This window comes from Mucilaginibacter sp. UYNi724, from assembly GCF_054057495.1.
Window position 1 is genome coordinate 228136 of sequence record NZ_JBSRZI010000007.1, and the last position, 42991, is coordinate 271126.

General features: G+C 44.7%; 44 protein-coding genes and 1 pseudogene (1 of these 45 cut by a window edge). 17 read left to right on the top strand and 28 right to left on the bottom strand.

All coding sequences use genetic code 11. The features are described 5' to 3' along the window. Nucleotides 1–364: the 3' portion of a hypothetical protein gene (locus ACVW0P_RS12630; RefSeq protein WP_457132410.1), read on the top strand. It extends 302 nt beyond the left edge of the window; only the last 364 of its 666 coding nucleotides appear in the window; its start codon lies beyond the left edge, outside the window; its stop codon occupies nt 362–364. A gap of 620 nt (nt 365–984) precedes the next feature. Here the strand turns inward: ACVW0P_RS12630 and ACVW0P_RS12635 are convergent. Genes ACVW0P_RS12635 through ACVW0P_RS12665 form a run of 7 tightly spaced genes read right to left on the bottom strand, consistent with a single transcriptional unit; the run spans nt 985 to nt 6297 of the window. Beyond that, nucleotides 985–2133, bottom strand: a complete 1149-nt coding sequence (locus tag ACVW0P_RS12635; protein ID WP_457132411.1) for a type II secretion system F family protein — start codon at nt 2131–2133, stop codon at nt 985–987. 1 nt (nt 2134) lies between these two features. Next, on the bottom strand, nt 2135–2614 hold the full coding sequence (locus ACVW0P_RS12640; RefSeq protein WP_457132412.1) for a PulJ/GspJ family protein: 480 nt from the start codon (nt 2612–2614) through the stop codon (nt 2135–2137). Further along, complete coding sequence (locus ACVW0P_RS12645; RefSeq protein ID WP_457132413.1) at nt 2604–2972, bottom strand: hypothetical protein; 369 nt, start codon at nt 2970–2972, stop codon at nt 2604–2606. Before ACVW0P_RS12645 ends, ACVW0P_RS12640 begins: the two co-directional genes overlap by 11 nt. After that, complete coding sequence (locus tag ACVW0P_RS12650; protein ID WP_457132414.1) at nt 2954–4294, bottom strand: hypothetical protein; 1341 nt, start codon at nt 4292–4294, stop codon at nt 2954–2956. The genes ACVW0P_RS12645 and ACVW0P_RS12650 overlap by 19 nt, the downstream gene beginning before the upstream one ends. After that, nucleotides 4237–4827, bottom strand: a complete 591-nt coding sequence (locus ACVW0P_RS12655; RefSeq protein WP_457132415.1) for a toxin-antitoxin system YwqK family antitoxin — start codon at nt 4825–4827, stop codon at nt 4237–4239. Before ACVW0P_RS12655 ends, ACVW0P_RS12650 begins: the two co-directional genes overlap by 58 nt. 7 nt (nt 4828–4834) lie before the next feature. Then, nucleotides 4835–5332, bottom strand: a complete 498-nt coding sequence (locus ACVW0P_RS12660; RefSeq protein ID WP_457132416.1) for a hypothetical protein — start codon at nt 5330–5332, stop codon at nt 4835–4837. Beyond that, nucleotides 5332–6297, bottom strand: a complete 966-nt coding sequence (locus tag ACVW0P_RS12665; protein ID WP_457132417.1) for a hypothetical protein — start codon at nt 6295–6297, stop codon at nt 5332–5334. The genes ACVW0P_RS12660 and ACVW0P_RS12665 overlap by 1 nt, the downstream gene beginning before the upstream one ends. 404 nt (nt 6298–6701) lie before the next feature. On the opposite strand from ACVW0P_RS12665, the gene ACVW0P_RS12670 reads away from it, so the two are divergent. Further along, nucleotides 6702–7655: a hypothetical protein gene (locus ACVW0P_RS12670; protein WP_457132418.1), complete on the top strand. Its 954-nt coding sequence runs from the start codon at nt 6702–6704 to the stop codon at nt 7653–7655. Between the two features lie 687 nt (nt 7656–8342). Here ACVW0P_RS12670 and istB read toward each other — a convergent pair. Both istB and ACVW0P_RS12680 read right to left on the bottom strand, forming a co-directional pair. Next, complete coding sequence (istB, locus tag ACVW0P_RS12675; RefSeq protein ID WP_457132419.1) at nt 8343–9089, bottom strand: IS21-like element helper ATPase IstB; 747 nt, start codon at nt 9087–9089, stop codon at nt 8343–8345. Nucleotides 9090–9108: 19 nt separating this feature from the next. Beyond that, nucleotides 9109–9309 (bottom strand): hypothetical protein, encoded by a 201-nt coding sequence (locus ACVW0P_RS12680; RefSeq protein ID WP_457132420.1) that lies wholly within the window; start codon nt 9307–9309, stop codon nt 9109–9111. Nucleotides 9310–10568: 1259 nt separating this feature from the next. On the opposite strand from ACVW0P_RS12680, the gene ACVW0P_RS12685 reads away from it, so the two are divergent. The 3 genes from ACVW0P_RS12685 (at nt 10569) to ACVW0P_RS12695 (ending at nt 13413) form a co-directional block, all read left to right on the top strand. Further along, nucleotides 10569–11546, top strand: coding sequence for a hypothetical protein (locus ACVW0P_RS12685; RefSeq protein WP_457132421.1), 978 nt, complete (start codon nt 10569–10571; stop codon nt 11544–11546). 199 nt (nt 11547–11745) lie between these two features. Beyond that, nucleotides 11746–12984 carry an RHS repeat-associated core domain-containing protein gene (locus tag ACVW0P_RS12690; protein WP_457132422.1) on the top strand — a complete coding sequence of 413 codons (1239 nt, stop codon included), beginning with the start codon at nt 11746–11748 and terminating at the stop codon, nt 12982–12984. 6 nt (nt 12985–12990) lie between these two features. After that, the gene (locus tag ACVW0P_RS12695; RefSeq protein WP_457132423.1) at nt 12991–13413 is read left to right on the top strand and encodes a DUF4265 domain-containing protein; all 423 of its coding nucleotides are present in this window, start codon (nt 12991–12993) and stop codon (nt 13411–13413) included. Nucleotides 13414–13445: 32 nt separating this feature from the next. On the opposite strand, the gene ACVW0P_RS12700 is transcribed toward ACVW0P_RS12695, so the two are convergent. Continuing rightward, the gene (locus tag ACVW0P_RS12700) at nt 13446–13631 is read right to left on the bottom strand and encodes a hypothetical protein (RefSeq protein ID WP_457132424.1); all 186 of its coding nucleotides are present in this window, start codon (nt 13629–13631) and stop codon (nt 13446–13448) included. 826 nt (nt 13632–14457) lie between these two features. Here ACVW0P_RS12700 and ACVW0P_RS12705 point away from each other — a divergent pair. The 4 genes from ACVW0P_RS12705 to ACVW0P_RS12720 all read left to right on the top strand — a co-directional run bounded on the left by ACVW0P_RS12705 (nt 14458) and on the right by ACVW0P_RS12720 (nt 15981). Then, nucleotides 14458–14769 carry a hypothetical protein gene (locus ACVW0P_RS12705; protein ID WP_457132425.1) on the top strand — a complete coding sequence of 104 codons (312 nt, stop codon included), beginning with the start codon at nt 14458–14460 and terminating at the stop codon, nt 14767–14769. Continuing rightward, a complete protein-coding gene (locus ACVW0P_RS12710) occupies nt 14757–14978 on the top strand; it encodes a hypothetical protein (protein WP_457132457.1) in 222 nt (73 codons plus the stop codon). Before ACVW0P_RS12705 ends, ACVW0P_RS12710 begins: the two co-directional genes overlap by 13 nt. A 133-nt stretch (nt 14979–15111) precedes the next feature. After that, a complete protein-coding gene (locus ACVW0P_RS12715) occupies nt 15112–15510 on the top strand; it encodes a hypothetical protein (protein WP_457132426.1) in 399 nt (132 codons plus the stop codon). 18 nt (nt 15511–15528) lie between these two features. After that, nucleotides 15529–15981, top strand: coding sequence for a hypothetical protein (locus tag ACVW0P_RS12720; protein WP_457132427.1), 453 nt, complete (start codon nt 15529–15531; stop codon nt 15979–15981). A gap of 701 nt (nt 15982–16682) precedes the next feature. Here the strand turns inward: ACVW0P_RS12720 and ACVW0P_RS12725 are convergent. The 18 genes from ACVW0P_RS12725 to ACVW0P_RS12810 all read right to left on the bottom strand — a co-directional run bounded on the left by ACVW0P_RS12725 (nt 16683) and on the right by ACVW0P_RS12810 (nt 36474). Then, nucleotides 16683–16994 carry a helix-turn-helix domain-containing protein gene (locus ACVW0P_RS12725; RefSeq protein ID WP_457132428.1) on the bottom strand — a complete coding sequence of 104 codons (312 nt, stop codon included), beginning with the start codon at nt 16992–16994 and terminating at the stop codon, nt 16683–16685. Between the two features lie 292 nt (nt 16995–17286). Then, the gene (locus ACVW0P_RS12730; protein WP_457132429.1) at nt 17287–18828 is read right to left on the bottom strand and encodes a hypothetical protein; all 1542 of its coding nucleotides are present in this window, start codon (nt 18826–18828) and stop codon (nt 17287–17289) included. 23 nt (nt 18829–18851) lie between these two features. Next, nucleotides 18852–19130 (bottom strand): hypothetical protein, encoded by a 279-nt coding sequence (locus tag ACVW0P_RS12735; RefSeq protein WP_457132430.1) that lies wholly within the window; start codon nt 19128–19130, stop codon nt 18852–18854. A gap of 10 nt (nt 19131–19140) precedes the next feature. Then, complete coding sequence (gene traM / locus ACVW0P_RS12740) at nt 19141–20262, bottom strand: conjugative transposon protein TraM (protein WP_457132431.1); 1122 nt, start codon at nt 20260–20262, stop codon at nt 19141–19143. 12 nt (nt 20263–20274) lie between these two features. Beyond that, nucleotides 20275–20880 (bottom strand): conjugative transposon protein TraK, encoded by a 606-nt coding sequence (gene traK / locus ACVW0P_RS12745; protein ID WP_457132432.1) that lies wholly within the window; start codon nt 20878–20880, stop codon nt 20275–20277. A gap of 15 nt (nt 20881–20895) precedes the next feature. Then, a complete protein-coding gene (gene traJ / locus ACVW0P_RS12750) occupies nt 20896–22029 on the bottom strand; it encodes a conjugative transposon protein TraJ (protein ID WP_457132433.1) in 1134 nt (377 codons plus the stop codon). A 53-nt stretch (nt 22030–22082) separates the two neighbouring features. Continuing rightward, complete coding sequence (locus ACVW0P_RS12755) at nt 22083–22730, bottom strand: TerB family tellurite resistance protein (RefSeq protein ID WP_457132434.1); 648 nt, start codon at nt 22728–22730, stop codon at nt 22083–22085. 22 nt (nt 22731–22752) lie between these two features. Further along, nucleotides 22753–23406, bottom strand: a complete 654-nt coding sequence (locus ACVW0P_RS12760; RefSeq protein WP_457132435.1) for a hypothetical protein — start codon at nt 23404–23406, stop codon at nt 22753–22755. Between the two features lie 9 nt (nt 23407–23415). Beyond that, nucleotides 23416–24099 carry a conjugal transfer protein TraI gene (locus ACVW0P_RS12765; protein WP_457132436.1) on the bottom strand — a complete coding sequence of 228 codons (684 nt, stop codon included), beginning with the start codon at nt 24097–24099 and terminating at the stop codon, nt 23416–23418. Between the two features lie 2 nt (nt 24100–24101). Beyond that, nucleotides 24102–26552, bottom strand: coding sequence for a TraG family conjugative transposon ATPase (locus ACVW0P_RS12770; protein WP_457132437.1), 2451 nt, complete (start codon nt 26550–26552; stop codon nt 24102–24104). A gap of 38 nt (nt 26553–26590) precedes the next feature. Beyond that, nucleotides 26591–27403: a hypothetical protein gene (locus ACVW0P_RS12775; protein WP_457132438.1), complete on the bottom strand. Its 813-nt coding sequence runs from the start codon at nt 27401–27403 to the stop codon at nt 26591–26593. Beyond that, nucleotides 27400–27735, bottom strand: coding sequence for a DUF4133 domain-containing protein (locus ACVW0P_RS12780; protein ID WP_457132439.1), 336 nt, complete (start codon nt 27733–27735; stop codon nt 27400–27402). Before ACVW0P_RS12780 ends, ACVW0P_RS12775 begins: the two co-directional genes overlap by 4 nt. Nucleotides 27736–27855: 120 nt before the next feature. After that, complete coding sequence (locus ACVW0P_RS12785) at nt 27856–28350, bottom strand: hypothetical protein (protein WP_457132440.1); 495 nt, start codon at nt 28348–28350, stop codon at nt 27856–27858. After that, nucleotides 28347–33941, bottom strand: a complete 5595-nt coding sequence (locus ACVW0P_RS12790; protein ID WP_457132441.1) for a helicase-related protein — start codon at nt 33939–33941, stop codon at nt 28347–28349. Before ACVW0P_RS12790 ends, ACVW0P_RS12785 begins: the two co-directional genes overlap by 4 nt. Nucleotides 33942–33970: 29 nt before the next feature. After that, the gene (locus tag ACVW0P_RS12795; RefSeq protein WP_457132442.1) at nt 33971–34402 is read right to left on the bottom strand and encodes a DUF1896 family protein; all 432 of its coding nucleotides are present in this window, start codon (nt 34400–34402) and stop codon (nt 33971–33973) included. Nucleotides 34403–34450: 48 nt separating this feature from the next. Then, nucleotides 34451–34780: a DUF4134 domain-containing protein gene (locus ACVW0P_RS12800; protein ID WP_457132443.1), complete on the bottom strand. Its 330-nt coding sequence runs from the start codon at nt 34778–34780 to the stop codon at nt 34451–34453. Nucleotides 34781–35051: 271 nt separating this feature from the next. Then, on the bottom strand, nt 35052–35531 hold the full coding sequence (locus ACVW0P_RS12805) for a hypothetical protein (RefSeq protein ID WP_457132444.1): 480 nt from the start codon (nt 35529–35531) through the stop codon (nt 35052–35054). A 274-nt stretch (nt 35532–35805) separates the two neighbouring features. Continuing rightward, complete coding sequence (locus ACVW0P_RS12810) at nt 35806–36474, bottom strand: hypothetical protein (RefSeq protein WP_457132445.1); 669 nt, start codon at nt 36472–36474, stop codon at nt 35806–35808. A 234-nt stretch (nt 36475–36708) separates the two neighbouring features. On the opposite strand from ACVW0P_RS12810, the gene ACVW0P_RS12815 reads away from it, so the two are divergent. From ACVW0P_RS12815 to ACVW0P_RS12850, 8 genes and pseudogenes are all read left to right on the top strand, one after another. Continuing rightward, nucleotides 36709–37311: a Crp/Fnr family transcriptional regulator gene (locus tag ACVW0P_RS12815; RefSeq protein ID WP_457132446.1), complete on the top strand. Its 603-nt coding sequence runs from the start codon at nt 36709–36711 to the stop codon at nt 37309–37311. A gap of 35 nt (nt 37312–37346) precedes the next feature. After that, nucleotides 37347–37697, top strand: a complete 351-nt coding sequence (locus ACVW0P_RS12820; protein ID WP_457132447.1) for a hypothetical protein — start codon at nt 37347–37349, stop codon at nt 37695–37697. 82 nt (nt 37698–37779) lie between these two features. Beyond that, on the top strand, nt 37780–38136 hold the full coding sequence (locus ACVW0P_RS12825) for a hypothetical protein (RefSeq protein ID WP_457132448.1): 357 nt from the start codon (nt 37780–37782) through the stop codon (nt 38134–38136). Nucleotides 38137–38247: 111 nt separating this feature from the next. Then, nucleotides 38248–38697: a hypothetical protein gene (locus ACVW0P_RS12830; RefSeq protein ID WP_457132449.1), complete on the top strand. Its 450-nt coding sequence runs from the start codon at nt 38248–38250 to the stop codon at nt 38695–38697. A 107-nt stretch (nt 38698–38804) separates the two neighbouring features. After that, nucleotides 38805–39370, top strand: a pseudogene (locus tag ACVW0P_RS12835) (OmpH family outer membrane protein). Beyond that, nucleotides 39345–39971, top strand: a complete 627-nt coding sequence (locus ACVW0P_RS12840) for a hypothetical protein (protein WP_457132450.1) — start codon at nt 39345–39347, stop codon at nt 39969–39971. Before ACVW0P_RS12835 ends, ACVW0P_RS12840 begins: the two are co-directional and overlap by 26 nt. 18 nt (nt 39972–39989) lie before the next feature. Then, nucleotides 39990–40358, top strand: a complete 369-nt coding sequence (locus ACVW0P_RS12845; protein WP_457132451.1) for a hypothetical protein — start codon at nt 39990–39992, stop codon at nt 40356–40358. Continuing rightward, nucleotides 40345–42948, top strand: a complete 2604-nt coding sequence (locus ACVW0P_RS12850; protein ID WP_457132452.1) for a hypothetical protein — start codon at nt 40345–40347, stop codon at nt 42946–42948. The genes ACVW0P_RS12845 and ACVW0P_RS12850 overlap by 14 nt, the downstream gene beginning before the upstream one ends. The last annotated feature ends 43 nt before the right edge of the window (nt 42949–42991 follow it).

Here is a 42991-nt window from a genome sequence, read left to right on the forward strand (position 1 = left end):
AGATGCTATTAAAGTATATAAAATAGGACACGACAATCCTTTTAAAACCTTGACCTTTAACTATGAGTATTTTGCTTACACTAACAGTTATGGGGACTATATTACAGATATCCAACAAATGGACGTGGATGTAAGCCTCCTTAACGGCCCCCCCGAGGAATATAGAAAGAAAAGACTAAAACTATTGTCGGTTCAGGATAGTGATAATCCGCCATATCGGTTTACTTATGATGCCACACCCTTGCCGCATAAAACCTCTTGTGCACAGGATGTATGGGGCTATTTTAATGGGAAAAATAATAAGTCCTTAATTCCGAACTATAACTTATTAGGATATCTTGACAAACAAGTGCCTATTGAATAAAGAAAGGTTCATAATCAAGTCTATTGATAAAAAACTCAGGATAGTTACTGTAAAACGCCGTGGTAAAGGACTGTTTACTGACTAACTTATGAGTAAGATAAGTGTCGTAGACGGTGTATAGAGTTAAAAAAATGAGCATTTTTGATAACGCTATATAAGACTTCAAGTATTTTGATAGTAGAACTAATACAATAATTACGATAAAGTTTATAAGTTGCATTTAAAGCTTGAGGGCAATCAAACTTAAAGTGTATTAGTTAAGGTGCGGAGTTTAGCCCATTCCCAACTAAAAGAGACTTACGCATTAGACAATGCGGCCAGATGAAAACGGAATAACGTTCCCTTTAAGCGAATTTGATCAGCTCGGCATGAATTTTAGGTCTGGTCAAAAGAGGCATTCTTAATATAAAGTTTCAATTAGATTATTATGTTGTCTATCTCTGTGTTATACCAGTACCGAGAATCTATGGATAAAGTTGGGGATCGTTTATTATTCCTAAAGGCCTTCAGCATGCATAATTATTTGGTGGATGCACAGTCCAAACATAAAACCTACGCACTACAACTTTAATTAAATAACGATTTTTCGAATTTTATTTGCCGTACAACCTTTTATTCATCTATTGCAAATTATTGCTCATCTGGAACAACGGTAAATACAAAGCGATCAGGATTACCGCAACGATCGCCCCAAGAAAAATGATGATCAAAGGTTGCATGGCGTTACTTAACGTGGAGGTTTTGTACTCTACTTCCGTGATATACTGGTCGGCTACCCAGCCAAAAAAGTGGTCGAGTTTATTGGTTTCTTCGCCTACTTTGATTAACTGGATCATTTTAGGCGGATAGATCCGAAAACCTTTTAGGCTTTCATGAAGGGATGCGCCATGCAAAACGCTTTCTTCTACCTGCTCCAACGAAACCTGGATGGGATAATATCCGATCATCTGCCGGCAAAGTGCTATCGCGCGTAACAGGGGTAGTTTTGCATTGATCAGCAGCCGCATCGAATTCGCAAAGCGTGCGAGGTAAACCTTTTGAACCAGATTGCCCACCAGCGGCAGCTTTAGCAGCATTCTTGAAGATAATTTACGAAAAGTCAGGGTGTTTTTAACTCTATAATACATGGTGAATAGGATAGCCAGAATTATCAGGAAAGGTAAGAAGCCGGTTTGAACAGCTTCAGAAAATGCAATAATCCTTTGGGTGATCCAAGGCAGTTCCCCGCCGAAGCGTTTAAAAATATCTCCGAACATCGGCACCACAAAATGGATCATAAACAGCAGCAACCCCATCGATGCACTTAATACGATGACCGGGTAGGTTAGGGAAGAAATGATTGTACGCCGCTGTTTGATTTTGTTCTTAAAAAAAGCCGCCAGATCAAGAAGTACCTCGGTTAATTTGCCTGTTTCCTCGCCGATCTGTAAACTGTAAATTTCGTAAAGCGAAAATTTTCCGGTCTTACCTAAAGCATCCGAAAATGCCGCACCCTCCAGTACAGCGCTCCGGACCGTCTCAAATAACAACTTATCCTTTTCCTTACGTTGATCCGCGGTGACCAGTTCAATCGCGCTGCTAAAGTCGATGCCTGCCATCAATAACGAACCAAGCTCCAGGTAAAGAAATTCTTTTTTCTGGTCCGGCAGACCATTTCCTCCCAATGTGATTTCCCTATTGAAAAAAGCACTGATCCGGTTGCCCATGTCCTGCTCATTTGATCTGGCCGGCTTCTTTTTCTCGTATCCGCTGAGGTCTATTAATGGCATATTAATTATTAAAGAGTTCTTCCGAACTGTAAAATTTACGATAGCTAAATGGTATGGTGTCTTTACGGAGTAACAATTGAAAAAAAAGCCGGTCAACCAAGCTGTCCGCGGACGAGGTCGTCAAAAGCTTATTCTCGAACGTCATTTCTAAATTCTGGATTTCCACATGGAAAGTGTCCGAACGGGCGCTTCTGCGTAGCATGTAGTCATTCCGGAATTCATAGAAGATTGAATCCTGCCCGTATATCACCAAGCCGTCAGGTCTTGTGCAAACACGGCGACTGCGCGCAAAGTCCCGTTGCAGCGTTTTGCTCAGTTGGATGATAATGCTTGTCTCTCCGTTCTTTTTTTCAAAAGCCAGGTAAGATCGGTACACGATCACATAAGCGGTAAAAGCAAGACCGATAAGCAGGGCTGATACCATCATAGTGATCACCATCTCCAGGATGGTAAACGCGGCTAATTTAACGTTACTCCGCATGATCCTTGATAATCTGATGTAATTCTGCCAGTTTTCTTCCTTTACGGTCAACCGCAATCAGGTTTACCTGAACTAAACCGGTATGACCGGCTAAGGGAAGAATTACCTGCCTAACCTCTATATCCCCTGAATTAAAAGTTAAATCATCACACCTTGTCGAGGCTACTGTCTTTTCCATCTGCTCTTTCAATAAAGCTGCTGCACGAATTTGGGTAACCGACACGGAACCTTTTAGCACATTGGCTAATATGACCATGGCCGTACTAAAGACCACCACTATAATCACCATGGCCACTACGGTCTCCAAGATGCTGGAGGCTATCAGTTTAGTGTTCAAAATTAATTGTTTTCCAGCCATTGCAATACTTTTTGCTCCGGTCCGCTTGCTGGTAGCACCGGGCTGGTTAAGTAATCTTTCGATAAATCCGTCGAACGGACACTCAGGTTAATCAGGTAATTTTCATAAGTGCTATACGCACTTTGATAAAGAAATCTTTTAGTGCTTAGACTGCCTTTTACTTGGACACTGTCCTGTAACAGTAAATTTCCCGGAGAGTAAACCTCCCCGCGCAACAAAACCTTTTTATTAAGGGCAATCATCGGCTTAAGTTCGTTATCCTGCTGCTCAAAAACAAACACCAATCCGTTCATTTCAGAACCGGAGCCAATCCGGATCAACGCATGACTGTTTTCCTTGGATTGCTGAAACCGAACGAGGCCCAAAACGGATGGGTACATAAAGTGGCAGTTCATGCCTGTCGAAATCGAGTCCCTTGCAAAAAATTGCCCGTTCCCTGAAAAGCCGGGGCGAAAGATCATCGCCGGAGCATCAATTATGATGTTTTTACAGTGAAAAGAGCTGTCAATGACCAAGGTAGTATCTGAGTGTATATGAACGTTGCCCGTAAGATTGAGGTTGGACAATGTAAATGCTTTTTTGCCTAGGTTGATGACCAGCGTTTTTTGTAGATACGACCTAAAGATTCTCTTTTTAACAAATACATCAAGAGTCCCGGCCTCTGCTGCCAATTGTGCATGCAAGTGGTCAAGTAGGGTGATCTTTAGTGGCGGTAACTTCTTTTCGCTGTCGTAAATATGGCCGTTGACAAACTTACGGTCACCGGTATAAGCCCTATTATCTACGAATGCTGCCCGGATACCGGATTTAGGCAAAAAAGCATTGCCGGCAATTTCTGTTTGACCGCTCACAGAAAGCGGGCGGTCCTCATCTGCCAGGTGAACCGACGACCATTTAGTAGAATCCAGCTGGTTGGCAATCATCAGGACTTTATAAAGAGTGTCTTTTTGGATGATGGCTTTAGCGATGCCAACGGTAAAAATGCCCCAGGTCTTTTTCTCCAGCAGTACCGAATCGTTGCCAAGTCCAAAAAGGTCCATTCTTCGTCCGGTGTAAACGCTGTCCCCCCCGGTAAGCAAAAGATTAATACCGGAATTCAGATTGTTTTCCAAACGCTCACTCCTGGTTTCAATCTGTGCCTGCATACGGAAAAAATAGGCTGCCGTGATCATAGTCACACAAAAAATGGCAATAACCAGTGCCATGATTACCACAATATACAACGCTGACGCCGCCATCTTTTTGTAAAAAAACAACCGAGGGATCATAGCGCTTTTGAATCTGCCTTTTTCTTCCTGCGGAACAGGTTGAGTTTTTTCCACAAAGACACTGGTTGCGTGATTATCCCATTTTTATAATAACTGGTTACGACGGAATCCCTGGTGACATACCGTTTAAAGTGCCCGTTCAATAAGCCTTTATAATAGCTGCCTGAACTTAAGATTACACCAGTGCTGTCAAAAGTTTGAAATGGTCCGTTTTGGATCCCCTTCTGCCAGATAGTAACCTCGGTCAGCAAGCCGGATAAATTCCATTTTTTCCAAATCCCATCTTGCAGGCCTTTGCTGAATGCCCCTTCTTCCATCAAATTTTTGTTCGAATAATAGGACCTGTACAAACCATTCAGCAATTTTCCGCTGTAGCCACCTTGCGTATGCAGGATCCTTCCACCGCTGTACCAAAAGTAGATCCTACCCGGTACCGCGTTAGGTAGACTGCCGAGAGGGATGGTTTCAAACAGCAGCGTTCGATCTTCCTCATTTAGGCGCACCCGGTTAATCCCATAATCAGGAATATGCTGTGCCGCTGCCAAAGTGCAGCTGAACATAAAAGCTAAAAATAAAGTTCTTCTCATATGATGACTAGCTTCGCTTGATAAAATGGACCTTGTTTTTGTAAATAATTTTAATGGAATCCCCCATGTTGCGTACCATCTTGATGCCTTCTGCACGCTCACCGTCTGCCACCATGGTGCTTTTGCCATTGATGCTCAACACCGAAATCGTTTTTTTCGATGAAGGGTTGTTGATAAATCCCGAATATTTAATATTGCTCAGATCCTCGGTCACCTTAAGTAAATTCCTGGTCTCAGGCATTAATGATCTTACAGGTTTCCTGGAGGTGTCCTTTACTGTTTTCACCGACCCAACATGAAATGGATCCCGGTAATTTAACGCAAGATGTGCGGTGTCCTTCATTACTGCATAATCATTGAATGGTGGATTTTTGCCGGTCAACTTAACTTGTGGAAGATCCGGCTCATCTTCATTTAGTCCGCTGATGATTCCTTTTATACTATTTGCCCATATGCCAACTACTACAATTCCCAAGACAATATTGATAATTACTTTCTTACTCATCACTGCTGGATAATGAAGTGCCTGACTAAGCTTTTTAGGCCTTCGTTCCCTGCGGCGTCGATTGCGGCGACCTGCCAGTATACCTTTTCATTAGCTGTTCCTGACTTAAAACCGTAACTTAAAGTATTGGTTAACGTGAGCGGGAAGTTCTCATCGTAGTTGGATGCGGAGTCAGACTTCAGTGCATAAACTTTATATTTAACTGCACCCTTCACGGCCGTCCACTGCAGTGTTACCGGTCTGCTTACTGTGCTTCCGCTAAGGGGTGCCGACAGAGTCACTGTTTCAGGTGGCGTATGATCGTAAACAACCTGGTTGACCTGGGACCACCTGGCTTGAGCAGTATCGTTTTCTGCACGGACCCGCCATTGAAAAGTTTGGTCTTTTGAAAAAGTATAAACGATCTGTTGCCCTGGTAAACTAACGTCGTAAAGAATGGCACCCTCATTAACAAAATTATTGGTGTCTAACTGAAAATGATATTTTGTTGCCCCAAAAAGGCTGCCCCATACAAAGGTTGCAGCGGAGATGTTGGTAACCGTGATATTGGCCGGCGAAACCAGCTGTACGGCCTGTTGTTTAATGGACGACTGCAAAACGCCAAAGCTAATCGGCGCACTGAATTCTGTTTGCGAACTGCCGTTTAATCCTCGGACCCGCCATTGGTAATCTCCAGGATCAAGGTTAATAGAAAATGAATTCTTTGCAACAACCGTATCGAGGAGCAAATTGCCCGGCGCGTCAAAGTCGGGGGTCACCACCTGTAATTGATAAAAACCAGCATCCTCCACTTCGTCCCACCAAAAGTTAAGCGTGTATTTGGGACTTTGATAGTTCGAAGCTGGCGAGCGTGGCCGGATAACACGCTTATTTAAAGACGGCTCAATGAAATCTTTACAGGAACTGAGCCCTAAAAAAGAAAAACAAAACAGTGTGAATAAAAGGCGTTGGGTGACATTTTTCATGCAGCACTAAAGTAATGTTTATCTGTTAAAGTCCAGCCAATAAATCAAACGTACTCAATAAAAGCGGTTAATATGAGGTATTATAATTAATGCCATCATTATTGAATGCCTGAATATGTTTTATAATTTCTAAATCGATTTGTGAGTTTCGCGGTTGAGAGTGACTTGTGTTGTGTGCTTTTTTATCCAATATCTAATATTTCTTGCAACAAGACTATTTAACACTTAGTTTAGTCAAACTAAATTTATCCCAATGGCCACAGTTGATAGTAGAGTGCTTAACGGCATTATTTTTTTTAATATAGAACTCCTAAAACAGTGCTCTGCATTATGTTTTCTAAATTTAGTCTGTATGCCAGGAGCCCAAGCATTTAATATATATAAAACCACCTAATCAACCTCACATGAAAATAATACTTTCCATCCTAATTGTTTGTTTATCATTCATAGCCAATGCCCAGTGGACAACGTCCGGCTCTACGACTTCAACAACGAATACTGTGGGCATTGGGACCGCAAATCCTGTAGGAAAATTGGATGTTAACGGCTCTCTGGCCTTGAATGGCAGGATCGTCAGTGAAATAAAGTCTTTTCCGGTAACTACTGACGGTGCGGTTGTTATTGCTAGCGGCAGCAGGATTAAAGGTACATACACCGTTTCGTTTGAAGCCCCTAACCGGATTCAGACGGTTAACTTATTGGTTAATGCTACGCAGTACGACGCTGCCAGTTCTTTATCAGTACTAAGTGACGTTTCTTATGGTAATTCAATTGTGATGTCTAGTTTTAGACTGGCTTTTAGTTCAGATATGACCATAGTATATCTTTTGTGTAACGTAGCGAATAGGAATGCAGGGAACGAGATAATTGCTAGCTTTTCAGGTACCGGAGCATTCCCTCCTAACTGGGGTGGTGTGTTACCTTCAAACCCGTCTTACCAGGGCGTATATCCGATCGGCATAACTAATGGTAACGTAGGTATTGGTACCCTCAATCCCAACGGGTACCGGCTTGCTGTGAACGGTAGCCTTCATGCAAAACAGGTTAATGTTGATTTAAACAACTGGGCAGATCATGTTTTTAAGAAAGATTACAAACTGACAGATCTCAAGGAGATTGAACAATATGTTGACAAGTACCACCATTTACCTGAAATTCCGTCAGAAAAGGAAATGATCAATAATGGACTTAACGTAGGGGAGATGAATAAGTTGCTGCTTCAGAAGATTGAGGAACTGACGTTGTATATGATAGCAGCTGATAAAGCGTTAAAGGCTGAACGTGCGGCGGGAAGGAAACTTGTGGTTCGTGTAAAGGCATTGGAGCTTAAAAAAAAGACAGCTAACCCCGCAAGATGAAAAGGAATAACTTTCCTTCTACGTGAATCTGATCAGATCGGCAAAAGTTTTTAAAGCTATTCACGAGAAGTATACGTAAATATAAGTTTCGTTGAGTACACTATATTCTACCTCTAGTTATGATAGTACAAGAAATCCGTAGAAATACCGTTGAGTATCCTTAATTAAGTTTAAAGCCCTTTAACATGCATTGGTGTGTTTAATTATTAGTAGTTCGAGTAATAACATTTACTTCGATTCTTTGTTTAATACCGCAATGATATCTATTTATCATAATATCGATAGTTACGCTCAAAAGACTTATCCCGTTACAAACTTATGAGATTTCACTCCGGCCTTTTTTTGCCTGGCGGGCGTGCAATATTCTTACGGTCATGTAAAACTATCCGGCGATATTATTTATAATTCAACACCGGCAATGTAGGCATTGGTTCGACTCCACCGGCTGCCCGGCTAACTGTTAGGGGAACCACATTGTTCGCGACCCCTCATATACGAATATTGAACCAATTGGTGGAATGGGGATCTAAATTTTCTAAGTAATAGCGGTCAATGGTAATTGTGTATGTTATGGAGATGTTGACCACCTGATTCCGTGCCAAACTGACCAGGCAATTAGCTGACGTGGGGCGTGCAGCAAACGCTATAAAAGCGTGTACAAAAATAGTTATCTTAAAGGTATTTTCATTAGTAGCTGGTTTCCGGTCCAACGTTACGTTTGCTTCTCATGGATTCTCCCTTTAGTTCGATGCGGTGCGCATCATGAACAATCCGGTCCAGGATCGCATCAGCAACCGTTTTTTCACCGATCACTTCAAACCATTTGCTTACCGGTAGTTGCGAGGTAATAATCAGCGAGGTCTTGCCATGCCTGTCCTCAATCAGTTCCATTAGTGCAGCCCTGCTTTGTGCATCAAAAGGCTGGATACCGAAGTCATCCAGGATGAGCAGCTGTGTCCTTTCCAGTTTAGCGAGTTCTTTGATATAGGAGCCGTCTGCCTTAGCCATTTTCAGTTTAGCGAATAGCTTAGGCGTACTGGCATAAAACACCCTGTAGCCCAGCATACAGGCCTGATAGCCGATGGCAGAAGCCACATAGCTTTTACCGATACCTGTGCTGCCGGTAACCAGTATGTTTTCATTGCGGTCAATGAAGGTGCAGTCTGCCAGGCGCATGATCTGGTTCCGGTCGATGCTTCGGTCGGCATGGTAATGAACGTCCTCTACAGAGGCTTTATAGCTGAACTTGGCATATTGTATCGTTCGTTCGATACGCCTGTTTTGCCGGTCGTTCCACTCTGCATCTACCAGGTGGGCCAGCAGCTCATCCGCTGTGTAATCATTCGTTTTACCCGTTTCCATGCTGCTTTTGAAGGCATGGAGCATACCGAAGAACTTCATCTTCCGCAGTTTGTCTAGTGTACTTGTGTTCATGTTATTTGTTGTTTAATGGTTATTTGTAATAGTCTTTTCCCCGGATATTATCATGGTTAGGCATCGGGAGCTCGTCGGCAAGCAAGCTTTCCTCATAGCCGTCCATCTTGTTCTCCAGGATGGTTTGTATCGTTTTATAGTTATGGATACCGTAGCTGAGCGCACGCTGGCAGGCCATCGTTAAGCGCTCATTCCCGGCTTTCTTGGCGAAGCCAAGCACACCCAGGCAGGACTTGTAGGCCTGCTCCGGGTGTTGCTTCCTGTCCAGTATCTTAAGGAGATAAAATGAAAATTTTAAAAGAATGGAGCGAGTATCATTGACTGTTAAACAGTCTGGAGTAACTGTGATATAGCCGAAAAATCAAAACCTTTCACACTTCCTAAAAGAGGCTATGCTTGAGTGCAGCGTAGAGCAGAAGCAATCTACCAACAGCACCTATAAAGTGAAGCTAAAGCCATTGTAAATTAAACAGAAATTTCGTATTTTTATTTAAGCCAAAGAAAAGCTAAAAAAACGTTAACAATACTTTAACAGAAAAAAGAAAGGCAGCCACGATCTAACGTAACTGCCTGATTCTAAGGTAGCCCCAGCAGGACTATTATTGAACCGTTTGTTGACCGATTTCCAAATTTTTGCTGCGATATAATTATGGTTCGAATCCATTCAGGAAATTCATCAAACGCTTACCTAACTGGATTATTTTCGAACCAATTGGTGATAGATTTGAAGCAGCTGAATCAAATATTGTGTTAAATTCACTTAGTTTGAGTACCAACGTGGTTCGCACAGCTTGAGAAAAACTTACGGTACTATTCCGAACCACTTTCTGCAAAGTTTGAAGGAATAGCAGTTATTTAAGTAAATCCAGCACAATCGCAGAATTTCGAAATTCTCGTTAAGGGGAATGGTAAACACTATATTGTTTATGCAGTATTCCTTTGAGTTACGTGGCTCTAACCTCATCAAACCATCACGCCAAGCTTCGTTAAGCATCAATAAGCTTTTTCAAAGCATATTAACACTTAACCGTCGCGGCCGGCTTGTCATGCGTTTTGATTTTCGGAGAGTCGCCACTACATATTCGCTCTTGCTATCCTTTTAAACGCATCGCTGTAACGACGCTAAAGCTTTGTTTTCGCTCTACATATAAAAGTCTATTCGCTCATATTGTTAGGCTCGCCTGCGCCATCGCTCGGGCTGCTCAACTGTCACAGCATTTGAAAGGCAACAGCGCAGGCCAACAACTCAAATGCACCGCCAGTTTTTTGTGAGCATACTGAGCAGTCGTACTGCGTACTTCCTCTGCTCAGACCCTCGCTCAACTCGCAGGACGACTCGCCGTATACTTACTCACTTGATCACATGATGATTGCTATAGTTAATGATTATATTTAAAATTGTTTTATCAAATATTTATTTATTTTTATGAAGTCTGGAAGAGCGTTATTTAACGGACATTATACTAAACCTTACACTTCATGAAAAAGACGATCTGCCTGATGGCATTGTTTGGACTTGCTAACTATGCATCCGCCCAAAATTCAAATCCCTGGCCTACTACAGGTAATGTTGGGATAGGCACAATAAGTCCCGCGAGTCCTTTAGAAGTTTATAAACAGTTTCCAAGCGGGTCAAGTGGCACAGGACTGAAAGTTACCGCTAACGGCTCCGGCAGCAGCAACGGAACTACAATCTATGGTGCGCAGATCGTTGCCGCTACCGCACCGGCATCAGGTTCTACTCAAACTATTTATGGTTTAGATGTTAGTGCTTCTGGTTTAGGAACAGGGCCTTCGCCTGTTATTGGCATTAATAGTAATACTATTTTATCCCGCTTATCTGGATCCACAACCACATCTTATTTTGGTGGACGGTTCATTATTACTGGGGAAACAGGGGCTTCCACCGCGAGCAACATATCCAGTTATGGTTTATATGGAGAGGTTGCCAATACGACTGCTGGCGGCGAGATATCTAACTCTTACGGTGTTTATGGAAAAGCAACAACAGTTAACACAGCCACAGCCTATGGCGGATATTTTACGGCTTCAGGTGGCGCGACAAATTATGCCGTATATTCTGCTGCCGGAACGAATTATTTTAATGATGTTGTAGGCATTGGAACAACGACCCTTCCTATCGGTTACAAACTGGCGGTTAATGGTAACGTCATTGCAACTTCAGTAACAGTCAAGGTATATAATCAATGGCCGGATTATGTTTTCCACAAAAGCTATAACCTACCACCACTTACCGAGGTTAAGGAATACATTGATAAGAACCATCATTTACCGGAGATGCCGTCTGCTGCACAAGTAGAAAAGGATGGACTGAATCTGGGTGAAACGAATAAATTACTTACCAAAAAGGTGGAAGAACTTACCTTATATCTGATTGAGCAGAACAAGAGAATAGAAAAGTTGGAAGCTGCTGAGAAAAAAAAGAAGCGTTTATAATAGCATTTTCCTATAAAACTATAATTAATATGTAAAGCATAATCATGAATATAAAAACTTTTTGCCTTTCCTTAACATTAGTACTGTATCTAATTGGTGTCGCTTCAGCCCAAACAATTCAGCGCGATCCGAATAGTTACGCCTGACCGACGGAACAAGCAGTAGCGGCTTTAGCGAAACAGGCATCAGTTATGACTTGATGGGCAATATTAATTCCCTAAACCGTACAGCACCCAATGCCGCTACATTGGCTTATACCTATAGTGGTAACCAGTTAACCACGGTCACCAAAGGAGGCGCAGCTTTTCGCAGTTACGGTTATGATAATAATGGTAATGCTACCAGCGACGGGCAGGGCAATGCCTTTACCTATAATATGCTGAACCTGCCGCATGAAGTACCGGGCAAGAACATGAGCTATGTTTACGATGCAGGGGGCACCAAACTGCGGAAAATAAGCAATGGAACGATCACAGAATATGTGGCAGGCATCCATTACACGGGAACAGCGATAGACTTTATCCAGACAGAAGAAGGCAGGGCGATCAGAAGCGGGAATAACTACAACTATGAATACACACTGACCGACCACCTTGGCAATAACCGGGTAACCTTTGACCAGACAAGCGGCAAGGTAAGCGAAGATGATTATTATCCGTTCGGACTGAATGCCCATGTAGGCCCTGTTGTAAGTCCTCAAAATAAGTATCTTTACAATAAGAAAGAGCTGCAGGAAGAACTGACCCAATACGATTATGGCGCACGGCTCTATGACCCTGTAATAGGGAGATTTACTACGGTTGACGCATTGGCCGAGCATCCAGAGCAAATTTATCTGTCACCTTATGCTTATGTTGGAAATAATCCTATCAGTAGGACTGATCCTGACGGAAATTGTTTTCCTTGTTTAATTTTTCCAGAAATTGTAGAAGGCTTAGCTATAATTGGTGAAGCCTTAGGAATTTCAACAGCAGTAACGGCGAATGTCACAGCCCTTACTACTGGAGCAATTATACTTAATAATTTAGAAAGTGGCCGATCTGTAAATAGTTCAAGTTTAGTTGTACGTCGTGATGCTACTTTTGTAAATACGCCGGTTAGAATAAAACCACCTGTTATTGTTCAAGCAAGACCACAAGCTTTACCAGGGAGCAGGCCTGGTAAAGTCTTTACGCCGAGAGAGAAGCAAAAAGTTAAAGAAAAGAACAAAGAAGAAAATGGAGGTAATACGGTTTGTCAAGGTTGCGGAGTAAACACAACAAAACCACAAAAATCGCAAAAAGGAGTTACGCTGCCTACCACTGATACTCATGTTGATCATATAGATCCAAAATCTAATGGGGGTAGCGGCACTGCTGAAAATGGACAAGTAGTATGTGGGGGATGTAATATCGAAAAAAGCAACAAAGTACCTACACCCAAACCTCAAGGACAATAATAGTTTATGGGAAAAATAATATTTGAATACAATGATGCTGATGATCAATATGCTTTAGAAAGTGCTTGGGCTGTAAAAACGTCAGATGGCTATAAATTAGACAATATCTTGTTTTATACATTAGGGTACGCATTAGGAGATGTTGTAAGTGTTGATGAACGGAATGGAGAATTATATGTTACAGGGCTAATTGAAGAATCAGGTCACAGTACTATAAGAATATTATTCAATAATAGAGATGATGTTCAATCTACCAGAAATAAACTAAAAGAAATGGGCTGTGATTCAGAGCTTAGTAATATATCAATCTTAATATCTGTCGATGTTCCTTCGGAAATAGATTACAAGATTATAAAACAATACCTCTACCAAGGAGAATTGAACGGGGTTTGGAATTATGAAGAGTCTTGTTTGGCTCATGACGCTTAAATATCGAAGCCCTTTAACCGGGGCTTTGTTGTTTAATGCGCATATGCTTTTTTAGCTTTAAAATCCCGAATAAGTGCATCTACGACCATAAGGACCTGCTTTCTATCTTCATCAGGTAGTGCGGTAACTTCACGAATGCGGTTAAGTGTGGAACTGTCCAATTCCATATCAGTTTTACCAACAAGAAAATCCAAAGAAACTTCCAGGGCATCGGCCATACGTATAACCACCTCGATAGAGGGTTTAACTTCGTCGCGTTCTTACCTGCCGATAATATCGCCTGATGTTTCCACACGCTTGCCCAAATCAGCCTGGGAAATCCCTTTTTTCTTACGTAATGCGGTTATCTGTTGCCCTAAAGTCATACTGAAAAGTAGTTAAACTGCTATCAAATTCAAAAGTAAAACAAAAATAAGTGATATAAATAGCAGAAAGGAAGACAGCACCCTGGCGGGGCTGTTAATATGATGGTTTACACAACGGGTAATAACAAGCTTGATCCCCCCACACATGGAGGCCTTTTGTTTAATTGGGGGCTATCTCCCAAAGCCCCCAAACCCCCGTTGGATCGTTTACGTACCGGATGCAAGCCGCACAGATCCACCCACTACCCATGCTTACATCCAGCCCGAAAACGTCTCCCTTTTTTACGCTCGATAAATTGCTTTTTCCAAAATAGCAAGATGTACATTTGTGCCACAAACAGATCTTGCAGCCAGGCCGAGAAAATGCGTTTTGGCATTTAGCAAGATAAACGATTGTATGACAATCGATCTTGCCCCATTGCTCCGAAGTCGCCGGGGGAACCCCAGGAAAGACCTTTGCAACCACCGGGCGCAAAGGCAGGTTTACCACGAGCCGTAAGGCATCGTGGTAGTTTTTGTGGACACAAAAACACAAACTTGCTCCTTATAGGCTAAAATTGAAGCCCGTATATCTACATATCTAAAATAAGAGCATAGGGGTTCAGGTGATCTTCTGTTAAGCAACCAAAAGCGGGAGAAGTGGAAGCTGTCAAGGGAACGTGGAATAAATGGGCGGTACGTGAAAGGCCCAGTGGGTTTATGCCGCGAAAGTCCCTTAACTGCTTTCACTTCGGAGGCTACCTTTGCGGTAACAGATGGTCAGCTTAACCATACCATCCACCACCAACCCCACCAAAAAAACCAACGCACCCACGGCCTTGCAAAAGCAAAACTAACACTTATCTTTACCCTAACAAACGTTCTTTATAGCACCCAAAAAGTGCAAACCGAAAACCAGGAAAACGGTGAAATAAATGCGGTGACCAATACGATTATGGCGCGAGGTTCTACGACCCGGTTATCGCAAGATGGACCAGTATCGACCCCTTAGCAGAAAAAACACGTAGGTTTTCCAGTTACGTTTATGGATTAAATAACCCCTTAAGATTTATTGATCCTGATGGTATGTTTTCGACCGATGTGACAAAGATGACAATGGAACTTACACGGTTGTTGCGGCAACGGCTGATGGCGATAAAAACGTATATGTCCAAAATAGTAAGGGCAAAAGAACCGGAGAGATTATTGCAAAGACCGTAACAGACCGATCCTACATTAGTGATAATGGGCAAACGGTTAAAGGTGCAATCATCAAGTTGTGGAGTCACCGGGGCGAAAGCTTTCTAAACGGTTTAATTTGACAAAAAAAGGTAGTATAAATTTGCCTGGATACATGGCAAACGCGACTGGAGGACAAGTGCTTGATTTTAAAACAAACAATATCAAAAATAGACCTGTCGGACAAACGTTGGAACAATATATGTATCGTGGCATGCCGGTAGATGATATTCCTGGATTAGGGAATAAAAACGGAATACCTACGATTGCCAGTGCAAGAGACATTGGCAATATTGGCGCAGGATTCGAGGCAGCGTACCATGGACTAAACTGGGCTCAAACAAGAATAGGCTTTGATGCATTACAAAGCATACAAGACCGCGGTCTTTCCCTGGAAGGTGAAACTTCGCAATCTGCGCAAAGAATGGGATTTAGAATGGGTGCTGCAGCTTACGAAGCTGCACATCCCTGGATGAGTGTAGGAACTTTGGAAAAGCCATTTCCAGCACATTAAATCACATATAGATTAATCATGAAGAAACCAATATTTATAATTGTTATAGCAGCTATTATTTTATTTATAGGCGCCGGAGAAAAGAGAAATTTTTATTGTTTAAAAGATGCTGGATGTGTAACCGTTTGGAAAACTTATGGTAAAGTCTGTTACATAATTCCGGGTAAATATTACGGAATTTTAAAGCCGGCTAATGATTTCATAGAAACAGCCAATGATAATAATATAACTGTCTTCTTCGCACCAGAAATTACTAATGGGTTGATATTTAGATCAGATCATAATGTTAAGGTTTACAATGGTATTAAAAAACATACATTATTGAATTATAATCAGGATAAAAAGAAATATGAACGTATGTTGTATAGTAAAAACGCTAGAAATAATGCCGATACCAAAGGTGGTGTCAACCTAATAGACATATTTATCCGTGAAAATTTTGCTTTAGACAAAAATGGTCAATTGCTTTAGCAATTGTAAACGGTGATTTTTTCTATTAAACCCAGTTAATTGAAACACCTTTTTGCGGGATGATAACCTTTCCCTTTCATGCAGATGAACAGCTGCAGCTCTAAAATCTGCCGCGTGTTTTTTCGAATCCTATAGAAAAATCGCAAGTACAATTTGTTAAGGACAGGTTGTTTTTGAATCCACCAAGCTCGCTTGCTGTCGATATCATAATTTGCTTAATATAAGATTGTCAGCTCATAATAAACAAATGATTGCCTAAGGAATACAATCTAAGTGCAGGCCTGTTGATATTGGATAACACCACCAGAACAATCGCTTCCTGGCTTGTTTATAGTTTTATTCAAAAAAAACCTGACCGAATAACGAATACAAATACTTAATGGGAAGAGGTTAAACACCTAATCGAATAATAGGTCAGTTTTGCCGGGGAAGCACTGAGGAATCAGAGGCTTCATTAAGGGCTTCAAACTCCGAAGGAAGTTGCTGCGATTGCTGGTAGAGCTTTGGAATACGGATTACCTGCTTATAAAAGAACAAACAAACAAGCTGGCTGCAAGGCAAAAAAAGTTCTCTGAGTAACTTGAAGCTGCTTTAGCCCGCATTTCCGCATATTACCATGGAGAAGAAGCTAAACTTAAACAGGCTTCCTAATTACTTTAATGTGTAACTCGTCGCCGCGCTAAAGCCAACAAAAGAGGAAGCTAAATAAGCCTCCTCTTTTTGTTGGGCGGCATATCAAAAGGCTCATAAACGAAATCTTCCAGGTAGGCATTGATCGATTCTACATCGTAAAGTATGATCCGTTTTTCAGGATGACTAAACCGAATAACGCCTTCGTCCCGCATTTTTTGCAATGTTGCTTTGCTTTTAATCCTAAGCATCCGCATGGCTTCCGGCCCTGATATCCATCTGTCACTAGTGTCAGATTGTCCCGGTTTGAGCCGTTTAATAACCTCGTCGAGCAGTTTAAAAAAAGCTTCGCTTTCGAGGCAAATGATCTCCAATTTGTCCATCCTCACTTAATTTTAAATATATCCGGCTTCGCACGTTTCTTTTATAGGAAGGCTCATATAAGATGTACCCGAAATCATGCAGATCCCGGATACATCTGTGGTATGTAGTGCTGGCTGATATTTTGGCCAGCGGCATGATCTCATGCGCATAGGCCTGCATCGGTTTTGGAAAACCGTTGACCTGCCAGAAATTCAAAATGGCCGCAAACAAACCGATATGAGTACTGCATATCCGCGCATCATGACTGATGGCTTCAAAAAATATCGCTAAGGGTTTGCAGCTTCCCATTACTTACAGTCGTGCACCCTGCCTGCGGCGGTTAGTTTGTTGCTCCTGCTGTTCAGCGGACACATGTTGTTTTGTGTTTTCATTTTGGGATTGCTCGAGTGTTTGGCCATTGGTCTCTTTTTGGTCACCTGACTGTGCCGCAGAAGCTCCATTTTGATTTTGACCCTTATTTTGGTTTTGTTCAGCTACGCGGGCTATAGCGGCCTTTTGAACCTCCTGCGGTGTCATTTCCACCTTTTGCGTTTGGTCAACGGCCTGCTTTTCCGCCTTTCGCACATTTAGGCTTTGGCCGTTACTGTCATAGAAATCCAGACGTGCCATTCTGGGATTAGCAACCATTTTAGCCTGTGTTTCATGACCGTCTCTAACCAGGATCACATCAACCTTATTGCCTTTTTCCAGTTTGGCGATCAGCCGTTGCTTATCATAGTTTTCCTCTATTCCCTTGATCGGGTATTTGCTCACTTCTTTCTGGTGGTTCCAGAACATGACCTTTGGATTGAAGTTTCCGTACTGATCTGCATTCTTAAAATCCAGGCCTCTCCAGGCGTAGTAAGTCTCACCGGTCGGTTTCATCCTGACTTCCCCGTTTTCCTCAACCGGGGCCATTTTAGGTTGTTCGCGGTACGCCGCACGTCCATCCATCATATTATACCGCTCCTGCAGCGTGTAATTATGTTCCTTTCCAAAGAAGAATGTTTGCGTCAGGTCTTCCTTGCCGGGCTGTTTGAGCGTTATATCCGCCCGGTTAAAAAAGGTCATATCCTTATCTTTCTGATCTCCTTTGGAAAAATGCAGTACCGACATGGTTTCATCCTGTCCGAATTTGCGGGTGTGGGGTATCTGAAATTCCGTAACATTCTGTTCCATTTTTTCGCGTAATGGTTTGGCGACTTCCTCACCAAAGCCCAGATAGAACAACTGGTTCTTTACATAATCAAAACTTTGCTCGTTCATAATAATTGAATTTTTAAAGGGTAAATAATCGTTTACTAAATGTGTCGGGTAAAAGGGCTGCTGCCTGGACCCTACCGAAGCAGGCTCCAGCATATCGTTGTACAGTGCTATCTTCTCTTCTTTAAGGCCGATAAAGAAATACTGGCTGATCGTTGCCTTTTCAGACAGGGAATGCAGCTCGTGATAGTCATGGCCATGATCGTGATTATGATGCGCAGCTACCAGCGTCAGTCCGGAATGTGGTACGGCATAACCTTCCATATCAAGTTCGAGTGACTGGCCATGATAACGGCCGATGATCAGGTAATCCGTACCCTTATCGGCCAGTTGATTAAACAGTACCGCACTATCCACAAAGGTCCGGGCATCACTCAGGCTGCCAAAAGATTCCAGCAATCTGTGGCTATGGCCGATCTCATAGATCATCCCGCCACTGTGCTGATGGGCGATGACATGGTATTCTTCAATCTCTTTAAACGGATCGATCAGGCGCTGCCAAACCACGGGAAAAACCAAGCCCTGCGATAGCGAAGCTTCCAGATCATCAATTGATCTCCCGGCCGGTAAATACAGGCTTTGTTCTGCCATCTGGCGCGCAATTGCTGAAGTATCTATGCTACCGGATTTGCTAACCTATCTTCAACTGCTATGGAGGCTTTTAAAGTTGCGGCCTGCATATAGATATAGTTATCGAAATTGAAGACCTGCTCAACAAAATCATAAGCGCCATTGGATTCTTCGCAAAAACGTTCAGCCTCTCCCGCAGAAGAAAAGACATGTACAGCAGGCGGAAGCAATTCTTTATCCGGCTGTTCGTTAAAGGCTACCCATGGTCTCCCTTCGCTGACTGCCTGATCGAGAAGGCTGATCACTTGTTCATTAAGCTTCATCGTAAATGAATTAGTGGCTGTTCTTTACTTCCTGATTGTCGCGCAGCAAGAGGGTATGTCCGTCTTTAAGTTTTCCCTTTACGCGTTTGACCTTTTTACTAAATAGCCCCTTTGCCGTATTAACGCCGACTGTCGTAAGCTGGGCAGTCATGGAAGGATCGAAACTCATGATATCCATGTTGGACACACCGCTCGTTGCACCGTCGCGAAGTGCATCACCGGTAATAGCCTCCGTGACGCTTATCCCTTCCAGTCCGTCGGTCTGGTCAAATACCGTCAGGTCAACCGGGAAAAAATTATAGCCTACGTGGATGCTTTTAATGTTCAGCGTATAACGCTGATTAGCCAATGTGCCGCTGCCGTATAGACGCTGCCCTTTAGCGTAAAGCTGTCCGCCCAGTGTAACCGTATCGGTTAATTTAAGACAGATCACCGTGCCCTGAACGATCTTTTGTGTACCATCAATAACCGCAGGAATAGCACGGAATTTTTTGACCATAACCGCATTGCCGGTTTTACTATCGGCGACCTTCACCCGTTCAGGATGCTGGATTTCCAGTATTTTTTCCAACAGGGTGTTCATTTGTCTCAGTTCCGGATCTTCTGAAACCACTGCAGGTTTCAGCAATGAATCCGGCAGGGCATTAACCGTTTTTTTCACGGGCTGGCTCGCAGGAAGCGGATTATTAACAATAGCCTGCAACTGCGTTAAGCGCTGGCTTATCCTGGCTTCGTTTTCGGCGGGTGTACTGCTCGTCGCTCCATAGTCAGCGTTGCCAATACCGCCGGAATGGGGAGAAAAAGCAGTCGAGCCATTAGCGCCGGGTAAACGGTTGACGCTGTCGGCATCTTTTTGCGTGTAGGGATCGGATTTACGCAATTGTTGTTTTTTAAGCGAATCGGCATGTGCCCTGTCATAGAAGCTCATTTTATCTCCGGACTGATCTGCGGCAATAATGGCTGACGGCAGTTTCATGCTCAGGCCTTTGGTTTTTGCCGCCCGGGTTTCCACATTCTGGCCTCCCCCGAGTGCCTTGAACAGGATCGTGGTAAAGCAAAATATGATGACTGGTAAAACTAGCAGGATCTTGCGCCTGCGCTTGTCCTGTAAATTAAGTGTGTTGGTTTTCATGTTATTGATTTGTTAGTGATTGCTCACGGTTAATACTTTGTTTTCCACTGTATTCCAGTGTTCGATCAGAAAGCCGAGCAGGTTATTATCGCTTCGGCTAACCTCCCGCAGATCGCCTTCGGTGATCAGGCTTTGGCTGACATTGCTGGTCGATCGGATCAGGTGTAGCGTCGCATAGCAGCGGAAGTGGTAGGGAGCATTCCGGGTATCGACCTGCACGCTGTCCACGTTAATGCGCTGGCTGATGTTGCCGGCAATAATGCCGGAATAGTAGCCACTTACTGATAGGCTGTCATATACTTTTTTGGCTGAACCATCGGCGAGATAAAGTGCCCTGGTCAGATTCTGCCTGATCACCTTGTCGTCAGGATCAAGCGTGAAAAAGGCTTCATGAAAAGCGCGGACATGGCCCCGGGCCTGCATCGGCAGGTAAGTGCTCTTATCTGCGGCTACTGCTGACCAGGCTGTATTTCCGGACAGAATATAGACCTTGCTTTGCAGGGCGATGGATTCACTTTTGATCTGCCAGGCCATAAAACCCACTGCAAGAAAAGCACAGGCAACAATGGCGATGGTGAAACCGCGCACATGCTGAAACGCGGTTTCGAGATTTTTCATTTTCTTAAACATGGTTTACTGATTTTTTGGAGGACTGCCCGATAGTTTATTCTTATTAAAGTTCTGGGTATCTCCTGCCTGGTTATTGTTGGTTTGCTGATTGTTTTGTGTATTGCTGCCCCGGTTAAAGCTTTGCATCATTGACCCACCGAGATAATTGACGGCCATCGATGCCAGCGCGCTGGTTTTGGCGAACAGTGCATGGCCACCGACATTCATAATGTAGCTGGCGACGCTTGGAACCGTGAAATAGCCAACGATGCCGATAAGCAGGAAGATCAGGTAAGCGGTATTGGTATTCCCCAGATCATTGCCGCCGAGGTTCCCGTTCTGAATACCGATGATCATATTCTCCTGGATCTTGGCGATGATAGCCCCGAATATATTGGCGACCGGAAGCCACATAAAGACATTGACATAGCGTGCCAGCCATTGCTTTAGGCTATGCTGAAACCCTTCAAAAATGCTTAGTCCGAAACAAAGCGGGCCTAAGATCGCCAGCACAATCAATTTGAAGGTCCTGATCGTATCGAGACAAAGTGCCGCTGCCTGGAAAAGAACGTTGAGTAATTCCGCAATAAATTTCCTTGCCCAGTTCTTGATACTCCAGCCGGAAAAAGCATCCGATATCGGGTTGCTGCTGCCTTTATCGGTTGTGCTTCCATCCGGGTGGCTGTATTGATACCATTTATCCGGATCGCTGTTGGAATCGTTCGGTGATACATCTGCAGCATCCGGTTTCCCATCAGCCAGCAGGCGGGCTATGGCTTCGTTCGTATTGGTCACCATCCCTTGAGTAGCCGTAACCACAGGCTGAAGTACGCCGTTGATCAGGCCAAGTACAGCCGGAAAGGCCAGGATGCAGAAGCCAATTGCGAACGGACGCAGCAATGGATATACATCCACGGGTTCCGCCGCTGCTAAATGTTTCCATATCCGCGCACCGATATACCAAAGAGTAGCAAAACCAGCTATGCCGCGGGCCACCCCGATCAGGCCACTGCATAAAGGGAGCATTTGATTATACAGCTGATCCAGTACGCCCTGCAAGCCATGCAGGTCATCTGCAACACCTTCCGCATGGGAAAACAAGGGCATAAGCATCGCAGGAATGGCTGCGAAAGCCATCTTGTAAATTTTATTTTTCATTATTTTAGTTTTTTCGAGCGGGTGCTATTTTTTTAATTGTGCTCAAGAGCGTTTCACTGAGTTATACCGTAAACTGATCTGACACCTTGCTTATCGGCGGTATCTTGTTCGCGCTGCAGGATGATCTTCGCTGCCTGATCGTTAAACTTTCGCAGGTAACTCAGCTGGTTATGGCTTTCCAGATAAATGCGGTCAATGGCCGCCAGCCTTTCGGCATCACTCATCCGCAGCTTGCTGTCTGTAACGATCATGGACAGGTCATCCAGATTTTTTAGGCTCTGGCTCACGAGGTTATTATAGATATTCATCATATAGGAAAGCTCGTCGGGACTGAAGTGCCGGTCGCGGTTAAAAGTAGCGGAAGCGCTCTTGTATTCGCTGATCAAAGCCGCCTGCTCTTTGATAATATCAGCGACGCGCGGGTACCTGCGTACTGTTGGGCTGACGAGGTAAAGCCCGTCAAGGAAAGCCTCGTGCAAACTGAAGTTTCCCTGGGCAACATCTTTAACCGCACCATATCCTTTTGTCAACACCGAATAGCCGGTATACATCTGGCCAAGTATGTTTTTCAAACCGGCCAGCTTCTGGTAATCAAGCACCAGTTGCTGGATCACATCGCTTACCGACTGCGCATAGCTGGATACCGGTACGCCGGCCGCCAGGCCGATACATAGCAGGGTTGTTATTGTCAATTTTTTCATTTCGGTTCTCCTTCAATTTTCTTTACTGAATCCCATATAGCTTTTTAAGCTGCTCATTATCCCGGCCCTGCTGTTTGCGGCTCAATGCCAGTTTGCGGCATCTGGAAGCGAACGAGCCGGCAAAGGCATATTTATCCTTCATGTTGTCGTTAAACTTATCAAGGCGGGCGAGCCGCTGGGCATCGGTTAGTTGCAATTTGCCGGGCGTAAGCACTTGTAAAAGCTCATCCATATCCAGTTTGCATTTGGCTTCAAGGTTGTCTTTCACTTTTTCCAGGTAGCCCAATTCTGCGGGTGTTAACACTTTTTGCTGCTGCTGCCAGCTGAGTTCAGCGGCTAACAAAGCCAGCGTTTGACGGTTAAGGTCCGCAATGGCTTTTCCTTTTGAGTTGTTTTGAATGACCGGGTTAACCTGTGACAGGGAACTGAAATAGTTGCCGGTCAACATAAAGCTGCCATTCTTCAGTTCGTGTGCCGTATTCAAGCCGCTTTCGGCGATATGATAACCGGTTCTTAGAGCACCAAGATAGATCTGATATCCGGCGATCTGTTCAGCCATCAGTTTGCGCTGCCGCGATTGCTGACTGAAAAAACCGCCGAGGAACTGTGCTCTTGCCGTATAGCCGCAAAAGCCGGCAAGGGAAAAACATAAAATGGTTTTAAGGATCTTTTTCATGACGTTATTTTAGTTAATACCATAGAGTTGTTTCACATTGTGACGGTCACGCGCATCTTTGGCACGCATCAGGCTCAGGCCGGCATTCTGCCTGTTGAACTGCCGCAGGTGGTCAAGGTTGGTTTGCATGGCTTTCGCTGCCTCACTGATCCTGACGAGGCGTTCGGCATCATCCATCTGCGTGCTCAGCGAACTGACGGCTAATAAAAGCTGGTCAAGGTTTGTCAGGCTTTCCTGCAAAATACCATTGTAGATGTTGCCCATATACTGGAGTTCTCCAGGCGAAAAATGGGCGTCCTTGCTAAAAAGTGAACTGGCCTGCCGGTACTCCGCAACCAGTTGCTTTTGTTTGCTGCTGATGCTTTTGACCTCATCATAACTGGCGATCAGTCCCCTGACCTCGTTAAGCTCCCGATAATAGCTGGCGTACAGATCTTTCTCCTTGCCGAGCCAGCCGGAGATATTATTCAGGCTGGACAGGTGCAGTGAATTTTCAAGCTTTTGTTCTGCGTTTTGCAGCGCAATAGTCTGGTTTTGTAATTGCTGTACTTTCAGGTCAATGGCCACGATCACCTTTTTGATCACGCCGGTAACAATGCTGACGCCGGGTATCTGTGCTTCAGCCGTTTCATGGTTGATGCTAAATAGCAGAACAGTAGATATGGCAGTTAAAATTTTGATTTTTGTTTTCATGATCAGGCTGCTTTTGATGTTTTTAATTCGTTGACGAGCGCTTGAATACCCTGTTCCACGCCACCATACTTTTCGGCATATTCGAGCACTTTAACCCGCTCGCGGCCTTCGGTAGTAAAGGCATAATATTCTTCGGGGCATAGCTCGTTCTTGTAAACCTTCATGACCTGCCCGCCGACATCAATAAAGATCTCGCGGTTGTCTTTGTTGACCGAAAGCAAAATGGTTTTCCCCTTATCGGAAAGGCCCAGCGCATCCTGCAGCTTGCCAAATTTTCCCTGGAATTTGCGCATATCCATGAGGATCTTGATGTCGGCATTATTGATAATGGCATCCTTGATCACCGGTGAATTGATCAGGTCGTCCAGTTCCTGCGTGATCACGATAGGGATGCCGTTAAACTTGCGGATGGTCTTAAAAGCATAGCGCAGGAACTCAGCCATACCACTTTTGGCAATGGCTTTCCAGGCTTCATCTATAGTGAGCACTTTCCGTAATCCCGGCAGCTTACGCATCTTGGAAATGAACAATTCAGTTATAATGAGCGTACAAACCGGGAAGAGGATAGGATGGTCCTTGATCTGGTCCAGCTCAAAGACCACAAAGGGCTGGTTCAGCAATTCCAGGTTTTCCGTAGCATTCAGCAGGAAATCAAATTCGCCGCCTTTATAGTATGGCCGCAAAACATACAGGAAATTGTCCATGTCAAAATCACGCTCTTTGACCCGGTGGTTTTGTAACACGCTTCGGTAATCCGATTCCAGATAATCGTAGAAAGTATTGAAGCCGGGGAATAAGCGGGTGTTATTGGCCAATTGCTCATAATACCCTTGTAAGGCATTGGAAAGGGCCACATATTCAGCCCGGTTAAACGTTTCGTTTTCGCCTTTCCACAGGGAAACCAATAAAGCTTTCAGACTTTCCTTTTTCTCCGTATCCAGCACATCACCCTTGCCTAAATAAAATGGATTGAACTTGATCGGGTTGTGTTCTTCATACGTAAAATAATAGCCCCCAACCAGGCCGCATAAGCCTTTATAACTGCCGCCGATATCGACCGTAACGCAATGTGCACCCTGATCGTAGAGTGATCGCAGGATATGGTTTACGGTCATGGATTTACCGCCACCGGAAGTGCCACAAACAAGCGTACCCATATTGCTGGTGATCCCGTTGCGGCGCGGCGCGTCATAGAGGTCGGCGAATACCGGGCGGGCGGAAAGCCGGTCACAGAAGCGGATACCTTCAGCAGGCGGGTCGCTGCGGTAATTGCTTTCCTGGTTCAAAAAACAGGCCGCCTGTTCGGCGAAAGTATCAAAGGTGTCATTGAGCGGGAAGTCGCCGCCGTTTCCCGGTATGCCTGCCCACCAGATCTGCGCGGCACCGTCAGTTTCAGGTTTTCCGGCGGCATCCATCGTCGCCAGCGCGGATACTACCTTATTGCCATTTTCTTTCAGTCGCTTTTCGTCAGCTGACCAGATCATCACATTGTAATTCGCCTTTACCGGCAGGCGTTGTTTACTGATGGCTTCGTTCAGGAACTCATTGGTGGCGTCCAGCGAAATGGCATTTTCACGGGAGTAAGCCGACAGCGATTGCAACCGCAGGCGCTTTTTCTCCAGTTGCCGCAGTGTGGCCTGCGCATCGCCGATCAAAATATACTGGTTATAAATGTGGCTGCAATCAAGTAACAGGCCCAGGCCTGCTGCAAAGCTTACCGGAAAACGGGTCTGGTCGGTGGAATAAGCATCATAAGTCAGCCGGGAGCCGCAATGTGCCGGTAGTTTCTCTGCATCGCTTAACGTGTAGATCGCAACTTGCTGGCTGCCGATCTTAACGCCGTCTGAAAGGTCAATGTCTTTAATAAGCAGTTGCTGCTCATCTTCGGACAGGTAACAATAACGCTCGATCAACCCGGTACGTTTTAACTGGCTTTGCAGATCAGCAGCCGTCAGCCAGGTAAGTGTAATTAACCGGGTATCTTCCAGCAGCCGTTTGAACTGGGCGCAGACGTCCAGGAATTCCTGCCGGGCCTGCACCTGCAGGGTTTCTTTGGGAACCAGTGCAGGACGCAGCAAGGTGGAGAACAGCGAACTGCTCTTTTGCCTCCCAGCCGGTTTTTTAGTCAGGTAAACCAAGCAATCATGCGCCAGAAAATTCCTGCCCTCGAAATATTTACCGGCACTTTGCTTCAGGAATGTTTCTTTACCACTTTCTTGGGGCTGGTAGCTTTTTTGGGTAAACCAGTCCTGTTTATGCATGACGCTTTCTTTGGGTAATACCCGGATCGCCTTGATCCAGGCTTGGTGCATATTTTCATAGTCCTCGTCGGACAGGGTAAATATTTCGGGCAGCTGTACGCGGTAGGCTACGGTATACTCTCCCTGCTTTGACAAGATGCAGTCATGCTCGATGCCCATGATAGGCAGTATGTGTTTTAATTCTTTATCCATCTCAAGATCTTTCTATCTTTTATAGTTAACTAAACCCTTTAAAATTTTGGCCGGTGCTTTGGCCTTAGCCGTTGTGCATTGTTCCGGTGTTCCTGCTGCAGTGCTTCCCGGTTATGCCGGATCAGTGCGGGAATATGGGTTTCGCTCAGCGGGATGACTTCGGCTGTCAGATCCTTTTGTATAGGATACCGTCGCAGCAGTTCGCGTTCGTCCATGCCATATTGCCGTGCAGTGGCTACGGGATCGAGACCAATTTCATTAGGAATCTTGAGCTTAACGACCCCTTCCGGGAATTCCAGCAGTTTGGGATCAACCTCCACGACCTGTTTCATCACCGGATGATAATAGGCTTCGTAATGCCAGCCGTCGTTGGTCAGCTCAAAGTTTTTCAGACTGATGACCGGGAAGAAGTACTGGCTGTTCCTTAATTCATGGAGGCGCAGATCAATGGTGAACTTTTCTCCGGCAAGGTCGATCTGCGGCAATATGCCGTTTTGCCTTTGAGCTAAAGTCTCCTGGTCGATGATGATCTCGAAATCAGTTTTGCCTTTTAACTGCTCAACTGTATAACCGTATTTTTTGGCCATCCCTTCAGGATCAAGCTCAATAAGCTTTGGAACTTTAATCTGGTGCCAGTCTTCGCTTTCGTAGAACCCGGTTGATTTGTCATATACATTTTTACGTCTCAGATCATACGTGAACGTGTAGTTTTTCAACTGATCGGTCATATCGGTAACAAAGGAAATCTCATTGGTCTGATCGTTGGTCTGACGCAGTACCTGCTTATCGATATCCACCTCGAAACTGGTTCCCTCGATCTCAAAAATTACCGGCTTTCGTTGCTTGTTCATATTTGTCCTCCTGAATGTTCTAAGTTTTGAAAGAAGCGGCGGCTATACGATTTAAGCACTTTTGGGATGCGCCTGCCGGCGGCAGCTTTCATAAGGCCGTGCTCTCCGTATTTCCGGCTCAGGCTGTAGATCTTAATACTGCCGTAAGTAGCGCCGCTGCCGGTAACCGTCAGGCAGATAATTGTGCCTGCGCCGGTGATATAAAGGATGGCAAAAACGATCAGCAGGCCCATGACCAATCCTGCGAAGTACCAGATGTACTGCGCCCGGAGGCCTCGAAACTCGATGCTTTTGTTAATGCCTTTATTAACGGTATAGATACTGTTATTCATGATCATTATCCTTTTATGCTGTTCTGCTATATGCTCTTTATTGATTAGGCTTATCCTAAAACCGAAACTGGTGAGGTGAAAACACAAGCGGTGCGCTTTGGAACCCTCCCCCGGGGAGGGTCAGGGCGGGGCGTATCGCTCTGCGCTCGCAATGGTATCATGGATAGCACCGCCGTGACTGAACAGCGCTAAACGTTCCAGTTGAAAATTGCGGTTGCGGCCCATAACTACCGAATGGTAACCGAACGTGATGACCAGGCCGCCCGCTTCGAGGCATTCCGGAAGCGCCTCCTTCAACTGTCGGAAAGGGCTGCAAACGATGCCTTTATAGAGTTCCATAGATTTGCGGAAAGCATAAGGCGGATCCAACAGTATGGTATTGAATTTTTTACCTGACCACCCCCGCAGAAAAGCCAGTGCGTCCAGATGATAATCGGCCGGCATCTTCGGATCGAGGTCGTTCCGGGTTTCATACAAGGCCAGTTTCGTCTTTCCGGCAAATGAATTCAAAACCCGTCCTTCGCAGGTTTGCTCCACCCAATGACGAATGGCCTTCACCGAAAAAGTGTAACGGTGAAGCGGGCAGCGGATATGTTCAAAGTGCAGCTTTTTCATAGTCGCACCCCTTTCGTCTTTCCTAATGCGTGGCTGGCATGTTCTTTAAGAGCAGCGCCATCAGCCAGGGATTGGGCTATCCATTCTTTGACCGGTGTTTTAATTTCAGCGGAACGGAGCTCAATAACTTTTGCTCCGGCAGGCTGGTGATGATTTTCGTGTTTGCCCTCAGCCGGAATCAATGCCTTTTGTTCTCCCTGCTGCAACTCCTGCTTTGCTTTTATGTTCTGGGCGATCTCCCGTTCCAGCTTCGTCAATTCAGTCTTCAGTCCCTGCAATTCGCTTTCCCGCTCGAATTTCTTACCAAGCAGGTTTTCCAGCTGCGGGATCTGTGATCCCAGTTCCTTTAACTGGGCCCCCATCTTTTCTATCTGGCTTTCTGCCTTGTCAATAGCGTTCAGGTAATAGCGTGCAGCCAGTTTCGGATTGTCGGTATTTGGCGCGCCTGAACTGTACAGATATTTATTGCCAGTCTCCGGGCGGATGGCATACAGAGTGTTATAATAACTGGCCGGTTTGTCCAGGTCAAAAGATCCCGGGTGCCGTTCGATCATGAGCTCAAAGCCATACATCGCGCCCAGCCTGGCACTTCCGGTTGTACCAGCTTCCGGCAACCAGTTCCTGTATTTGGAGATCAGAAATTTGCCGATAGCGACCGGATCGGCACTTTTCAGCTTATCCAGCTGGATAGCGTTGATCTTTGTGCCCTCCTTGTCAAGCTTCAGGTTTTGCTGATAGGCTTTGACATCGGCAGTAACAGTCAGCAGTTCAGCGCGTGATTTCGTTTGTTCTTTCAGCTTGTCTTCCAGCGTATATTTAGAGCGGTTGATATCCCGGTAATGCGCGGTTTTTAAACTTTCCAGAGCGGCGATCTTTTTTTCCAGCTTGGATTTCTCCAGCAATGAAGTGTCGCCAGACAGGATCGCGATATACTCGGAAAAGTTCATTCCGCTTTTTTCATCCACGGAACCTTCATCGATGCTGCGCACATTCAGCTCGCAGTTCTTCATCTGGGATATAAAGGTCTGCTTGTTTTTCAGCAGGTTGAACTTGTAGTTGTCCAGCGATTGCTCTACCGCGTAGATATAATTTTTGACCTCGTTACCATAATGCATTTTGGCGACCTGATTGCCCTGCCTTGCACCGCGCCCGTTCCGCTGTTCCAGTTCAGAGGGCTTCCAGGGAATATCCAGGTGATGCATGGCGATCACCCGCTGCTGTACGTTCAGGCCTGTACCGGCTTTTTCGGTGCTGCCAACAAGCACCCTGATATCACCCCGGTTCATTTTCCGGAATAGTTCCGGTTTTTGTTTATCCGTCCAGCTGTGAATAAAGGTGATCTCGTTTGGTTTCACACCGAGGTCAGTGACCAGTTTATCCTTCAGCGCATCGTACAGGTTAAACACACCGGCTTTTGGCGTGCCGATATCGCAGAAGACGATCTGCGTTCCCTTATGCGGGGTGGACGAATGATAGATATCAGCCACCTTACGTGCACAGGTATTCACCTTGTTGTCCGGATGATCGCCGTAAGCCGGGTCGATCAGCCGCATATCGGTTGCCATCTTTTTGGCATAATTGGTGGCGATCAGCATCCGGCCTTTGTCTTCTTCTTCGGTCAGCGGAGGCCGGCCGATCAGGGTGGCATCGCCGGTTTCCGCAAATTTCATCAGGCGCATAATAAAATCGCTCTGCTGCTGCGACGGTACGATGTTAACCAGTTGTTCGTCCAGTGCAGGTTTATCCAGGTTAATATGCGCCGCCGTTTTATAGTCTGTAATCTCGTTATAGAACAGCGCCAGTTCCGGCACCTTAATAAAATGCCGGAAACGTTCCTTGCTGATGATCTGGTTGGTTACCGAAAATTCAAAGTCAGTGGTCTTCCTGGCGAAAACAGCCGCCCACCCATCGAAATTTGAAATGGCCTGCCGTTCCATTTCCTTTGGCCGGAGGTACTTCAAGATCAGGTACATCTCGGTCAGCGAATTGGATATCGGCGTGCCGCTCAGAAAGGTCACACCGAGGTCGCTGTTGAACCTTTCCTGCAGGGTGCGGACCGCAAACAGCATATTCAGGGCTTTCTGACTGCCCTCGATATTGCCGAGGCCGGCTACCCGGTCATGCCGCGTGGTAAAGGTCAGGTTCTTGAATTTGTGCGATTCGTCGATAAACAAATGGTCAACACCCATCTCATTGAATGTGATCCCGCTATCTTTCTTTTCATCAATATCGCGCTCTAAAGTTTTCAGCTTTACGATCAAGGTATTCTTGCGCACTTCTAATCCTTTGAGCATACGTCGCGATATCGATCCGCCTTCATGTTTAAGCGTAAGAAGGTCTTTGGTAACGGCGTCCAGTTCCCGGCTGAAGATATGTTGCTGTATTTCAGGTGACTGCGGGATCTTTCCGAACTGGTCATGCGTCAGGATAATGCAGTCCCAGTTATTGTTCTTGATCTCATGGAAGATCCGCAGCCGCTTGTCCGGCGTAAAATCATTTTCACCCGGAAAAAGGATGCGTGCATTGGGGTAAGCCTTTCGGTATGTGTCCGCGATCTGGTTAACATTGGCCTTCAGCGCCAGGATCATCGGTTTCTGCACGATACCGAGGCGCTTCATTTCATGGCCGGCAACGATCATGGTCAGCGTTTTACCCAGGCCCACCTCATGATCGACCAGGCCGCCGCGGTTCTGGACTATGCGCCAGGCAGCGTTCTTCTGCGAGCTGTAAAGGTCGCCGATGCCGAGCGCGTTTTTGTCGAGGCCGGGAAAGCGCAGGTGGCTGCCGTCATACTCGCGGAGCACATAACAGTTAAAGGTCCTGTTGTAGAGACCGGTAATGAACAGCTTCTGGTCATCCGGCAGTTCGTGCAGCCAGTTGGTAAACCCGTTGCGGATCTGCTCGATCTTTTCATGCGCCAGCTGGATGGCCTCGTTGTCCGGGTAACGTTTGGTGGAATCACCGATCTTTACTTCATAACTGAAATAGGGCGTCGTGTTTTCCAGCGCATGCTCCAGCAGGGTATAGCCATAGGTCGTACGGTTGCTTTCTTTCGGACGGATGGCAAATTCCCGGCTTATTTTCAGGTTGCTGCCCTGCACGGAAACTTTGAAACTGTCGCTGGAAGCGAGGTAACTGATGGTTACCGGCAGCTCAAATAAATCGCTGGCAAAACGTTCATAGTAATCATTCGGAAACCAGCGCTCGCCCAGGTTAAAATCCAGCAGTTCGAACGGGATCTGTTCAGGCTGCGCTTTTTCCATGGCTTCCAAACTTCGCCTGATCTCCCTGTTATCCGGGTCTGCGGCATTTACTTCACGGGCGGCAGCCAGTTTTTCTACCACATTTCCGCGCAGGTACTGATCGCGGGTTTCCCAGCCGCGTGTTGCCGGGTTCAGGAAAATGTGACTGTGCAGGCTGATGATGGTTTCATCTGCATCGAGCCCGGTTGATGCCGCTATAAAACCGATATCTACCTTGCCATGATCATTGAGGGAGCGCGCCAGCGCAGATACCGGGTCATCCGTTTTAAAGGTTTCTGTCTGCTGGAAAACCGGACCTATTAGGATGTCTGCCGGTCGAAAGTCGTTACCCTCCCGGCGTTCAATGGAAGCCAGCAGCTTAAATCCGTCTTTTTCATCGGCAAGAATGAGCCGCCTGTTGGCAGGCCGGTTCAGCTCGCCGTATTGTTGCTTAAAGGCATCGTAAGCGTCGTTCAACTGGTCACGCAGTACAGGTAAGGCCTGTAAAGCTTCGGCTTCGCGGTTATACAGCTGATAATAACTGTCCCGGATCCTCAGGTACGCGTGGAAGAACAGCGCGTCTTTCTGATCGGCCAGCGGTTCAAAAACCGCCCGGTTTCGTTCCCGGTCAAGCTCTTTAAGCGTGCCCGTTTGCAGGCCTGCGGTTACCAGACTGCCTGCTTCATGAAAAGGCTGAAGGCTGTTAAACCAGATCTTTTCTTCCTGCCGGCCGAACTTGAAAATAGCTTTTAAACTCTGGTCGCCCTCGAAATAAAACTGGTGGCCGTATTGCGCAAGTTTGGCGTTAAGATTTTCAACCTCCCGGCTGAAAGCACTGCCGTTAAGCCATGCCAGCGGGAACCGGAGTTCCCCGGCATTGGAAAACAGTTTATAGGCGTATTGTTTTCCCGCCTGAAGTTTAGCCGTTACCAGTATAATGCTTTCATGACTGGCATTATCCCGGGTCCGGATGGTGCCTATGGAACGGACGCTTTCCGGCACAACCGCCGCCCTGTCGGTATCTGTCAGGTAATCCAGCGCACGGTTGACCTGTTCGGCCGGCTGGCTGTCGAAGAGGCCGAGCTGTACGGAAACTGCAACTGCTTTGGTTTCCGGCATCGGCGTATAGGTAAGTGATGGTTTTTCTTCAGTAGTCAGATCAGCTACCATTAGTGATTGCTGTGCATTAAAGAAAGCCTGGTGGTCAAAGTTGGCCGTAATCCCATCCATTAAATTCTCGTGCAGCTTTTCGGCTACGGTATTAATATCGCCATCCTGCCAGATTACCTGGTGAGCCTTGCCATACTGATTCTGCCCGGCTTTTATAGTGTTAGCAGCCGTGATCCGGTACTGTTCATCATGGATAAATTCGCTCAGGTGATAACGGCCAAACTCATTTTCCTTCTCCATGGTTGAAATGAGCAGCATCTCGTCTACACTGTAAGATTCCTTGTCCGTACGCTTTTGCACAACCAGTAAGTGGCTCGACGCTTCGGTACTGCCAGTATCCTTCATGAGGTTGTCCGGCATTACGGTTACACTGATAAAGTCCGCCCGGTCAAACAGGTATTCCCTGGCAACGCGGTTATCCGGGCTGTTGAGAAATGCATCCGTTGTTAAAAAGGCGAGGATGCCGCCATCGGCCAGCTTATCCAGCCCCTTGGCAAAAAAATAATTATGGATCCTGCCGCTGATCTTCTTATCCGGGTAAGCAGGGTCAAAGACCTGAAAGTTCCCGAAGGGGATATTACTGACGATGAGGTCATGCTTCCCGTTTTCGCTGACCGGTGATTCCTCAAGGCCCCTGATGCTGACATCCACTGGTACGGGTAAGTTAGCGCTCAATGCTTTCAGCACCCTACCGGTCAGGATATCTTTTTCAACAGCCATGACTTTTTCTACCTCCGGGAACACCTTGATCATTTCGGTGATAAATATGCCGGCTCCGCTACTGGGCTCATAGGGTCGCCTGGGATTGATCCCGTTAGTTTTAAGTGTTTCGTACAAAACCTGCGGTACGACAGGAGGCGTATAGTAAGCCGTCAGAATGCTTTCGCGAATCGAATCAATTGCGCTTTTGTATTCGGCTGTACTGAGTTTTTCCCGCAGCAAGCCGTGCAGTTCCATGACGGAGGGGTAAAGCTTCAGGTCATGCTGCGAGGCATTTTGATTTTTCCATTCGTCAACAGGGCCCTCCGGGAATAGAATGGCTTTCAGGCCGCCAAATCCGGCATACGCACGCAGGGTTCCCAGTTGCGCCTCTTCCAGCCGGTCTCCCGGCTGAAAAGATAGCGCGATCCGGATCGCCTCTATATTGGTCCGCAGTTGTTGTAATGAATTATAAGCCATTTTTCCTCACGTTTCTTTTTCAATGATGTTTAGCGCTCCAGGTACTCGGCGATCATGCCCATCACAGCGTGTTTGAGCTGATCGCTGTCTTCTGTTTCCTCACCGAAGGCGAAGACTTCGAAAATGGGTTCACAGGCACCGATCAGATTGATCAGTTCATAGGTCAGGATGCCGCTGTCGCTCATTCGTTTAAAATCTTTTTCAAATTCCGTTTCCAGCAATTCCCGCATATAGTTGAACCGCGACGGCCGCAGGTCACGGGTCAGTTCTTCCATGCACAGCGCTTCAATGACATACAGAGGGCGCTTGTCTTCCTGCAGTTGCATCAGCAGGTCGGCCACGGACGCTACCTTTTGCTTCAGGTAAGGCTCTAAACGGTGTTCTTCCTGCAGGGCGATCAGCAGATCGGTGTAATTTTGCAGCAGATAGCTATGCAGCTGCCTCATCAGTTGATTTTTCATTGTTTACATTTTTTAGGCCCTCCCTTACGGGGAGGGTTTGGGTGGGGCTCAGATGCCGAAAAATGATTTGATAATGGTGGCTACTACGACCAGGAAAATACAGGAGCCGAACCAGGCGGCGGCAACTTTGGAAGTATCCTGGTCACCCGAGTTCCATTTCTGGTAAACCTTGACGGCGCCAATCAGGCCGACCAGGGCACCGATGGCATACATCAGGTTGGTGCCGCTTTCAAAATAGCTCCTGACCTGTGTGTTGGCCTGTTCAATGCCGGCGTTCCCGTCCTGGGCGCTGGCGGTCACGGCCACGGTTATTAGCAGCGCGCACAGCACGCTTAATTTCAGGGCTTTGCCCGCGATTTTTATTCTGCACTTTTTCATCTTCACTTATCGTTTTGTTAAATATTTCAGTTGATCTATCTTTTCACAGGCCCTTCAAAGGGCTTTCCCTCCTGGGCATGACTTTCCTATGCCGCTCCGTCCCGGAGTCCGGGATGGAGCGGTTGGAAAGATGCTGCCGCCGTTTCCCTGTTTTGGATTACACCTGGCGCTATGCGCCGGGACGTTCGGTCAACAAAGGCTGTTGCTGTTGGTGGCTTTCTTCCGTTGCCTGGCCCCGGTTAAGGAGCGCAGGCCGGAAGCGGCAGGGCTGCTAACCTTCCCACCACTGATCCACTTGTTCTTCGGTTAGCAGGGCAGTGCCGGTTTTTTCACTCTCGCTTGCGACCAAGCGGTTGATCGCGCCCCGGTCTGACGCGGATAGGTGTTGATATTCCTTAAGGATAATTTTCAGCCGCGGTATCAGGATTGCCGGAGCAAAGGGCTTGTCCGCGGCGCTCGCAATGCAAGCTTTGAGCTTTCCGGCAAGGATGTCGGTATCGGTGACGGCCTCCTGCTTTTCCGGCTGAATGGCCGCATCAGGCAGTTGCCCGGTTTTAACTCCTCCTTCCTCTTCAGGCTTATATCGCAGCGCCTGCAACTGGTCAGCCTCACTGTCTTCGGTAATGCGGCGGCGCAGGCTTTGCAGTTCCGGCCGGTAATTGCGCAGGATAATGATGAAGTAATAGATAATGGCGGCAACGAGGGCAGCTACTAAATACTGGTGCCAGCTGATTTGATGAAGGAAAGTCATTGTCTGATTGCTTGATGTTTTTAATGGGCAGGTTTGCTGCCGTTTGTTGATACAAAGCAAGCGGATTTGGGTACGCTCAAAAACTTCAACATTGGGTTGTACCCTTTTTGCAGTTTTAGAATCCTGTTGAATATCAGATGATTAACACTTCATTTTTGTAAGAACATTTAAATATTAATGGCTTATAAATCATTATCAACTAATTCCACCTTGCAAACAACGCAAAAAAAAGCCCCCTTGGGCAGGGGGTCTGAAAGTGCCATACTATCTGTACTTAAAACGCTCTGATTTGGTTAATCAAAGCATGTAGGGTTTGAATGGCGACCTCTTTATCGTTGTCCTCCATTTTATAGGTACTGCTTCTGGCACTTTTCCACGATACGTTTTCGAAGCGTTCCGTAGAAAGGTAAGGAACGATAATGCGCAGCACTTGGCTGAGAGAACGGGCCACAATCACGTTCGAACGGTCGGCAGCTTTAAGTATAATGGCAATCTGGTCTACGCTTAATCTGCATCTTAATTTTAAAGCAACTGTATCAGCTTCTGATTTTTCGGGACGGCGCAGGTAAACGGTGTAGCGCTGCTGGATGCCATTGTACAATTCGTTCAGGCCATCGGACAAAAGCTGCCCCGTATCGCGAAGTATTCCACTATCGGGATATTGAGCCAGATGAATACGGATTTGCTGCTGGAGCAAGCTTATAGCCTGGTCATAGTGTCCGGCGACCGCTTTAATATGATTTTCCCGGTAAAGACAAAACGCCTGGCGTTTTAACAACCTCCCAATCAAACTAAATTCAAGCGGCAGCCTTTCGTTAATCTGCTGAAGTTGGGTCGGCTTTAGTTCTTCCAAATTAGTTTTGTCCGGATTTAATGTTATCTCTACCAGCTCGTCAAGCCACGTAAACGGATATTCGTTTTCTTTGATTAGTCGTTTTCCCATACGTCAATTTTTGTTGATTGTTATGCCTCGCCCTCATAAATTCTTCCCGTTGTCCATCGGAGCGTCACGTTATTATTTACGAGATGCGCACTTTTTACCATTATCAGCCCAATTGTTATAATATTTTTTAAAAAATATTGTTAATTAAAAAGCATTAACAATTAACCACAAGGTAAATACAACCAGTTAATTTGTCTTTGATAATTATCAAAATCGCAAAACCTATTGTTTTTTATGAATGTAGAATTGCTGATACAGACGTTAAATTTCATTTCCCCGTTATCTTCTGAACTGGATAAAAGGTTCAGGGAGAACCTCCGGGAGGAAAAATTTCCAAGGCGGCATCTGCTGCTGAAAGAAGGACAAATAGCCAATAAGATTTATTTCATTAATCAAGGATTTGCAAGGGCATTTTATTACACGCGTGAGGGAAAAGAATGCACTTCCTGGTTTATGGGAAAAGGTGAATTAATGATCTCGGTTTATAGCTTTTACACCCAGCAACCAGCCGCGGAAAATATTGAGTTGCTGGAGCAAAGTGAACTGTTGTCTATGACCTGGAACCAGCTACAGGGCATATACGCGGATTTTCCGGAATACAATTTTATCGGACGGATTGTAACCGAAAAGTACTATCAACTTTCGGAGGAAAGGGCGGTCCTGTTGCGAACCCTGTCTGCTAAAGAAAGGTATGAAAGGTTGTTGCTGACCCACCCAGGAATTCTTGAAAAAGCCCAGCTCGGGCAGATCGCATCTTACCTCGGCCTAAGCGCGGAAACACTTAGCCGGGTCAGGGGAATGAAAGACAATTTGACTTTAGTCAAAAAAACGGGCTGATCCGAAACCACTGTTTTACCATTTATTTGAATCTTATGAAAAGAAAGTTGATCACTTCCATTCTCCTTCTCGCTTTTATAGTCGCTTGTAAAAAAGAACAGCTTACACAACCCTTTGAAGAACTTAATGAGCCGATAGACAATTCCATGCTCACGGTTAATGATGCCAAAGCATGGATGGCAACAAAAATGCGAAGCAACACTTCTGAAACAACAGATACCTCCCGAAAATTTAAATTAGGGAATATCACTATAGCATGGGAAACGAGTACAAACATACAGAGCGCTTCAGGCAACTATATATACACCGACCTTCCGGGCAGCGCAACATTTCAAAATAAACGTCAGGGATACAGTAAGTTGGATTGTGAGTTAAATATAATTTAATATTGTTTTAAATTATATTATATTTAAGATAATAATCATAAAATTGTTTCTATTTTTATACCAGACCAAACATCACAATAAAATGAAGACCCTTACTCTTATTATTTTTTTCTTTGTAGGCTTATCAGTTGCCAAATCCCAAACATTACCGATTGATACTTTAGAATATAGGATATCGGTTACCTCAAAAGTGAAAGATGTACTGGCAACGGTTTCTATTTCCTCTGGCAAACAAATCGCTTTAGCAGACTTTTTTCAAAATGAAGAAACGTCTATTTCTGCCGCCGTCAACAACAACACAAGCTCTTCCACTCTTCAGCAGCTTAAAGATCAGCTGGTCGCCCAGTTTCAATCCATTTTGAGTTCTGATGAGTTGGCTGCCTTCCGTTCGAAGAGAAAAGATTCGATTTACGCCAAAGTGATTTCCGGCACAAATTAAACGGAAACTTACCGGCAATAGCCATAACCATCTTTAACAAAATCTTATAATCATGAGAAAACGTTTACTCTTCCTGAGTTTGCTGTGTGCCAGCTTAAGCTCACATGCGCAATGGACCACAGGCACAGGCAATATCAACAACACGAATATGCACCGACCAGCATGCCAGTACGCCTTTGGGCAGGTGGAAACGAAAAGATGACCATATTATCAAGTGGAAATATAGGGGTAGGAACAAACACACCGGACGAAAAGCTTTCTGTTGTTGGGACTGTACATGCCAAAGCCGTAAAAGTAGATTTAGTAAATCTTCCTGATTACGTGTTTGACAAGAGCTACCAATTGCCTTCACTGGAAGACGTAAAAACTTACATAGACAAAAACCATCATCTGCCGGAAATGCCTTCTGCAAAAGAAGCCGAGAAAGATGGTCTGAACCTGGGCGAGATGAATAAACTGCTGTTAAAGAAAGTAGAAGAACTGACGCTGTATTTGATTAAGCAGGATAAGACGATTCAACAACAAAATAAACGAATAGGAAAAATAGAAGCGATAAAATAGATTCAATTGACTGACGGACATAACAAAAGATCAGCAATCTCTACATTAACAAAAACATTAATGAGCCTAAATTAGGTCTTCAAACCAGTAACTTGCAATTAAACCAAATGAATAAATCTCCCCTGCTTCAGAATAAAATATTAATATGGAGCTATCGAATTCTGCTTTTATCTGCTGTTTTATTTCTTCTGTTTGACTTTTTTTTCTACAGTGAAAAGATAGCCTATGTTGATTCCGCCCGCATCCTTAATGAATATAAAGGTTCAGCAGAGGCGAAAAAAGCATACGAATCAAAGGCGAAAGTCTGGCAGTCTAACATTGATACGCTAACAAATGAAGTTAAGGCGGCTATACAGACGTATGAAAAGAGTATAGCTATCATGTCTAAAACAGAGCAAGACCTTTCCAGGCAACTTATTCAATCTAAACAAAAACAGCTTTCTGATTATCAGCGTGGAATTCAAGAAAACGCCAAACAAGAGGATGGTAAATTACACAAGCCATTGTTTCTCAAATAAATTCTTTTCTAACTAAGTATGGTAAAGAGCATAATTATAAATTGATCTTAATTGCAAATCAATCCGGTACTATAGCTTATGCGCGAGATGGTTTAGATATTACTTCAAAAGTAATAGAGGAAATTAACGATGAGTATTCCGCTAATAAAAAGTAAAGTGAAAAATGTTTTGCGGCTCTTATCCTTATTGCGGCTTGTATTGATTGCAGTATGTTTTGTATCCTGTCATAAAGGGTTCACAAACAAAGCCGATTTGATTACTTACATAAATAATCCCGAAAATGGATTGCAAAAATTGCAGCAAGCCGGAGAAATAAAAGCGGTACTAACATACAAGCCCTGGCAGCTTATAGCAGATAAGGGAAAGGCAGGAAGCGAAAAAGCCTATTCTGCTCACAGATATTCAAATCAGTTATTTTTTGTTCTAAGCTTGTCGGCCAATAAGAAGGAAGTGTTGAGACAGCTACCGTTTAACCAATACAGCGAAATGGTGCAGGTACTGGCCTTTAGAATGAATGACTTTATTGATGTAATACCTGATAGCGATAAACCTGTGCAGCCATTGAATTGTATCTTTCAACAAACTTATGGGATGGGGCAAGCTAACAGTATTTTAATAGCATTTGATAAAAAAAGGCTGATGGCCGCTAACAACCTAAGGATACATATAACCGAATTCGGGCTCTATACAGGAGATTTATTTTTTGATATAGCAGTAAAAGATATAAAAAAGCTACAAGATATTGTAATAAACTAATACCACCTAAAACGAATAATGCTGCTTACAAAATACAAACACCACCGCATAAAAAAGACGATAGCCATTTTTATGTTGTTTACGATCATTAATCAAATTTTCGGTCCAACAGTAGCCTATGCTTTAACTTCTGGCCCAACAGCCCCTGAAGCAACCAGTTTTGAACCGATAGACACAACGGATATGGTAAACCCGTTAACTGGGAGCTTTACCTACAATATGCCATTATTAGAGGTTCCTGGACCTGAGGGCAGCTACCCACTGGCTTTATCATATCATGCTGGAATTCAACCTAACGAAGAAGCATCTTGGGTTGGCTTGGGATGGTCTCTTAACCCAGGTGCAATAGCAAGAAATGTAAACGGCTATCCGGATGATTTGGAATAGCGCCGACGGAGCTGGCGGAACCATGCACAATTACTGGGAAGGAGGCGAAAGATCGACATATTCTGTTAGTGTAAATATTGGAATAGCGGGAACACCGGCTTCCGTAAATTTTGGGTTGTCATTTTCACAAGACACATATCAAGGATTTGGGGCGGGAGCTTCAGTAGGTATAGGGACTAGCATAGGTGGAGAAAAGTCCCCTTTTGGTATAGGTTTACAAATTGGAGTTTCACCATATGGCGGTGGATATGCGGGGGCAAATTTAAATTATATGGCGGGTGCTATTGGGAGCAGTGGTTTAAAAGAGAGCCTAAGTCTAGGACTGCAAACCAACTTTAAATCGTTAAGCGGAACGTTAGGAGGGAGCATAGACCCAATAGGTGGAAGTGGGTCTTTATTAGGAGCATCTATAAGTTCATCAGATATAAGGCCTTCTTTTACTGTAGGTGGGGGATCTATAACCTCAGTGAATGATGCCAACAAAGGCAAAATAAGTACTTTTTCAGATGGTTCTTTCTTTCCAATTCCAATTATTCCTGGTGTATTAAGTTTAGGGTTGGGTTATCAGAATGTAAGATATTGGTCTAGTACTAGCAGCAACCTTACCGCAAATGGTGTATTAAATAATAGATCCTCAATAACTTCAAGTACAGATTTAACTGATAGAGATGATGACAATTACTCATTACTCGACCCAATAAATTCTAACATCATAGACAATGCGGATCCTCTTGAACAATTGGGGGGGACTTTTCCTAATTTTGATAATTATTCGGTCACAGCACAAGGATTAAGTGGCAGTATTCGTCCTTACGCGCTATCCACAATTTTGTATAATCAAAATAGGATAACTGACACGGATCATAGTAATGATATATACGGCGAAGGGTTAACATCAAACGTTGTTCCAGCACCACTTGGAAAAAAATGGCAATTCAGATTTATTAATGACTTATCAAATTCTTACCAACAAGGTCATCCATGGAATAATAATCAGGAGTATAATTTTGATGGAAACCCTCAATTTGGTAATAATGACGGCGATTATGGTTATGATAGCGGCACAAACCGTTTAGAAGGAACAAATCACATTGAATATTTTACTAACGCACAGATTAAAAGCCGACAAGCTGCCAACAGAGGCTTTATTGATTTTAGTGATCAAGCTGGATTTGTTCGTGCTAATTGTGACCAAAATCAAATAGGAGGATTTATGATTACAAATTCAAGCGGTGTAACTTATCACTATGCCCTGCCCGCATATAGTTCCGGTGAAGTAATGCACACTGAAAATATAAGTCAAGACCACGGTTTAGCATATAGTGATTTAACAAAAAAGAGTTCATATGCGTATACTTGGTATTTAACTGCTATAACCGGGCCTGATTATGTATCACGCGGAGCAGTATTTGGTAATCTTAATAAAGCTGACTGGGGATATTGGGTGAAATTTGACTATGGGAAATGGACAGATTTATATTTTTGGCGAAATCCTTCTGAAGGTGATCAGATCGATTTAGATAACCAGTTCAAACACCATTCATCAGGGGTTAAGGATGTTTATTATTTAGATGCCATCGAGACAAGAACACACACTGCATTATTTGTTAAGAATCAACGTAATGATGGCCGCTCAAAATCAAGATTTACCCCGGAAGTTTTTGATAACTGGTCAGTTCCGACACTTAGTTTAAGTTATATCTTATTGCTTAAAAATGATCAATTTAATTCCAGTATATTAAACATTCAACAAACTTCACTACCTCCTACATCTGGCAGGACATTAAGTTATGAAACAAACGTTATAGACGTAAAAGACATAGATTTACTACAGGAGAACTTAACGCAAAACTGTTTGAGAAAAGTAGCATTTAATTATGATTATTCATTAAGTCCAGGCGTTCCTAACAGCTTCGGACAGGGGGCTTCAAGTAATACTCTAAGTTTAGGCAAGCTATGTTTGCTGTCTGTGGACTTTCAGGGAAAAAGTGGTACAACAATTACACCACCTACGGAATTTCAATATGACTTAGATCAAACGGATCCTAAAAACATGGGAATTATATCTATAACTTCAATTGCCGGTCTCAGTGGCAAAATCTCAGTTCAAACAGGGAGTAATTTCAAAGTCGGAGAAATTATATTATTTTCAATAAATGGTGTTAAATATTACTGCACCTTATTAAATACCACTGACAACGGAACAACTTACAATGTTTTATTTTTAAATAATACTCCCGGAGCGTTAAGCAATTCAATTTCGGCTACTAAAACAAAAAATCCGCCATATAATAAAGATGCCTATGATAACTGGGGTTCCTATAAATCGGATTTTATGTCAAATCCTAGCAATGAAAATCTTGCTCGGATGACAAGCAGCATTTCCAAAGAAGCTACTGATGTATGGTCTCTTAGAAAAATCAAATCGGGAATTGGAACAGATATCGCTATAGACTATGAGGGGAATACTTATAGGAAATCAGTTCTCACGAAAAGCAAATCTCTAATTCTTTTAAATAATGTAACTCAGCCAAATGGTGGATATACCGCTGATATTGACCACCCAATTCCGGCGGAATGTGACCAGTGATTCCGCGTCAAATTGACCACCCCATTCCGGGGCAAACTGACCA

Excerpts from the sequence above, each read along its gene's own strand:
- ACVW0P_RS12635 (WP_457132411.1), bottom strand. The coding sequence starts at position 2,133 with ATGCCATTAATAGACCTCAGCGGATACGAGAAAAAGAAGCCGGCCAGA.
- ACVW0P_RS12640 (WP_457132412.1), bottom strand. The coding sequence starts at position 2,614 with ATGCGGAGTAACGTTAAATTAGCCGCGTTTACCATCCTGGAGATGGTG.
- ACVW0P_RS12645 (WP_457132413.1), bottom strand. The coding sequence starts at position 2,972 with ATGGCTGGAAAACAATTAATTTTGAACACTAAACTGATAGCCTCCAGC.
- ACVW0P_RS12655 (WP_457132415.1), bottom strand. The coding sequence starts at position 4,827 with ATGAGAAGAACTTTATTTTTAGCTTTTATGTTCAGCTGCACTTTGGCA.
- ACVW0P_RS12660 (WP_457132416.1), bottom strand. The coding sequence starts at position 5,332 with ATGAGTAAGAAAGTAATTATCAATATTGTCTTGGGAATTGTAGTAGTT.
- ACVW0P_RS12665 (WP_457132417.1), bottom strand. The coding sequence starts at position 6,297 with ATGAAAAATGTCACCCAACGCCTTTTATTCACACTGTTTTGTTTTTCT.
- ACVW0P_RS12670 (WP_457132418.1), top strand. The coding sequence starts at position 6,702 with ATGAAAATAATACTTTCCATCCTAATTGTTTGTTTATCATTCATAGCC.
- istB (WP_457132419.1), bottom strand. The coding sequence starts at position 9,089 with ATGAACACAAGTACACTAGACAAACTGCGGAAGATGAAGTTCTTCGGT.
- ACVW0P_RS12685 (WP_457132421.1), top strand. The coding sequence starts at position 10,569 with ATGAAAAAGACGATCTGCCTGATGGCATTGTTTGGACTTGCTAACTAT.
- ACVW0P_RS12690 (WP_457132422.1), top strand. The coding sequence starts at position 11,746 with ATGGGCAATATTAATTCCCTAAACCGTACAGCACCCAATGCCGCTACA.
- ACVW0P_RS12695 (WP_457132423.1), top strand. The coding sequence starts at position 12,991 with ATGGGAAAAATAATATTTGAATACAATGATGCTGATGATCAATATGCT.
- ACVW0P_RS12700 (WP_457132424.1), bottom strand. The coding sequence starts at position 13,631 with ATGGCCGATGCCCTGGAAGTTTCTTTGGATTTTCTTGTTGGTAAAACT.
- ACVW0P_RS12715 (WP_457132426.1), top strand. The coding sequence starts at position 15,112 with ATGGCAAACGCGACTGGAGGACAAGTGCTTGATTTTAAAACAAACAAT.
- ACVW0P_RS12720 (WP_457132427.1), top strand. The coding sequence starts at position 15,529 with ATGAAGAAACCAATATTTATAATTGTTATAGCAGCTATTATTTTATTT.
- ACVW0P_RS12725 (WP_457132428.1), bottom strand. The coding sequence starts at position 16,994 with ATGGACAAATTGGAGATCATTTGCCTCGAAAGCGAAGCTTTTTTTAAA.
- ACVW0P_RS12730 (WP_457132429.1), bottom strand. The coding sequence starts at position 18,828 with ATGGCAGAACAAAGCCTGTATTTACCGGCCGGGAGATCAATTGATGAT.
- ACVW0P_RS12735 (WP_457132430.1), bottom strand. The coding sequence starts at position 19,130 with ATGAAGCTTAATGAACAAGTGATCAGCCTTCTCGATCAGGCAGTCAGC.
- traM (WP_457132431.1), bottom strand. The coding sequence starts at position 20,262 with ATGAAAACCAACACACTTAATTTACAGGACAAGCGCAGGCGCAAGATC.
- traK (WP_457132432.1), bottom strand. The coding sequence starts at position 20,880 with ATGAAAAATCTCGAAACCGCGTTTCAGCATGTGCGCGGTTTCACCATC.
- traJ (WP_457132433.1), bottom strand. The coding sequence starts at position 22,029 with ATGAAAAATAAAATTTACAAGATGGCTTTCGCAGCCATTCCTGCGATG.
- ACVW0P_RS12755 (WP_457132434.1), bottom strand. The coding sequence starts at position 22,730 with ATGAAAAAATTGACAATAACAACCCTGCTATGTATCGGCCTGGCGGCC.
- ACVW0P_RS12760 (WP_457132435.1), bottom strand. The coding sequence starts at position 23,406 with ATGAAAAAGATCCTTAAAACCATTTTATGTTTTTCCCTTGCCGGCTTT.
- ACVW0P_RS12765 (WP_457132436.1), bottom strand. The coding sequence starts at position 24,099 with ATGAAAACAAAAATCAAAATTTTAACTGCCATATCTACTGTTCTGCTA.
- ACVW0P_RS12770 (WP_457132437.1), bottom strand. The coding sequence starts at position 26,552 with ATGGATAAAGAATTAAAACACATACTGCCTATCATGGGCATCGAGCAT.
- ACVW0P_RS12775 (WP_457132438.1), bottom strand. The coding sequence starts at position 27,403 with ATGAACAAGCAACGAAAGCCGGTAATTTTTGAGATCGAGGGAACCAGT.
- ACVW0P_RS12780 (WP_457132439.1), bottom strand. The coding sequence starts at position 27,735 with ATGAATAACAGTATCTATACCGTTAATAAAGGCATTAACAAAAGCATC.
- ACVW0P_RS12785 (WP_457132440.1), bottom strand. The coding sequence starts at position 28,350 with ATGAAAAAGCTGCACTTTGAACATATCCGCTGCCCGCTTCACCGTTAC.
- ACVW0P_RS12790 (WP_457132441.1), bottom strand. The coding sequence starts at position 33,941 with ATGGCTTATAATTCATTACAACAACTGCGGACCAATATAGAGGCGATC.
- ACVW0P_RS12795 (WP_457132442.1), bottom strand. The coding sequence starts at position 34,402 with ATGAAAAATCAACTGATGAGGCAGCTGCATAGCTATCTGCTGCAAAAT.
- ACVW0P_RS12800 (WP_457132443.1), bottom strand. The coding sequence starts at position 34,780 with ATGAAAAAGTGCAGAATAAAAATCGCGGGCAAAGCCCTGAAATTAAGC.
- ACVW0P_RS12805 (WP_457132444.1), bottom strand. The coding sequence starts at position 35,531 with ATGACTTTCCTTCATCAAATCAGCTGGCACCAGTATTTAGTAGCTGCC.
- ACVW0P_RS12810 (WP_457132445.1), bottom strand. The coding sequence starts at position 36,474 with ATGGGAAAACGACTAATCAAAGAAAACGAATATCCGTTTACGTGGCTT.
- ACVW0P_RS12815 (WP_457132446.1), top strand. The coding sequence starts at position 36,709 with ATGAATGTAGAATTGCTGATACAGACGTTAAATTTCATTTCCCCGTTA.
- ACVW0P_RS12820 (WP_457132447.1), top strand. The coding sequence starts at position 37,347 with ATGAAAAGAAAGTTGATCACTTCCATTCTCCTTCTCGCTTTTATAGTC.
- ACVW0P_RS12825 (WP_457132448.1), top strand. The coding sequence starts at position 37,780 with ATGAAGACCCTTACTCTTATTATTTTTTTCTTTGTAGGCTTATCAGTT.
- ACVW0P_RS12830 (WP_457132449.1), top strand. The coding sequence starts at position 38,248 with ATGGACCACAGGCACAGGCAATATCAACAACACGAATATGCACCGACC.
- ACVW0P_RS12840 (WP_457132450.1), top strand. The coding sequence starts at position 39,345 with ATGAGTATTCCGCTAATAAAAAGTAAAGTGAAAAATGTTTTGCGGCTC.
- ACVW0P_RS12845 (WP_457132451.1), top strand. The coding sequence starts at position 39,990 with ATGCTGCTTACAAAATACAAACACCACCGCATAAAAAAGACGATAGCC.
- ACVW0P_RS12850 (WP_457132452.1), top strand. The coding sequence starts at position 40,345 with ATGATTTGGAATAGCGCCGACGGAGCTGGCGGAACCATGCACAATTAC.